We start from the raw sequence: 57,671 nt of genomic DNA on the forward strand, positions 1-57,671 counted from the left end.
TTACCGGTAGCAATACCTCCGGTTAATCCGATATTCATGCTCTTTCACCTCATAACAGCTTCAATATGCCCATCATAATCAATAATAATGCCGGTAACACACCCAGCGCCTTCATAAATCTGAATGCCGACAGACAGAAACCTGCTTTCATACCCGCAATCAAAAATGTCCCGCTGAATAACGCAATAGCCAGCGCGGTAGCGAGTGGCTGGAAGCCCAACATAGCTGCTCCCAATCCTGCACCGAACGCATCAACCGATAAAGCGATACCTAACCAAACCGCCTCCGTAGCGGAGATGCTACCCGAACGGTCCATATCCGCAGCAGACGGACTTCGGAGAATTCGAATAACGAGGCCCCATTTGCGGAATTCCAAAGAAAATACGGTCCGTTCCTCTTGTAGTTCTAAAGATTTCTCCCCCGCCGGAACATTACTGTTCTCAGGATCAGGTTCATCAATCAGATCCTCCTTGCGATGCAAGGATTGATACAAAGAGTAGCAGCCAATTCCAATCAGGATGACAGAGCCAAAAACGGTCGTATATACAGGAGACAGAACCTGGGACAACAACGCGCCTAGCTGCATGGATATGCCGATGACCAAACCTGAACATACTGAAATGATGACAATGGACAGCAGCGGAATTTTCATTTTACGCAGCCCATATGTAACACCGACTCCAAAACCGTCCAGACTTAGTGCAAATGCCAGCAGCAGCAGGGCTCCCCAATGATTAGCCACTCCAATTCCCTCCCATTGCGAAGGAAGGGCATTAAAGCAGCCGGAACCCTTCGCAGTATTGGTACCTGGAATCAATATATGAAAGGTATGGGTTTTGGGTGACTGTACCTGTTTAACGCAGAGGCTGGCAGACCGGGCAATGATGTGTACCACGTCCGGCTACGACGGATTTTTCGATCAATGTACCACAGTGAACACAAGGCTTAACACTGCGTCCGTAGATTTGCAATTGATGCTGAAAGTCGCCCGCTTCGCCTTGTCCGTTGACGAATGATTTGATGGACGAGCCTCCGACCAGAATCGACGCGCTCAATATGGAAATAATAGCTTCGTGCAGCACACGAAACTGGTTTTCATCCAGACTTTTGGCTGGCTGTGCCGGATGTATACCCGCCTTAAACAACGACTCATCCACATAAATATTCCCGATGCCCACGACATATGACTGGTTTAACAGCGCAGCCTTGATTGAAGTCGAACGGGTCCCCACAGCGACGCGAAGCGCCTCCGGTGTAAAGGACTCGTCCATCGGCTCCAAACCGAGCTTGTTCAGCGGCTTTTCCAGCAAATCCTGTCCTTCCGTGAATAAATGCATCGTGCCGAATTGGCGAACATCCTGATAGCGTAATTCCGTACCATCCGTAAAATGAAAAATAACGTGAGTATGCTTTTCCACAGGATCATTTTGCGAATACAGGCCATATCGCCCTTCCATTCTGAGATGGGAAACGAGGACCAGCCCGTCCAGCAGAATCCGCAAAAACTTCCCGCGTCTCTCCACCCCTGTAATCCGATGATCAGCCAGTTCCATAGCAAAAGCGTGTATATCATCAGGCCGCTGAATGATGCGCGGCAGATTCACGGTCACATGATCTATATGTTTATCGACGATAAGCTCGTTTAATGTTCGTTTAATCGTTTCTACTTCCGGTAATTCCGGCATGATGTCTTCACCTCATCCTATATTATAACGGAAGCAGCGTTAAAAGGGGACTATCTGCTCATTGAAATAACTCATTTCGCTTCATACCAATTCCCACCATAGCTGACCTCCGCTTTGAGCGGTACAGACAGCTTCATCGCCGCTTCCATCGTAGCCGGGACAAGCTCTTTCATCGTTTCCATTTCCTCCGGCGGAACCTCGAAAACAAGCTCATCATGTACTTGAAGCAGCATACGGCTACGAAGATTACGGTCGCGAAGCGCCGCGTCCATCTGTACCATCGCTAGCTTGATAATATCGGCTGCGGTGCCCTGAATCGGGGTATTCATTGCGGTACGCTCCGCGAACGAACGCAGGTTGAAGTTACTAGCATTAATCTCCGGCAAATAACGTCTGCGTTCCAGCAGCGTTTTTACGTATCCGTCCCGCTTCGCATCCTTCACAATATCATCCATGTAACGGCGAACGCCCTGGAACACGTCAAAATACTGGTCAATAAAGCGAGCCGCTTCCTTGCGCGTAATATTCAGGTTTTGCGACAAACCGTAATCACTGATCCCGTAGACAATCCCGAAATTAACCGCCTTGGCAGAACGCCGCATGTTAGAATCTACGTCTTCCGCAGGAATGCCGAACACATCGGACGCGGTCTTGGTATGGATGTCCATGTCGTGGAGAAAGGCTTCTTTCAATCGCTCATCATCCGAAATGTCAGCCAGCACCCTTAGCTCAATCTGCGAATAGTCCGCCGCCAGAATAGACCAACCCGGCTCGGATGGCACAAATACCTTACGGATTTTGCGTCCCTCTTCCAGGCGAATCGGAATATTTTGCAAATTGGGAAACTGGCTGCTCAAGCGTCCTGTAGCCGCGACCGTCTGCCGGAAATACGTATGCAGCTTACCCGTTTTATCCGAAATTTCCTTAAGTAATCCTTCCACATACGTGGATTGGAGTTTCGCAATGGTACGGTACTGCAAAATGTTTTGCACAATATCATGATAGGGGGCGAGCTTTTCCAGTACCTCGGCATCGGTGGAGTACCCGGTTTTCGTCTTTTTGATAACAGGAAGGCCCAGCTTATCGAACAAGATTTCACCTAGCTGCTTGGGCGAGTTCAGATTGAACTCCACACCGGCAATGCTGTAAATCTCGCGCACCAGCGTTTCAATCTGGGCTTCAAATTCTTTACCCAAAGCACGTAGTTCTTCCACGTTTACCAAAATGCCCTGCTTCTCCATATCCGCCAAAATCCGGGACAACGGCATCTCCAGCTCATGGAAAAGCTTGTGCATTTCCGTTTTTTCCAGCTCGGCCTGCTGTACAGGCACCAGTGCTTCAATCACCGCAGCCTTGCGCGCCACATGATCGGACAGCACATCCACGTCAGGTACTTTATATTTAGCGCCTTTGCCGAATACTTCGTCATCTGGACGAATCGAGGACAAGCCATACTTGGCTGCCAATCCACTCAGTGACTGGTTTGCATCCGTCGGGTCCAGCAAATATCCAGCCAACTGCACATCAAACTCGGCCCCGGCAAATTCGATTCCGTGCCAATGCAAGGCTAAATCCGTACGGTGCAGATCATGCCCCCGTTTTTTGCGCCCAGCATCAGCGAGCCATTCACGGGCAGGCTTGGCTGCATCAGTTTGCAGTACATCCAAGGTCATAAAAAACTGTCGCCCCGCTCCGCCGAAGACCAGCCCCACAATTTCAGCATGATGCGGATTATCGCCATGGGTCTCCACATGTAGCAGATCGACGGTATCCAGTACATTTACCAGCTCGCCAATCCGCTGCTCGTCCAGTACGGTCACGTCAGCCGCGGCTTCCTCTACGTCTATGCCTGCACTGCCAACCTCTCCCGAAAAGGATAAACGCTCCAACAAGGACTTGAACTCCAGCTTCGCCAGAGCAGGCCCCGCCGTTTCAGCTTGCAGCCCACCGAAGACGACATCCTCCAGTTGCTTATCCAGCGTTACATCCCGATAGATGGTCGCCAATTCCTTGCTCATCCGCGCATCATCTGCATGCGTTTCGACGCGCTCTTTCATTTTGCCTTTCAGCTCATCCGTATGCGCCAGCACCTCTTCGACCGATCCATACTGATGCAGCAGCTTGAGCGCTGTCTTTTCCCCCACACCCGGAATCCCCGGAATGTTGTCCGACGTATCGCCCATCAGGCCTTTGAGGTCGATAATTTGCAACGGCTTCAAGCCGTATCGCTCCTGAATCTGCTCAGGTCTGTACGTCTCCACCTCGGTAACCCCTTTGCGGGTCAAGCCTACAGTGACGTTGTCTGAAGCCAACTGAAGCATATCCTTGTCTCCCGTAACCACCAGCACGTTAAAACCAGCTTCGTCGGCGGTTTTAGACAGGGTTCCAATGATATCGTCCGCCTCATAGCCATCCAGCTCAAACTGGGCAATGCCAAAGGCGGTCAGCAGCTCTTTCAGCAGCGGGAATTGTTGGGACAGCTCCGGCGGCGTTTTCTCCCGTCCACCCTTGTAATCCTCGTATCCTTTATGGCGAAACGTTATTTTTCCGGCATCAAAGGCAACCAGTATATGCGTCGGCTTGTGCTCCTCCAAAAGCCGCAGCAACATCGTTGTAAATCCGTACACCGCGTTCGTCTGCTGTCCGCTCGAATTCGTTAACGGCGGCATAGCGAAAAACGCCCGGTAAATGATACTGTTGCCATCTATAAGCATGAGTTTATCCATTTAGCACCTCGCAAGTTCATCAATGCATTCAAAAGGTTCTTTCGTTTTACGCATTCCTTTTCCTATCTTAACATAAAGGCTCCTTTTTCAGAAAAAAACGGCTGTTTCCTAACCAGATTCGCCTTTTGCACAAAGACAAGTCTGGGTCAGAAACAACCGCTATATACCTAGAAATCCCTACTGGTTCAAATCCGGCCGCTCCCCTGTCACGAGATATACGGTGCTTTCACCGATATTCGTCGCATGGTCACCAATCCGCTCAATATATCGTCCAACGAGCAGTTGCAGCATGCCTTGTGGAGCTTCCTCAGGCTTTTCTATCATAAATACATACAGATTGCTGATCATATGGCTATACATGGAATCTACACGATCATCCTCTTTGGCCATTTTATAAGCCAAATCTGTATTTTCATCCAAATAGGATGTAATGGCGTCGTTAATCATCTCTTTAACAATCGAAGCCATCTGTGGAATATCCACCAGCGGCTTGATGACCTGCTGCCCTTCCAGACGCAGCGTGACCTTGGCAATATCGAGTGCCAAATCCCCCATCCTTTCCAGATCACTGGAAATTTTAAAAGCAACAATGATCCGGCGTAAATCCTTAGCTACCGGCTGCTGGGTAATAATGAGCTTGGAGCCCATATCGAGAATGTTCTCTTCCAACGCATTGAGGGATGCATCATTTTTGACCACCTGCTGGGCCAATTCCGTATTATTGGTCTGCAAACATTCGATAGCCTGATCGAGTGCCTTCGATACATGTGCACCCATATCGCGCAGTACGGCTCTCAGCTCATCTAATCCTTCATCAAAACCTTTTCTGCGTATCATTTCGAAGTCCCCCCTCCTGGCATTACTAATCTGGTTGGCTTTAGCCGAATCGGCCGGAAATATAATCTTCCGTACGGGAATCCTGCGGCGTGGAAAACATCGTCTCTGTATCCGCCGCCTCTACCACGACACCGTTCAAGAAAAACGCAGTCCGACCGGATACACGAGCCGCCTGATGCATGTTATGCGTCACCATGACAATCGTATACCTGTCGCGCAGCTCTTGAATCAGTTCTTCAATCTTCATTGTGGAGATCGGGTCCAGCGCTGACGTCGCCTCATCCATGAGCAAAATATCTGGCTGCACAGCAAGCGCCCGGGCAATACACAGACGCTGCTGCTGTCCACCGGACAAGCTCAGGGCTGAACGCTTGAGAAAGTCCTTAACCTCTTCCCAGAGTGCCGCCTGCCGCAAGCTTTGCTCAACAAGTTCGTCCAGCTTGTCCTTTTGCCGAATTCCATGCAGACGCGGGCCGTACGCCACGTTATCATAAATAGATTTAGGAAACGGGTTAGGCTGTTGAAAAACCATCCCCACCTGCTTGCGCAAAGCTTCTACTTCCATCGTATCACCATATATATCCTTACCTGCGATACTCACCGTACCTTCAATACGCGTTCCCGGTATCATATCGTTCATCCGATTCAGCGTACGCAGTAAGGTAGATTTACCGCAGCCGGACGGCCCGATGAAGGCTGTTACCGTTTTTTCGGGAATATCCAGGTTTATATGTTTCAGCGCGTGAACATTTTCATAATACAAGTTCAGCTTATCAATCCGAATAACGGAATCATTCATTGATTTATGATCTCCTTCGTGTTGCAGTTATGGTCCTCAAGCATTGCACCTGATTTGCACAATATGAAGATTATATAAGCTGTGTGTAAATTCAGTGTGGTGGATTTGTTAACGGTATGTAAAATGATCAGGAATTCAGCATAAGCTCCAGCTCCTGTGCAATCCCGGCTGCATTCAAAGCCGCTTCCTCTGCGGAGCGGGACATTTCGTTGCTTTCCAGATCCACAATTAATGGATCGGGGTCGGCAAATATGGCCGCAGGCTTGTCATAAAACAAAGCCGCAGCAAACCTGCCCGTAAAATGGCGGTTATACGCATCTCTCATCATAATGCCCAACGGAAGGCCATTTTTATGAACGACAATAACACAAGGGATATCTTCTTGCGTTTTCATAAGTGCTAACAGCTCTTTCAAAGCATATCGGTCATTTGTTGATTGTAACGTCTGTTCATGTTAGCGAAATGTACACAAAAATCGTCGAATACAAAAATCAAACACAAAGAAAAACGCTTCTCATTTATAGCAAATGAGAAGCGCTTCTTTTTTTATTAACAACCAGCTTGTATCCGACCCCACGAATCGAATCAATATGAACCGAATCGGGGTCCAGCTCCAGCTTTTTGCGCAATGAGCTAACATGCACATCCACCGTCCGTTGACCGCCGATGTAGTCAAAGCCCCAGACCGCGTTCATCAGATCGTCGCGAGTCAATACCACGCCCGGCTTACGCGACAAGTAGAGAAGCACCTCAAATTCCTTCGGTCTTAAGTTGATGGATTGTCCTCCGAGAATCACTTCATATTTTTCAGGATAAATCTCCAGCTCGCCTAATTGAATTTTGGAGCCGTCTTTCTGATCGGATAGCACGCCTTCATCCCCGCCGGAAGTACGACGCAGCACCGCAGTTACGCGGGCCAGCAGCTCGGAAACACCGAAAGGCTTCGTGATGTAATCGTCCGCTCCTGATTTCAATCCTTGGACAACCTCGGCTTCGCCGTTTTTGGCTGTTAAAATAATGATTGGTGTTGTCAGGCCCTGATGGCGAAGTCTGCTCAGAATATCCAGCCCGTTCATACCAGGCAGCATCAAATCCAGCAGAATCAAATCGTAGGACTCTCTGGAGGCTTTTTCAAACCCCGCACTGCCATGATCCTCCGTATCTACTTCAAACCCCTCTTGTATCAAATTGTAGGATAGCAATCTGGCAAGCGTTGGTTCATCCTCAATAACCAGCAAGCGTTGTCCCATAAATAAATTCATCTCCTGTTTACCTTTTAAAGGCGCATTGGTCAAAATTTCAAAATCTTTTCCATACTCATGCGACACCCGTATATTTTATCACGGCATTGTTAACAGAATGTAAAAACCGATCTAATTCATTCTTCCTGTTGCAACAACGGCAACTCAACCGTAAATGTCGTGCCCAAACCAAGCTCGCTTTCTACGGAAAGCACCCCATGATGTAGGTCCACCAAATGCTTGACGATAGACAATCCCAGACCGGTTCCACCCGAGTTGCGCGAACGTCCTTTGTCCACCCGGTAAAAACGCTCAAAGATGCGCGGCAGGTCCCTCTTCGGAATCCCGATGCCCGTATCGCTAACCGTAAATACGACCTTCTCCGTGTCATTCTCCCGCTGCACCGTTACAACCTTGATTTTCACCTTGCCACCGTCGAGTGTATAGTTAATGCCATTAGACAAAAGGTTTACAAAAATCTGCTGGAGCTTATCTTCATCGGCCTCCATAAACAGTTCATCCGGAACGTCCATGTGCAGTGTAATTCTCTTTTTGGCAGCTACATTATTCAGTTTTTCCAGCAATGATTCTATAAACGAGGACACTTGAACCGGAGAGCAATCCAGCGGAGAACGCTTGGATTCAACTTTGGACAGCTCCAGAATGTCGCCGATCAGCCGATTCAGCCGTTCGCTTTCATCATAAATAATTTGCAAAAAGGAACGGGATGTTTCTTCATCCTTAACCCCGCCGCCGAGCAACGTTTCAGCAAAGCCTTTAACTGCGGCAATCGGCGTTTTTAGCTCATGGGAAACATTCGCCACAAATTCGCTCCGCATATTTTCGAGCCTCCGAATAGCTGTAATATCCTGCAAAAGGAACAACATACCGCGATATCCGCCTTCATCCTCATACATCGGCACACCATCGAGCAAAATCAGCCGTTCCTCGGGATTATACAAATGGACCTCACCGTGCAGTCTTTCACGGCTTTGTATACTGCCCTCGATCAGCTTCGTCAATTCGTAGTGCTTTTTCAGCTCATGATACGGCTTGTCCGTCACCCGTTTGCTAGTGACACCGAGCATCCGCTCAGACTCACGGTTGACAAGCGCAATGCACTCTCCGGCATCAATCATAAGAATCCCTCCGGTCATATTACTCATGACGCTCTGAAGCAGATCCTCATTATCACGAATCGTTTTCATTTGGTTCTGCAGGCTGTCCGCCATGCGGTTAATCGCTTCACCCAGTTGCCCTACCTCATCCCGGCGCTGTATGCCAACTCTTGCGTCATAATCCAGCCCGGAAATACGATTGGCTACGCCTGTAATATGCTCAATAGGCGAGGTTAGGCCACGTGCGATACGGTAACTGACCAATCCAGCGGCAAGGAACAACAAGACCAGACCAATGCCAATCGCCGTCCATCCGCGCTGCACACCTTCCTCCACCGCCTTCAGATTCATGGACAAACGGATATATCCGTCGAACCCCTTGTCGGATACGACAGGCTCTGCCACGTATAGCATATTTCGCTGCAAAGTTTCACTGTAGCGTATCGTCTGTCCGATTCCTTCTGACGCGGCTTCCCGGATTTCTTCACGTGATGCATGGTTCTCCATCTTGCGCGGATCGCTTAGTGAATCACCAACTACCGTTCCATCCTTGCGAATGAAGGTCACCCGTGATTCGGTCAGACGTGCAATTTCCTTTGCCTTTTCCGAATAGTAGGAGACGTAATCGGTACTGGAAAGAGTGTCTGCGCTGACAAAGGGAAATGTAGCACGAAGCAGGTCGATCTCACGCCCCATATTTTCCTCAAGCACCTTCATATTCGAGTTTTTAAAAATTTGTCCCATGGTGATTCCGGCAGCAAGGACAGATACGCCGATCAAAATCAACATCATCAAGGTAAGCCTGAAACGAAACGACTTCATACAATATGCCCATCCTTTAGTTGAGTAGAAATTTTTATGATCATAACAGCTATGTAAGTTAAGTCCCATTCTACAGGCCACCTGCTTTTTGTTCCACTGTTAAAAAGGAAAAAAGGTCAGGGCACACGCTGCCCCAACCTCTCTCTTATCCGTTTACGACTTCACCGCCGTTGATATGAATCACCTGTCCGCTTACATAAGATGAATCATTTGAGGCGAGGTACACATAGGCTGGCGCCAACTCCTCCGGCTGACCGGGACGTTTCATCGGCTGCGCACCTCCGAATTCGCTGACGGTTTTGGCGTCAAAGGTTGAAGGGATCAGCGGTGTCCAGACCGGACCTGGTGCTACAGCGTTTACCCGAATGCCTTGATCAACCAAATTGAGCGAAAGAGAACGGGTGAATGAAGTAATCGCCCCTTTGGTGGACGAATAATCAATGAGTGTTTTGTTCCCGGCATAGGCCGTAATCGACGTGGTATTAACAATGGCGCTGCCTTTCTTCAAATGCGGCAATGCCGCTTGCGTCAGGAAGAACATACCGAAAATGTTCGTGCGGAATGTGCGCTCCAGTTGCTCTTTCGTGATATCCTCCAGCTTTTGCTGCGGATGCTGTTCTGCGGCATTGTTCACGACAATATCCAGCTTGCCCAGTTCGTTAACCGTCTGTTGAACTGCTTTTTTGGCAAATTGGTCATCTCCGATATCGCCGGGGATCAGCACGCATTTGCGGCCCTCCTGCTCTACCTGACGCTTCGTTTCTTCTGCATCCTTATGCTCGTTCAGATAAACGATAGCTACGTCAGCACCTTCCTTGGCGTATGTAACGGCTACAGCACGTCCGATTCCACTGTCGCCACCGCTAATAAGTGCGACTTTACCTGTTAGCTTGCCAGCCGCCTTATAAGTAGACTTCTCAAACTGAGGTGCAGGCGACATTTTGGACTCAATCCCCGGTTGCTGTTCTTGATGCTGCGGAGGCAAGGTTTGTTGGATCTGATTGCTTTTGGCCATCGTGCATTCTCCTTCCAAGATTAGATACTTATAGGATGCAACATTTGCACCCACTCTACTCTTGATTTACCACACGGGCTTGTACGTTAAATGAAAAATAAGCATGAAGTTCGTTGAACGCACAAAAAAACGGCTTGTGCTTATTCAGCACAAACCGTCTTTCTTCCATTCAGCATTTTGTATCTTTCGATTCAATGCTCCATTAAATAATATCGCTGTATACCATTAAAAACGTGATGAGGATCAGGAATACAGCAAGCAGTGTACTGAACATACGCATTTTCCCAGCGTATTGCGTAATGGGCTGTTGGTTACGAATCGCTTCCAGCGACAAACGTAACGGCTTGCCCATAGCACCTGCGATGCCGGAAATAGCCAGAAAAAGCAGCAAAATGACGACGATCCATGCCACGGAATATGGACCCCAGGCAAAAATCATATAGATACCGCTAACAAGCACAATGATCAGTGCAAATTGAGCTAAACGGTTCAATAGCTGAACAGCCGATATTGTCCCTTCCTGCACGGTGGGAGCCAGCTTGTCGATTTTGCCAACTACGAAGGGGAGCAATAAATAAAAGCCCAGCGATAGCGAGCCGATCATGTGAATAAAAAGCATTGTTTACATCCTCCGCTTCATTGTTTACTTGCAAATTCAATTTTCCATAGAACGGTCATATTCCAACGATTAGAATGTCATTCTTTCAATGTTTTGGGACATGCTTTTCTATGTACACTATCAATGCATACGAAATCTATTATACCGGGGAAGTAGGACAAAGCAAAGGGGCGACGGGGAAAGTTTCAGCTTGAGTGGGTGCTGGAGAGGCTCCGCGAACCCAAGCCTAAATTTTCAACATTAAAGGAAAAGGGATGCCCGTCAGCCAACACTATGGCTTTGGGACACCCTTTTGACAAATGCATACGTTTTAATAGATAAGCGAGCTTATAAGGTGACTACTTTAATTACATTGCGGACCGATTCGGCGGATAGGTCAAGCTCTGCCTTTTCTTCGGCGGTCAATTCCAGCTCGAACACCTTTTCGATGCCACTACCACCAAGAAGTGTTGGTACGCCGAGGAACAAGTCCTGATAACCGTACTCGCCCTCCAGATAGGCAATGACCGGGATAATACGTTTTTTGTCTTTTATAATCGATTCTGTCATCTGCGTAATCGAGGCTGCCGGGGCATAGTACGCGCTACCATTGCCCAGCAAGTTAACAATTTCACCACCGCCAACACGCGTCCGCTGTACGATCGCTTCGATACGTTCCTTCGAAATCAGAGTTTCGATAGGGATACCACCAACGCTAGAATAGCGTACCAGCGGCACCATATCATCACCGTGACCACCCAATACGAAGCCACGCACGTCTTCGACAGATACGTTCAGTTCCTGTGCAATAAAGGTGCAATATCGCGCTGTATCCAGCACACCAGATTGGCCGATGACCCGATTTTTCGGGAAACCGAGCGTTTGGTATGCGGTATAGGTCATGGCATCGACCGGATTACTCAGAATAATGACGATAGAATCCGGCGCGTACTTCTTCACGTTTTCACATACGGATTTTACAATCCCTGCATTCGTATTTACCAAATCGTCACGGCTCATGCCCGGCTTGCGTGCAATCCCCGCTGTAATAATGACGATATCTGAGTTGGCTATATCCTCATAATTGGAAGTGCCTGTGACCTGGCTGTCAAACCCCTGTGCCGAATTGGCCTCCAAAATATCAAGCGCCTTGCCTTTGGTCGGATTCTCAAGTTGCGGAATGTCGATCAGAACGATATCACCTAGCTCCTTCTGAGCCAGCAGCAATGCCGTAGTGGCACCGGTAAAACCGGCGCCAACAATGGATATTTTTTTACGTTGAATGGTCACGTGGCATTCCCCTCTCTACAGGTTACTAATAATGGTATCTGCGAACTTGGAGCATTTTACTTGTGTAGCGCCTTCCATCAGACGGGCAAAGTCATACGTTACGATTTTCTGATTAATGGACGTTTCCAGTCCTTTGTAAATCAGGTTTGCCGCTTCGTGCCAGCCCAAATGCTCAAGCAGCATCACGCCAGACAAAATAACAGAACCAGGGTTCACGACGTCTTTGTCAGCATATTTTGGCGCTGTGCCATGTGTAGCTTCAAAGATAGCATGCCCAGTTACATAGTTAATGTTCGCACCCGGTGCGATACCAATTCCACCGACTTGAGCAGCCAGCGCATCGGACAGATAGTCCCCGTTCAGGTTCAACGTAGCAATAACATCAAATTCGGATGGACGAGTTAGCACTTGTTGAAGTGCAATGTCAGCGATCGCATCCTTGATGATGATTTTGCCTGCATCTTCAGCTGCTGTTTGAGCTGCATTTGCCGCATCTTCACCGTCTTTTTCCTTGATTGCATCATATTGAGCCCAAGTGAATACTTTATCTGCAAATTCTTCCTCAGCCACTTCATAACCCCAGTTTTTGAAGGCACCTTCGGTAAATTTCATAATGTTTCCTTTGTGTACGAGCGTTACGCTCTTGCGTCCGTGATCAACAGCATACTGAATGGCTGCACGCACCAAACGTTTGGAACCCTCGGAGGAAACCGGCTTGATCCCGATACCTGACGTTTCAGGGAAACGGATTTTGTTCACACCCAGCTCTTGCTGGAGGAACTGAATGACTTTTTTCACGTCCTCGGAGCCTTCGGCATACTCGATACCAGCATAAATATCCTCAGTATTCTCTCGGAAAATAACCATGTCTACCAATTCAGGACGCTTCACCGGAGACGGAACACCGTTAAAATAGCGAACAGGACGCAGACATACGTACAGATCCAGCTCTTGACGCAATGCCACGTTCAAGGAACGAATACCGCCACCAATCGGTGTCGTAAGCGGCCCCTTGATGGCTACAATATACTCACGGATGGCTTCCAAAGTATCGTTAGGCAACCACTCGCCGTATGTATTGAAAGCTTTCTCACCAGCGAATACTTCATACCAGGCAATCTTTTTGGTGCCGTTATATGCTTTATCTACAGCTGCATCCAGTACGCGCTTGGATGCTTTCCAGATGTCGCGGCCTGTGCCGTCGCCTTCGATAAACGGAATAACCGGATGATTCGGAACCTGTAGTTGACCGTTATCAATCGTAATTTTTTCGCCTTCAGTTGGGAGCTCAAACTTTTCAAATTTCGCCATAAGTTCCTTTTCCTCCTCAGATATGAATGAGTACAGGGCGAAAGATACGATTCTATCGCAGACAAAAAACGCCCATCTTCCGCCGTCCCCTCTATTGTACTCTATTTTTAAAATTCAGGGTACACAACCTCAATATTCCTACAACAAGTGATTAGCGCGATTCCGGAGACACATACTTTTGGTCAATCGGACCTGTGTATTCAGCACGCGGACGGATCAGACGGTTATTTTCGTACTGCTCCAAAATGTGCGCAGTCCATCCGGATACACGGCTCACGGCAAAGATCGATGTGAACAGGTCTCTTTTGATACCCAACTGGGTATAAACAGAGGCAGAGTAAAAATCAACATTCGGCTTCAAGCCCTTTTGTCCTATCATAATTTCCTCGATTCGAACCGAAATATCGAACAGCGTGGTATCGCCGTTCATTTCGCCCAGCTCGCGGGACATATTGTGCAGATGCTTGGCACGCGGATCACCGTTTTTATAGACACGGTGTCCAAATCCCATAATTTTTTCGCGGTTATCCAGTTTGTCCTGAATAAACGAATCCACCTGATCCAAACCGCCAATTTCCTCCAGAGTTTTGGCAACAGCTTCGTTGGCCCCGCCATGCAGTGGTCCTTTCAAAGCTCCGATTGCCGACGTAATGCCGGAATAAATATCGGACAGTGTTGCTACCGTTACACGCGCAGCAAAGGTCGATGCATTCAATTCATGATCGGCATGCAGCACAAGAGCCTGATCGAACGCTTTGATAGCCGTCTCTTCCGGGTCCTTGCCGGTCAGCTGATACAAAAAGTTTTCAGCAATGGAAACACCTTTTTTAGGCGCAATTGGCTCCAAACCCTCACATATACGTGCTATGGCTGCCACAATTGTGGGCAATTGCGCCTGAAGCTTGATGGTTTTGGTCACATTGGACTCTCTGGACATATCATCCGCCTCTGGGTCATACAAAGCGAGAGATGATACGGCTGACCTCAAGGCAGCCATCGTGCTCAAACCTTTCGGGTACAACTTTAATTGAGTAATAATTTCATCTGGAATAGCAGCGTATTCGCTTAACTGGTTGCGAAGCTCCTGCAATTGCGCTTGATCAGGCAATTTTCCGAACCACAACAAATAAGCTACCTCTTCAAAAGCGGCGTTAACAGCCAAATCATCAATGTTATAACCCCGGTACGTGAGAACGCCATCTACGATAGAGCTTATGGAGGAAGTGGTCGCCACGATCCCTTCCAGACCTTTAGTCGCTGTCATCGTTACATCTCTCCTTTGTAAAAACATTGTGAACGGACTTGCAGTGTAAACATTTTCAAAAGTAAGATATACCTTTTAAATAGCTGAGTAATTTTAACGACATATGTCAATATTTAAACCTTCTTTTACTATACTGGATTTTGTCGTTTATGTGAACATTTAAGGCTATTCCAACACATTCAAATGTTTTATCGCTTCTATTAAAGAAATTTTCGAGACCCTTACAAAATTTATTATTCCGTTTGCACTTTTTTACATAGGTCTTGTCTTACCCTCTTCTCGCATATGTATAGTAAAGCACTTATTTCATGGAATACAACTGTAAAAGAAAGGAGCCGTGAGAGCTTGAGTCGGTTGATCTTGAATCGCATATTTCGCGCTCTGTGGGTCGTAGTCGTGATTACAGCTCTGTTGCTGGGCATATACGTGCTGTTCCCTCTCATCTATCCCTTCCTGTTCGCCTGGCTTGTGTCCTATGCCATGAATCCGCTCGTTCACTTTCTGTGCAGCCAGGCCCGCTTGCCACGTTGGATGGCTGTCACGGTCTCGTTATTTGTATATTTGGGTGGAATCGCCGTTGTCCTCTCTGCGGCCATAACACGGATGGTTCGAGAGGTCATCAGGCTCACCATGACCTTTGACGGGCATATTGAACATTTTAAAAGCCTGTTTATCGACTGGACTCAGAGCGATCTGATCCAAAATGTAATTAATGAAATTAACCATTTTATCCGGAATAACCCCGATTACTACCATACGATTAACAGCAATATTGATAAAACAACCCAAACGGTCAGTTCGGCTGTCACCACACTGGTTGCCCAATTTTTTAATGGTATTCTGAATTTGCTGACCTCTCTACCTAATATGGGCGCGGTGCTGATGGTTATTGTATTAGCGGCATTTTTTATTAGTAAGGACTGGGACCAACATAGCCAAATGCTCTCGAATACGGTTCCTGATACGATTCGCAAGCCCCTGTCGGGGATTTGGCACGATCTGCGCAAGGCATTGTTTGGTTATTTGCGCGCGCAATTTATTATAATCTCCATCACCGCAGTAACCGTCATTATTGGACTGTTCATATTGCGTGTGGAATCCGCCTTTACCATCGGTTTGATGATTGGGCTGGTGGACTTGCTTCCTTATTTAGGGGTTGGCATTGTGATGATTCCGTGGATTTTATATGCATATATGTCGGGTAATTTGGCATTAGGGGTAGGATTGTCGATCCTCTATATCATCCTGTTGGTTGGACGGCAAATTGTAGAACCTAAAGTGCTGGCCAGCAGCGTGGGCCTGAACCCGCTTCCCACCCTCATTGGGATGTTCATCGGACTCAAGCTGTTTGGTGTGTTGGGACTGATTATCGGACCTGTGTCCCTCATTGTAATCGACGCGCTGAATCGCGCCAATGTCATTCAGGACTTGCGCAACTATATTCTTGCCGGAAGAGTCCGTTAAGATCATGTGAGTAGGAAAAACGGCAGCTTACGTTAAAACCGCCGAAACGTAATATTGCCGTTTTTTATTTTTTTCTCCAGCCATTTCAATAAAAAGCGTCGGTACAACGCACGGGTCAAAGGGAAAACCAGTGTAAAACCGATAATATCCGTTAAAAATCCAGGGATAAGCAGCAAGCTCCCACCGAAAAAGACACATAATCCATCTAGCATTTTGCGGCCGGGCATTTGTCCCCGATTCATTTCATTTTTCGCATCGGCAATGACCTTGCGGCTTTCAAATTGCATCATAGCGGCTCCGATCAGGGTCGTCAGAATGATCAGCAGAATGGTTTTACCCGCTCCAATCCAGTGACTTACCCATACGAACCCGTACAGCTCAGCCAGAGGGATAATCAGCAGCAACAGCCACAGACGTTTGCGCATCATCATGTTTTCTATCCCTCCCCGCCTGACATAGCAGACCGTAGGGCGGTATACAACTCAGGCAGCGCCTGATCCAGTCGGACGGGCTTCCATTCAGTGCTCACCCATACGTGGCGTGTTATCCCGGTTACGAGCAGCTCTCCCGGCAGTGTGTCTGCCTGTGTCCACACCTTTCCCACCTGGCTTTGATGCTCCTCGGCTGTTACACGCCGGACCTCATAAGTGTAATTCAGACGCAGTCTGGAGAAGTCTGTAATCGCGGTATAAATGGTAATCAAATCATCATATCGGGCAGGACTCACATATTTCGCATTGATTTCGATAACGGGCAACAGAACATCTCGTTCCTCCATGCTCCGATAGTTAAAGCCTTCCTGCCGGATCATTTCGGTACGCCCGATCTCAAACCAGTTCAGATAATTGGCATGATACACGACCCCCATTTGGTCGCTTTCCTGATAACGGACACGTAGCGGTGCTCCATACCAGCGTAATTCCGTTTGTTTCTCCTCTTGTGTCATACAAGCTCTCCTATCTGTGCGCATCTTTATCTCTATTTTCGCCCTGTCTCCATTAAACCATATTTACCGCCTCGGAACAAAAAGAGGGCCGAACCGTAATGGTTCCGCCCTCTCAAGTATTTTATAATGATGATCTTATCATTTGGGCAACGGTTTGGACAGTTTGTAATATCCGCTGTCCGAAGCCAGCTTCAGCAAGCTCTGAGCCTGGCTTCCCGCCCAAGAATAACCAAGTCGTCTCTCCTCGCTAATTTTCATGATATCCGTATACTTTTTGCCATCCCGGTCTGAAAAGAAGTACTTATTGTCTTCCACATTGTAGAAACGATACCACATTACGCTCGATGCGTCCTTTTGGAAAAACTCCGGACCTTGACGATTGTATTTGATACCGTCGATCCGGTTAGCGTCAAACCATTTCAAGGCGCTCTGAGCTGCCTTTTTCACCTCAGCTGTTTGCGGTTGGGACATCAAGAAGGCCGTGATGCCTACCGATTCCGTAGTTGTTTTGGAAGGAAGCTCAAATGCTCGGGCCGCAACAGATGCATAAGTAATCGGATCATGCTGTGCACCCCAGATCGTCGGCGTGCCATTGTTTACAATTTGAGCTTTAAGCGTATACTGTACAGCTATATTAAGAGCCTGCTGAAGTCTGGAGCGATATGTATTGTCCAGAATATCGCTATCAAACGGCTGCTTCTTGTTCACAATGTCATCAGCCAAAACCATAACTCTAACCATCGCATCATCGTTGTAAGTTACGGCATCAGAATAATTACCACGTTTAGGGTATACTTGCGGCCAGCCACCGGAGGGATATTGGGAGGCTAAAACGAAGTCAACTGCTTTTTGTACACTGTTCTTAATGTCTTTATTTTTTGTTTTTTTGTATACATCCGCTAAAAAGCGAATTTCGGTTGTCGTGGCCTCGTTATCAAACGTCCCCAGTTCCACGCCATCCTTGTTCACCCATGAGGAGCGTGCAGCTTTGCCATCCCACTTGGATTTATAATTCTCTTCCATCGCTTTGAAGAATCCACCATGCGGCATTTGCCATGATACGATATTCAAGGCCAGTTTGGTATTCTTGGATATGTTGCCCGTAGAAAATTTGCTGAAATCACGATACTTGTCCAGAAAACTGCTCGCACTTACGCTAGTGAAGGGTGCAACAGAATTACTATAAATGGCCGTATCACCGTACACTGCTTGGGTAACATTCGCTCCCGTATCCGTTGCTTCCTGCTGCGCTGCCGCCCATGAAGGGTTAACAAGCACCGTTGTTACCGTAATCGCCATTCCTGAAAGAGCGATCCATTTAACAGATGCTTTAACATTTAACCTCATTCCAAACCTCTCCTTTAATTTGATTGTGGGTACCTCAAAAACTATTAAACACATGTATTGTATGAAAACATACCCAAACAAGCAATGCTTTATTATATACAATTGAGAAAGTTTACTAAACTAATAATAAATCCTCTTACTAATACTAGATTAGTAAGAGGATTTATCCTATCTCATATATAGTAAGGCCTCGCTTATCCAAAGCGCCCCATAATGTACTCCTGGGTCAGCTCATTTTCAGGATTAGTGAAAATATCATTCGTTTTGCCATGCTCAACCAGACTCCCGATATAAAAATAAGCAGTGTAATCGGAAATTCGTGCGGCCTGCTGCATATTGTGCGTTACGATGACGATGCGCAACTCTTTTTTCAACTCGGTAATCAGCTCTTCCACCTTGCCTGTAGACACAGGGTCCAGCGCGGAGGCTGGTTCGTCAAGCAACAAAATTTTCGGTTGGACAGATAGCGCACGCGCAATACAAAGCCGCTGCTGCTGTCCACCAGACAATGCCAGGGCGGAATCATGAAGACGGTCCTTGACCTCATCCCATAACGCCGCTTTACGCAGACTGCTTTCGACGATTTCATCAAGTTGTTTCTTTTTGCGAACACCCCGGTATTTGGGACCGAAGGCGATGTTATTGTAAATGGATTTGTAAAACGGGTTAGGCCGCTGCCACACCATTCCAATTTGCTGACGCAGCTTGATCACGTCTGTGCCCGGCGCGGTCAAATCCTGTCCATCCATCCAGATGTGCCCTGTCGTAGAAGAAGACGCAATCTCGTCGTTCATCCGGTTGAGGGAGCGTAAAAAGGTCGATTTACCGCAGCCAGAAGGCCCGATCAGAGCTGTCACTGTCTGCTCAGGAAAGGCCAGATTTACTTTTTTCACAGCTTCAAAGCTGCCGTAATAGATGCTTAAATCCTCGGTACTGAAGGGTTGTGGAGGTTGCCCTGCAAGTTGTTCCGAGCGCGTAGATTGTATGGATGTTGCAGGTGTTGCCGTTCGCGTAATGACTTGTTCCATATGTTTCCCATCCCCTTTCTAATCCATCCGTTTGGCAGCTGTCAGGCGGCGGTAGACAACTCTTCCGAACCATCTTGCGATCAGGTTGAAGGCAAGTACGAGCAGCACCAATACCGCGGAAGCGCCTGCGGCAATATCCTTGGAATCAGGAGCGATGCCTTCACTGTTAACCTTCCAGATATGCACAGCCAGTGTCTCGGCAGGACGCATCGGATTAATGGGCGATCTGGCATGTAATGGATTCCAATCGGTGAAATCAAGCGGCGGCGTACTCATCCCGGCAGTAAACAGCAACGCTGCTGCTTCCCCGAAAATGCGGCCCGCGGCCAAAATCGTCCCTGTAATCAAGCTCGGCAGCGCAGCAGGCAGCAAAATGGAGGTAATGATTTTCCACTTGGACAACCCGAGCGCAAGTCCGGCTTCCTTCTGCTCCTTGGGCACTGCCCGAAAAGCCTGTTCTGTCGTCCGAACCATCAGCGGCAGATTGAATACAGCTAAGGCTAACGCCCCTGACAACAGGGAGAAGCCAAAATTAAACGTATTTACGATCAGTAAAAGTCCGAACAAACCGATGACAATAGACGGAAATGAGGACAATACTTCGACGACAAGTCGTATGAAGTCTGTAATTCTCCCCGGCTTCGCATATTGCGCCATGTATATACCAGCACCCCAGCCAATCGGAATGGTGATCATCAAGGTTAAAATAAGTAAAAATACCGAATTGAACAATTGCGGGCCGATGCCTCCACCTGCGCGTAACGTCTGGGGAGCACTGGTCAGAAAGTCAAAAGAAATGTGACTGACTCCGCGTGTCAAAATGAATCCCAGCAATCCGACCAGAAGTGCGACAATGAACAACGCGAAGAAACAGATTACAAATGTAGCGATTTTGTCGGTCGTTTTAGCTTTCATCAAATCCGGTTTCTCCTTTCAAGTAGCCTTACCAGCAACACGAAGATGAATGTCATGAGCAGGAGAACAAGCGCCATGCTCCAGAGAGCATTGTTATGAACGGAGCCCATAGCTGTATTGCCCATGCTAAGTGTAATGACACTGGTCAAGGTCGAAGCGGATTCCAGCAAGGATTGCGGTATATGCGGAGCATTCCCGATCACCATCTGTACAGCCAGCGCTTCCCCGAAGGCACGAGCCATACCGAGAATAATTCCTGTTAACAGAGCAGGCAGCAGCGTCGGGATAATGACGCGTGCAATCGTCTGCCAGCGAGTGGCGCCCAGTGCGTAAGAAGACTCGCGCAGACCACCCGGCAAGGATGACAACGCATCCGCCATAATACTCGTAATCGTCGGCAAAATCATTACAGACAAGACGAGACAGCCAGCGAGAATCCCGATACCTTGTCCCCCGAACACGTTCCGCAGCAACGGAACAATCACAGTCAAGCCAACAAAGCCGTACACTACGGACGGAATACCGGATAACAATTCAATCGCAGGCTGAAGGATACGTTTACCGGATTTCGGTACGATTTCCGTCATAAATAAAGCCGCGCACAAACTGAGCGGGCTGGCGATTAAAGCCGCCAGGACAGTTACGGTAAAAGAACCGATAATGAACGGAAGCGCCCCAAAGGATTTGGGTTCACCATCCGGGCTCCATCGGGTACCGAAGAAAAAATCGCGTAGACTGACTCCATTCACCGCAAATGTAGCTACACCTTTGGAGGCGACAAAAAATACGATGGAGACAATAACTGCAACCAAAAAAACGACACAAACCGACGTATAAATGCGGCCGGTCCATTCTTCCCAGTAATGTCTTTCTTTCATACCTCGGAATCGTTTATTCTGTTCCATGTATGCCTTCCCTTCAATTGGTTCCATACTGTGACTCCTTTAACGGAAGAATAGAGGCTGGACGCTAGTCCGCCTCTTTTCCGTGAATATAACTTTGCATTTAGCTGCATTTCATCCGAACAGGAGATGTATATCTCCTTATTTCGTAATATTACCGTCAGCATCGCGTTTAACTTGCATACCTGCTACTGGAATGTATCCCAGGTCTACGACATCGGATTTTTGGATTTCATCAGACAGAATGTAATCCAGGAATGCTTTTACATGCTCTTTTGGCTCACCTTTGGTGTACATATGCTCGTAAGCCCATACTGGATATTTACCTTGCTCTACATTTTCTACGTTAGCTTCAACACCATCGTATTTCAATGCTGTTACTGTGTTGTCGATGTAGGACAGAGCCAGGTAACCAATAGCACCCGGTGTTTCAGCAATCAGCTTTTTCACAGTACCGGAGGAATCTTCCTGAATGGAGCCTGGCAGATCTTCCGTTTTTTGTCCCAAAGCGTATTTTTCAAATGTTGCACGAGTACCGGAGCTGCTTGGACGGTTTACGATAACGATTTTTTGATCTGCGCCACCAACTTGTTTCCAGTTGGTAATTTTACCTGTGAAAATTTGTACCAATTGATCTTTCTTCAAATCTGCTACGCCTACTTTAGAATTCGCTACTGCTGACATAGCTACAACAGCTACTTGGTGATCGACCAGTTCATCTGCGCCGCTCTCCAGTTTTTCTTTTGCAAACACATCGGAGTTACCGATATCCGCTTGTCCGCCGGAAACTTGAGTCAAGCCAGTACCGCTACCGCCACCCTGCACTTGAACTGCAATTTCTTTATATTTATCTACAGCCATAAATTTTTGTCCCGCTTGCTCTACCAATGGTTGAAGGGCAGTGGAGCCAACAGCCAGAATGTTACCTGTCAGTTCAGCAGCTGCTTTATTGTCTGTTCTTGTAGCAGCGTCTCCTTGTGGTGCAGCATTGTTACCCGATCCGCAAGCTGCAAGTGCAAATACCATGGTGAGAGTCATCAGAATGAACGGCCATTTTTTTAACATTTTTTATTGTCCTCCCCTTATTTAAGTGACGGTTTTTTATTTATGACCATCAACACTTTTACATTGTAGGCTCGGAATGTTAGATGAACGACTTGGTTTTGTAAAAGAAATATAAAATATTGATAGATAAATTGTTTTTGTGTATATAATTAATCTATAGTTGATTTTTATACATGAATACCATTTAAGGAGAGCTGTTCAAGTCCATGAATATTTTAAAATTGCGCATTTTGATGATGATCAACAAATTCCACAAAGCGACGGATGTGGCCGAGGCATTGCAAATGAAACAGCCTACCGTCAGCTTCCATATGAAAAGTCTGGAGAAGGATCTGGGGGTCTCCCTGTTCGTCTCCCAACAAGGAAGGATTATGCTGACCGAAGCTGGGAAAAAGCTGCTGCCTTATGCCAAGCAGATGGTTGCTCTGGAGCAAGAAGCAAGACAAACAGTGAATGAACTGGCAGAGCAGTCGCAGGGACAATTACATTTAGGCGCCGAGTCCATCTCTGGCACGTATATACTCCCCTCTATGATTGCTAAATTTGCTCAACAATATCCCGAATGCCAAATTCGGCTAGAGATTCAATCCCCGGATAAAATCAGACAGCTGCTAAAACAGGGAGAGATTGATTTTGCTTTTCTGGATGATGGAGGGCATCCTCCCGAGCATACGATGGTAGAGCCTGTCGCTTCGGATCGGATTGGAGTTATCAGGTCTGTGTCTGTGCAGCATACCTCCAAGCCAACGGACGTTTTGGGGGCTGAAATGCTGGACAAGCATACATGGGTGAGATATAGCGGGACATCTGTTGTAGATCCGTATTCCTCACTGATCAAGCCCCATCTGGAAATGAATTCATGGGAGGCGGTAAAGCAGGTGGTAAGTTACGGAGAAGCACTTGCCTTCTTTCCTGCCTGTGGCGTTCGCAACAGTGACAGTGGCGCTCCGTCTGTGCAGTGGCTTCCTTGGCCTGATGCTGCGGGGAAGAATGAACGTTATCACATATATATACTGTATCAACGCGATACTAGCCTCAGCATGATCCAGCAGGCATTTCTAGATTTTACACGCTTAGAAGGTTTGAAAGATTAGAAACTGGAGAGCATAAAAAAAGAACATCCAAGTCATAAATGACTTGAATGCTCTCGCTGCTGTACCTAAAAGATGCAGCTTGTCTGTCATTCCGAACAAGCTAAAGTTACGCTTGTGCTGGAACGCAGCTAATTTTAATCAGGTTCGTAGATCCAGAAGAACCGAGCGGTATACCTGCGGTAATCACAACCAAATCGCCCTCTTTAATGAAACCAGATTTGCGACCGCCTTCCAGCGCATTGTCAAACAGGTTGTCTGTTGTGTCAACGATGGGTCTGCCTTGTACTGCATGTACGCCCCAGATCAGAGCTAAGTGGCGAACTGTTCTTTCCTGCGTTGTCACAGCAATAATCGGAGCTTCTGGACGGTATTTGGAAATCATACGTGCCGTTGTTCCGCTTTGTGTGGACGTCAGGATCGCTTTGGCATGTAGGTCAAGCGCAGAAATAGAAACGGATTGGCTAATCGCTTCCGTAATACTAACTTCCTGAGCCGTTCTTTGTTTTTGGAACAAATCGCGGTAGTTCAGAGCGGATTCTGCTTTCTCTGCAATACGGGACATCGTCAATACAGATTCTACCGGATATCTACCCGCAGCTGTTTCGCCGGACAGCATAATGGCATCTGTTCCGTCAAAAATGGCATTCGCTACGTCACTCGCTTCCGCACGAGTCGGACGCGGGTTACGTTGCATGGAATCCAGCATTTGTGTTGCGGTAATAACAGGCTTGCCCGCTACATTACACTTGGTAATCATCAATTTTTGCGCCAATGGTACTTCTTCAGCAGGAATTTCAACACCGAGGTCACCACGGGCAACCATCAGGCCATCCGAAGCTTCCAAAATTTCGTCCAAATTATCGACACCTTGCTGATTTTCGATTTTGGAAATGATTTGAATGTGATTTGCATTATGCTTCACCAGCAATTCACGAATTTCCAGTACATCACTCGCTTTACGAACAAAAGAAGCTGCGATGAAATCAACGTCCTGTTCAATACCGAAAGTGATGTCGTTAGCATCCTTTTCTGTAATGCCAGGCAAGGAAATGTTCACGCCGGGAACATTGACGCCTTTCTTGCTCTTGATCGTTCCGCCATTGACAATGCGGCATTTGATTTCACTGCCCGATACTTCAATAACGGTGAGTCCGATCAGACCATCGTCGATCAGAATGGTGGAGCCGGGCTCCACGTCCGAGGGAAGATCCTGGTACGTAACGGAAATACGATCTCTCGTACCGAGAATTTCTTCCGTTGTCAGCGTAATATACTCGTCCTGAACAAGCTCAATAGGTTCAACTTCGAGCTTTCCTGTCCGGATTTCCGGCCCCTTCGTATCGAGCAAAATAGCAACGCTTTTGTTAAGCTCCTTACAAGCTTGGCGGATATTTTTGATCCGGTTGCCATGCTCCTCGAAATCACCGTGAGAGAAATTCAGGCGGGCTACGTTCATACCAGCCAAAATCAGCTTCTTCAAATTCTCCAATGACTCACTGGAAGGACCGATGGTACATACAATCTTAGTTTTGCGCATTTGGGTTTTTCCTCCCTTTTCAAAGGTGCTACTTTATATCTTTTCCCAACTATTAAATCTACTACACTTTTTCCTATTTGTATAGGAAGTTCGTCACATCTATTTTCCCGTTTCTAGCGTATTACAACATGGGGTCTGGTTCTGAAGTTTTTAAATAGTTATATTGACCTATTTTTCGGAATTTTTGATACCGATCTTCCCTCAATTCGTCACAGTTCATATTCAAAAGGTCGGCCAAGTGGCGTTGCAGCGACTCCTTGATAGCAGCAGCGGTTACTTCATAGTTACGATGCGCGCCCCCCTTCGGCTCCGGCACGATATCCTCAATAACCTTCATGCGCAGGAGGTCATTCGCCGTAATCTTCATGGCCTCGGCAGCCTGATCCGCCTTGGAAGCATCCTTCCACAGAATCGAAGCCGCTCCATTTGGAGAAATGGCCGAGTAAATGGCATGCTCCAGCATCAGCACACGGTTGCCGACGGCAAACGCAAGCGCGCCGCCGCTTCCACCCTCGCCGATGACCACACAAATAACAGGCACCGAAAGCTTTGCCATCTCCCGCAAATTGCGGGCAATCGCTTCCGATTGACCTCTCTCCTCTGCTGTATTACCCGGATAAGCGCCCTTCGTATCAATAAATGTAATGATTGGGCGTTTGAATTTGTCAGCCTGCTGCATAAGACGCAAGCCTTTACGGAATCCCTCCGGGTGCGCGCTCCCGAAAAACCGCGCAATGTTATCCTTCGTATCCTTGCCACGTTGCTGCCCAATGACGGTTACCGAAATACCATTCAGCTTGGCAATTCCACCCACGACCGCCAGATCGTCGCCATACAGGCGGTCGCCATGCAGTTCAATGAAATCCGTAAACACCTGCCCGATCAAATCAAGCGATGTCGGCCGCTGATGATGACGAGCCACGTGCATTTTTTGCGGTGCTGTAATGTTCGTATATATTTCTTCCTCCATCTGGAGATAACGTTCCTCCAGACGGTTAATTTCATCGGTAAAATCAATTTGCTTGTCCCGTCCGAATTGCTTGAGTTCTTCAATCTTCTGTCGCATCTCGACCAGGGGCTTTTCATAAGGCAATTCGCCAGCCATCTATTCCACCTCTTTCGCGCTGTGCAAATCGAGCAGTTGGCCAAGTGTATCGCGCAGTTCCTTGCGATGTACAACCATATCCAATTGTCCGTGCTGCAAATTAAATTCGGAGGTTTGAAAATCGTCCGGTAGCTTCTGTCTGATCGTCTGTTCGATCACGATACGTCCGGCAAAACCGAACACTGCCCCCGGCTCCGCGATGTTAATATCTCCAAGCGTAGCAAAGCTGGCGGATACTCCACCTGTAGTCGGATCGGTGATAACGGAAATATAGAGCAATCCCTGCTCGTCCATACGAGCGAGAGCCGCACTTGTTTTGGCCATCTGCATCAGGCTCAAAATACTTTCCTGCATACGCGCCCCACCAGAAGTGGAGAAAATAATAAGCGGAAGACGCTTGTCTATCGCCTGCTCAATGGCGCGGGTAATTTTCTCCCCGACGACCGACCCCATGCTGCCGGTGAAAAAGTCAAAACTCATCACTGCAACAACAGCCGGAAGCCCATGAATAAGCCCATCGCCCGTAATGACAGCCTCTCGCAAACCGGATTTCAGCATCTGCTGTTCCAGCTTGCTTGCATAACCTGGAAAACCCAGCGGATCAACCGAAATCATATCGGCATCATATTCTGTAAATGTATCTTCATCGAGCACCATGCGGATACGATCCATAGCGTTAAGACGCATATGGTATCCGCACATCGGGCACACTTTCAGATTTTTTTCCAACTCTTTACTGTATTGAATGCTTCCGCACTTGCCACATTTGGTCATAAGACCTTCGGGAATTTCCCGTTTAGGACGATCCGGTATGTCCGCTTGATCGCCGCTCAGCGCCCGTTTCGAAGGGATGGTCGCGTATTTACGCTTCTTTTGGAATAAATCTTTAAACACAACTACACCTCTCCAGCCGTTTATTTGTCAGCCGTAACCGATACAAGGTCCTCTGCCGTCTGTGCGGCACCTCTAGCATTATGTTTATAAACACGTCAACGCCTGTTTTGCAAAACATTACCGCCAATCGTGCATCCTTCGTTCCATTCATGCTGCTGTATCACTTCCACCGCTCCGTACTCAAGGGCGCAAAATCGAATTAAGCACTTCCTGTATTTCTTCGACTTCACCCGAAGGCACAAGTATCTCAAACTGCTGCTTGGACGCGCTGATGGCCCGGGCCTGCACCATGAAACCTTCTTCCGACAGTTTGAACTTAATCATGTCAGCCAGTCTGGCCGTCGGTGCAATATAGATCACCGTCCACATGCCTTGTTTCTACCCCCTAAGCCTCAAGTTTTGAGCCCATATAATAGATTCATGATAACATACCTTACTTTTTTCCCGCAACAAAAGCCCTCCTACTTGGTGAAGATCGGTCAGAGGGCCCAGAAAATCATTAACTCTGTTCGTGCAGGTGAATCAAGTGTCCAATGACGCGGGGTATTGCTTGGCATGAAGGCTGCGATGAGCAATGCGCGAAGAAGCGGCAGCAGCCAATCCGGCGACCAGATCGTCCAGAAATACATGAATACCGCTACCTTTACGGTTTAGCTGTTCAATGATTCCCGTCTTTTCTTTATCCAGATAACCAAAGCTGGTCAAGCCAATCATACCATATACGCTCGTTATCCCGAGGGCCAGTGTCTCGTCCACTCCATACAGGGGTTCATCTGCCTCCATAATGGCTTGCAGCGGCTGGGGAAGAAGTTTTCTTTCGGCCAGCTCATCAAGCGCAATCCCCGTGAACAGCGTATACTGCACTTCCCGCTTCTGCAAAACTGCCTTTACGCTGTCCACACATTCTTCAAGGGTCAAATGAGGGTAATATTTTAGCTGAAGCTGAAAAACAATGTCCGCAATGGACTCAATACTAATGCCTCTGCGAATTAACAGGGTTTCTGCGTATTCATAGGACATGATTTCCCTCCCGCCTTCACCATACAGTTCTGTCTTCCACCTTGCGGAACCTTATGATGTTAGATAAGTACTGATGTTCCTGTTCCGCCAGTGTTCCAAGTGTATGCGGAAGGGAAGGAAAATGTTCATTAAACCGTTACAATAAGGGCGGGTTAGCCTGTAACTATTATTTGACTTTCACCGTGCCTGCACCCAGCATTAATTCCATCCGGTCGAAAAGCTGAGGAGAAGGCTTGATGCTGTAAGCATCACTCAACGCCAGCAAACGCTGACTGCTCTCATAAAAGAGTACGATAGGCAACACACCGGGATGCTCCTGTAGCAGCGCCTTGAGGCTGACCAGCAAGCTGGCGTCCTCCTCGGCCTGGCGGGTGATTTTGACAAACACCCGCTGACGGGCTGTCTGCTCCGGGCTACGCGGAGCGGGGGCTTGTTCGCCGGGAGTCGCTTCCGTGACGTGCGGCGAAGTGCCCGTGGCCTGGCGAGCCGCCGAAACGGGCGGGACCGCTGGTGCCGTAGTCGGCTGCGCAGACGCCCCGGCTGCCGACGGCCTCGACGGCGCGCGCGGCGTTCCCCCACCGGGACTGCCAGCGGCAGAGCCAGCCGCTGACGCGGGCTTTCCGGCCGCGGTGGACGAACGCGCTCCGGCACGGCGGCGCTGGAGAAGCCGCGCCAGCGAATCCTCAGCCAGCGGGGCGGCCTCGTCCGCAAGGAGTTTGAAATGCTCGTCCTGGTGCTGCATTTTGGCACGAAGCGCAAGCAGCGCTCCCTTTTCAATCCACTGGTGGCTTCGCTTCCACACTTCGGGAAACAACACGACCTCGCAGCGCTCAATCTGATCCTCCAGCTCAATAAAGGCCATTGCCTTCCCCTGTTTGGTCGTAATTGTCTTGAGCGACACAACCATACCTGCGGTCACGACAACCGCTTCATCCGGCACATCGCCCAATTCCATCAGACGCTCTGCATCGCTGCTTTCCAGCAACGGCTCAAAATCATCCAGCGGATGCCCGGAAAGATACAGTCCCAACAGCTCACGTTCCAGCTCTAGCTGCTGACCCGCACTGAATTTCGGTACATCGGGATATTCGATATCCCAATGGGGCATTTCCACAAAACCGAACATATCAATTTGCAAATCATCACGTTCCTTGCGCCATTTGACCGCCGCATCCACCGTTTCATCCAGCATGGCAAGCAACTGCGCCCGATGACCCGGCAACGAGTCAAACGCTCCTGCCTGAATGAGCGATTCAATCACTCGCTTATTGCACACCCGCAAATCCACGCGGCGACAAAAATCGAGCAGGCTGTCAAAAGGACGCTCTTTGCGAACGGCGAGGATACTGTCCATCGCCTGCGTGCCGACATTTTTAATCGCGGCCAGTCCGAAGCGGATATTATCCTGCTGCAACGGGGTAAATAGCACCCCGCTTTCATTCACATCAGGCGGCAGAACTGCCATATCCATACGACGGCATTCCACGACATATTCCGCCACTTTCCGGTGGCTACCCATCACCGCTGTCAGCATGGAAGCCATAAACTGCACCGGATAATGGGCTTTGAGATACGCCGTCTGGAACGCCAGCACACCATAGGCAGCCGCATGTGCACGTGGAAATCCATAGTCCGCAAAACGGACAATCATATCGTAGACCCTTCCGGCTTCCTCTTCCGTGTACCCCTGCTTGACACTGCCCTCCACAAAATGACCACGCTCCAGGTCCAGCACTTCGCGCTTTTTCTTGGACACGGCGCGGCGCAGCAGATCAGCTTCTCCCAAGGAAAAGCCCGCCATACGCGAAGCAATCTGCATAATTTGCTCCTGATACACGATAATGCCGTACGTATCCTTCAAGATGGGCTCCAGATCAGGATGCGGATAATGAACCTCAATCTCTCCATGCTTGGCCTGAATAAAGTTAGGAATAAAGCCCATTGGACCCGGACGATACAAAGCCAATACAGAAATGATATCCTCGAACACACTTGGCTTTAGATCCTTGAGCACCCGGCGTACCCCCGCCGACTCCAGCTGGAACACACCCCCTGTGTCACCTTTGCCCAGCATGTTATAGGTATGGGGGTCATTGTCAGGGATGCTGCTAAAGTCAGGCGTTTCCCCATGTTCTTCGGTAATCCAATGCATACAGCGTTCAATAATAGAGAGAGTACGCAGTCCAAGAAAGTCCATTTTCAGCAGACCAATTCGCTCCAGGTTTTCCATCGAGTATTGCGTCAGGGGAACCCCTTCACTCCCTTCTTGAAGCGGAACTGCATCGGTCAGCGGAGTCCGCGAAATGACGACACCCGCTGCATGGGTCGAAGCATGACGTGGCATGCCTTCTACTTTAATCGCCATATCCAGCAGCTCGCGCGTCTTGGGCTTAGTTTCATACAGTGTCTTCAGCTCCGGGGTGATCTCAAGCGCATGACGGATATTAATTCCGAGCTGCGCCGGAATCAGCTTGGCCGCCTTGTCCACCTCGCCATACGGCACGTTCAACGCACGCCCAACGTCACGCACTGCGGCTCTGGCCGCCAGCGTTCCGAAGGTAATAATTTGCGCTACATGCTCGTTGCCATACTTCTGCACGACATAGTCGATAACCTCATCCCGACGTTCATCGCTGAAATCAATATCTATATCCGGCATGCTAATTCGTTCAGGATTCAGAAACCGTTCAAACAGCAGGTTATATTTCATCGGATCAACATTCGTGATATGAAGAACATAAGCGACCAGACTGCCCGCTGAGGAACCCCGTCCCGGGCCAGTAGCAATATTATGCTTATGAGCGAAAGCGATAAAATCCCACACGATCAGGAAATAATCGCTGAACCCCATACTGTCAATCGTGTTCAGCTCATAACTGAGCCGCTGCTCCAGCCGTTCCCGTTCCTCCGATTGTTCCCACGCCAGATCACTCCCATAACGACGCTCCAGCCCTTGCACACACAAACTGCGTAGATAGGACGAAGGAGTCATGCCTTCTGGCAGCGGACGATATTCAGGCAAAATAGATTGCCCAAATTCCAGCTCCAGTTCGCACTTTTCAGCAATACGCACCGTATTGTCGATCGCTTCCGCCACATGCGGGAACAAACGGGCCATGTCCTCCTGGCTTTTCAGGTACAACTGACGTGTCGGTATACGCAAACGCTCCTCGTCGTCGACCGTCTTGCCAGTTCCAATGCAGATCAGAACGTCTTGTACATCCGCATCCGGCTCGGTCAGGTAATGAACGTCATTCGTCGCTACCAGCGGAATATCCAGTTCCTTCGCCAACGCGATCAGAAGAGGATTTACGCGCTTTTGCTCCGACAGACCGTGATCCTGAAGCTCCAAATAAAAATCATCGCCAAATATGTTGCGGTAGCGTTCCGCCGCCCGCCTTGCTTCGGCTTCCCGGCCATGCAGCAAATGCTGCGGCACTTCACCGCCCAAACATGCGCTCAAGCATATGATGCCTTCATGATGGGTAGCTAGCGCTTCCATGTCGATGCGCGGCTTGTAGTGAAAGCCCTCCAAATGGCCGATAGAGCACAGCTTCATCAGATTTTGATAGCCTGTTTTATTTTTGGCGAGCAAAATTAAATGATATATGGGCTGATCCTTCCGGCTGCCACGCTCCTTGCGCGAGCCTGCCGTCATATAGGCCTCACACCCGATAATCGGCTTAATGCCGTTCTCCACACACGCTCTATAAAAAGGAATGGCACCATACATCACCCCGTGATCCGTAAGGGCCAGTGCCTTCATTCCGTAAGCTGATGCCTGTTTGACCAACTCCGCGGTACGAGCCGCGCCGTCCAGCAGGCTGTACTCGCTGTGAACATGCAAATGCACAAATGAACTCATGCGCTTCTCTTCCTTCCACCGCTTGTTTTTCTTCAAACTATTTTATCATATCCGCGTTGGTAGCGCCCATACAATAAAAGTACAGACCCGGGCGGACAAGCGCGGTCCTGATTCTTACACCTAAGGAGGAAAAGAGCATGAGCACTTTTATATCCAAAGCGATTCTCGACTTCTTCATTGCCTTCGGCATCGTGCTCGGGGGAGCCATGCTCGGCGGAATGGGAGCTGTAGTATCGCTTCAGCCGCCTACCCAGACGATGCTGGAGGTTGCCGGGAGAATTAAAATTTGGGCGCTTGCCGCCGCTGTGGGGGGAACGATGGACCCGATCCGGGTCATTGAGAGCAATATGCTGGATGGTAATTTGTCTCCTGCCATTAAGCAGATATTGTATTTGATTTTCGCCTTTTTAGGCGCTCATATGGGTGCAGAGCTGGTCAAGTGGGTGTGCGGCAACGGACGGCCGTGAGGTGAGACGACCATGAGAGTGCCCCCCTTTGAGCGCCTGCGCCCTTTTATGCAATTATCCTCCGTCTTCGTGCTAGGGATGATTACCGGAGCAATGGTCTATAATGCCATCTGGCACGCCAGCTTCAATGAGCTGTGGACGAACAATCAGGACCTCCAATTCCAGCTCCAGCAAGCGCAGGAGGACAATAGAACGCTGCGCAAATACAGCAAGCGCCAGACGGTTGTCAAAGAAATCAAATTAATCGCCGAAGAAACTTCGGTCGAGAAAATTGACTCTATTAATCTGAAGGAGCTTCTTCGCCGCGTCAGCCGGGATTTGGAGGTACTGCGAGGGCGGGACATGTTCGAGATTGACTCCGACAGCAAACTGGTACGCATGCTGCTTCACCAAAAAAAATACACCGTTCGTGACAAGGAGTATACAATCCAGGTCAAAACGATGCTCGTAATGGAAGGTGTGCTGCAAATTTGGCTGGAGGCAAAAGAAAGACTTCCGGAAAGTCATTGAGCTGTTCTATTCCGACTCCCCTCACCACACACGAATTGACACTAGCCGTGTTCAATGGAATGAAGTGTCATCACTGATTTGCACACTAATTGATTTTCCCGTGCAATTGTAATTTCCAGCTTGCAGGTGCGGCGGCTCGTTTCCAGCAACAACGGACGAAGGACTATGGCATCCTCGATCTGTACCGGTCTGATAAAGTAGGTCGTTAAATTGTCCAGCACATAATCATTCCCGCTCATGTCTCTGGCCGCCCGGTAGCCCGCTTGTGTCATCACGTTGACCAGCACGCCTTCCGAGATGGTGCCCAGATTGGTCGCCATCTGAGGAATAACGAAGCCACGAAAAAATAATGATCCGTCCTCATCACGCTCCTCGGCAAATCCGTTCCAGATCAGTTGGTCGAACGTCTCGCCAAGCTGTGGCTGCTTTTGGGCGTTGTGCAGTGCATCCAGTACCTCCCGTCGTGTAACGGAACCCAGTAGCTTGCGGTTACGGTCCACGATCGGTAAATAATCCACACCTTCCCACGCCATCATCTGCGCAGCCGAAGCGAGCGAGGTCTGGTAAGTCACGGTTACCGGATTGCGGATCAGACATTTGTCCATCGTATGCTCGGGTTGTAATCCCTCCACATCTTTGCGGCTGACAATACCGATCAAACGGTTCCATTCATCCACCACCGCAAAATGGTGATTTCCAGTCGTCACCGAAAGCTCTTCAAATTCGGTAAGGGTGCTGTTGATTTTCAAAGTCTGCGTCTTCGGTTTGCCTGCCGCGATGTCTTCAATCAGCATAATCTTCTTTTTGATCAAGCGGTCGAAAATCGCTCTATTAATCATAGAGGCCACCGTAAAAGTATCGTGACGCGAGGAAATGATCGGCAAACTGATCTGATCGGCCAGTTGCTTAACCTCCCGGCTCGTACCGAAGCCGCCTGTAATCAGCACGCCTGCTCCCTGTTCCAGTGCAAGGGAATGCGCATCCTCGCGGTTACCGACGATCAGCAAACTACCTGCATCAATGTATCGGGCCATAGCCTCTTCACGCATCGCTCCGATGACATACTTGTGCAAGGGCTTTTCCAGCCCCTCGCTTCCCCCCTGCACATGTCCATCTACGATATTCACAACATCCGCAAAGGTTAGCTGCTCGGACAACCCGCGCGGACGCTTTTCTACCCGCACCGTCCCGATCCGTTCCTTGGTAATGACAATCCCTAGGTTCTCCGCTTCCTTCAGGGCCCGGTAGGCCGTTCCTTCGCTGACGCTCATTTCCTTAGCCAACCTGCGCACAGAAATTTTGGAGCCTATTTTCAACTGCTCGATATGACGTAATAGCTGCTCATGCTTCGTAACCGTTTCATCTAGCCCGCCCAACTCTGTTACACCTCCAGCGTTCAATCTGTATCATTCTGTATCTATTATAGCACAAACCCCCGTCTTTTTAGTCCCTTCGTGAATCGCTACATATTAGCGCCGGAAATAGCAAAAAGCGGTCTCCTTTTTACAGGGACCGCTTCTTAACCATCACGGATCGGCAGCATCAGAGCATGCTTACGACAAGCCGGGAGGAAACCTTTATAGCGAGCTGCCTTTATCAGCTTCTTTATCCCATTTCATCTGCCACTGCTTCATTTTGGCCCGCCGCACACGCTCCAGCGTTTTCCGTTTTTCCTCATCCACGCCAAGCAAAAAGTGTAGATTCGCTCCGATGACAAGCAACGCAAACAATACCCATACGATACCGAAGCCGTTGACCCAGTTCAATCCGCCCGTAAGCGAGATGCGCGGCAACGCGGTAAGCACCATAGCCAGCGCAATCAGTATGTACAAGCCGTGTTTCCATTTTTTTAAAGTACCCAATGTTATCCCTTCCTCTCCCTGTGACTCTATGTATCTAGTCTATGAGAGGGCAGGAAAGAATATGAGACAAACTTACAGAGACGAACCGTACAAATGCTGAAGGCTGTCTGCGATAATTTTATTGACATCCTCAATGATCACACTAAGGCGGCGTTCGGCGTCGAACAGACGGCGGATATTCAGGTTCAGGCTAAGCACCTCGAACAGCTTTTCCATTTTTTCCATCTCTTCTTGTGCCGGCATATCACCGCTCATCATCCGCTGTTGTACTTCCATTTGGCGCTCGCGGAAATCGTCGAGCATTTTCTTGGCTTCCGGGTCGGTTTCAATCAGCTTCATCGCTGACGTAATTTCCTCCACCTCATTGCTTTCCTTCAACGCTTTTGCCAAGTCATGAGCTTTGTCATAGATATTCATATTCGTTATTTCCTCCAATTCAAATCATCGTGCAAACATTTCACATTGTCCGTCAATCACCAAGGGATATATGTCCTCATATGATGAATCAGTGCTATTACAGCCCCTTCACGTTTCCCGTTACTTTTAAGACATCAAGTTGCTGCCCGGAAGGAGATCCACGATGTCCATCAAAAAAACAAGGATTCAAATCATCGGATCGGGCATCTTGCAGGATGACGTACTCATGGTCGGCGAGTCCTTGCTTCGCAAATGGAAAATATCCGCAGGCCACCCCGTACAGCTCGCCTTCGGTTCGTTCCGCCAGCAGGTTACCGTCATTTCGGTACCCCGTTACAGCGGCCTACGTGTGGGAAGCGTGCTGGCCCGAAAAATGGGACTTCATGCCAACTGCGAGTTGCGAGTAACCTACAGCCGAGGACGCCGGACACTTCGAGTGGGCCCACTTATTAGCGTGCTGGTCAGTCGGGACTTTCCCGAACAGCCCGACAAGCCTTTCGGGTCGATCACCCTGTTCTGCCGTGAACTGATCGGGGAATGCCACAGACAAGGAGCATATGTGTATTTTTTCACCCCGGAGTATATCGGAAGTCAGCCCGGACGCGTTCAGGGATGGGTGTATGACGGAGGCTGGAAAAAGACGGTCATGCCCGCCGGGGATGTCGTCAATAACCGGCTTACCTCTCGTAAACTCGAGAACAGAACTAGCGTACAGCATTTTATGAAAGAAGTAAAATCGCAGTACGGCACGGCCATTTTCAATGAAAAGTTTCTCGACAAAAATGAAGTGTTTGATGCGCTTAAATCCAATTCATCCCTGCGCAAGTATTTACCCGAGTCTCATTTGCTGCAAACCTTTGCGGTCTTCAAAAAAATGTGCAACCAGTACCCCACCGTGTTTCTCAAACCCGTGCGGGGAAGTCTGGGCAAAGGCATTATGCGCATTACGAAGCAAGCCGATGGCACCTTTTGTGTACTGTCCACCACCGCCGGCGCACCACGAAAGCAAACGTATGCGAACATCGAAAAGCTGTACAAAGGCATGGCAGGAAAAATGAAAATGACGCGCTTCCAGCTGCAGCAGGGCCTTACCCTGATTGATCACGGCAAGCGTCCTGTTGACTTTCGTGCGCTTGTGCAGAAAAACGCCTCTGGCACATGGACCGTGACCTCCATCGTCGCCCGAATTGCCGGGGGCAGCCATTTTGTGTCCAATCTGGCGCGAGGTGGCACGCTGAGCACGGTTAAGGAGGCCTTGGCTAAAACCACGCTGCCTGCCTTAACCAAGTCGAACGGCCAGACCCATCTGAAGACAGCCGCGCTCGAAATTGCAAACGGAGTTGAGAAGGCGATTCCTGCCCATTTTGCGGAATTTGGTATTGATCTGGCGATTGACAGCACGGGACATATCTGGCTGCTGGAGGTCAACTCCAAACCGTCGAAAAACGACAATACGCCGTTAAATGATCAGAAAACTCGACCGTCCGTGAGAAAAATGATTGAATATTGCTGTTTTTCAGCCGGATTCAAATGAATCCGTCTCTTACGGAATCCGTCTACCAAAGGAGGCTGTTATCAGTGTCTCTTGTCATACCAGACACACTGGGCGTGCTCGTAAGCCGGAATCAGGCGGCGATTCCCCCGATTACCGAAGCGGAGTTTTGCCGCAGGCTAAGCCTGTTGGGCAGACGCTCCGGCCTTAACGTAATGGCGTTTACCGCCGAAGGAATTTCGCCTGAAGATCTCTCCATACGAGGTTATGCCTATCGTGACGGAGTATGGACATCTGGCCGCTTCCCCCTGCCGGATATTGTGTATAACCGCTGTTTCCATGCCCACGGGAGCCAAAACGCCGGGCACGCGCTGGAGCACATGGCAGAGCAGGAATCACGCAAGCTCATCTACTGGTCGCGTAACTTGCCCGGTAAGTGGCAAGTGTACCGTGCGCTGCACATGATAGATGAAGTGCGTCCCTTTGTGCCGCCTTCAGCGCCTTACCGGGACACAGCTCAGCTTGTGGAATGGCTGCACCGCCATTCGGCGCTATTTATGAAGCCCCAAGCCGGAATGCACGGCAAGGGCACGCTGTATCTCCGGCTATCGGACGGAGACACCGGACTGCTCGTACAGGGCAGGGACTCCCGAAACCGTCCGTTCCGGCGCTTGTTTTCCGATGTGGATGCCGGATTGTCATGGGTCGACGGGATAGCACGCCGACGCTCCTATATCATGCAGCCTTATTTAAAATTAACGAGCCAAAGTGGTCATCCCTTTGATGTCCGCGCGCTCATGCAAAAGGATGGAAACGGCTGCTGGCGCCTGACGGGCTTTGCCGTAAGAGAAGGCAGGAAAGGAACCCTGACTTCCAATCTGCACGGAGGGGGCGAAGCCCATCCGGCAGAACCTTACCTTCGTGAACAATATGGCGCAGACAGTACGCGTCTCATCATTGGGCAGATGATGGCGCTATCCCTGACCATTACCGGGGCGCTGGAGGAACGATATGGCCGCCTTGGCGAGCTGGGGATTGATTATGGCATTGATCGGAGTGGGAACATCTGGCTATTGGAGGTTAATTCCCGACCGGGTCGGGCTTCCTTTTTCCAGACCCGTCAGCCAGAGTGCGCTTTCCGGTCGGTCAATCGCCCGCTCGAATATGCCCGATATTTAATGACCCATTCCAAAGCGACGGGGTCAAAGGGCGCGGGCGCCTCCCTTGAACATACGGTATAGGAGGATAAACAGATGAGTTTAACGCATTGCAATGTGCATTTCTCACAGCAGCCCGACAAGGTGGCGTATATATCCACTGCCTTGTTGAAAAGCCTTAAATTATCCGGAACCAAGTCTATTCGTCTGCGGCTCGGTAAGGATCAGATTCCCGCCACAGTGAAACCGATTCAGAAGGCGGGACGCCATCTATACCTGACCTCAGGCTTACGTAATGCAATCCGTGTTCCCAAAAGCGGGTCCATCTATTTGCGGAATCTGGACGGAGATGTACAGCTCGGGCCGTTGATTGGCGTGCTGTCTGACGGCAACACCTCCCTCACCCGCCCTTTTGGCTCACGCACGGGCTTCATTAAGCAACTGCTAAAAGAAGGCAGCAATAAATCTTATATCTTCGCCTTCACTCCTCGGGATATCAACTGGCAGAACGATACGATTAACGGCTATTTCCTGTCATCAAGCGGGGGGTTTTCACGCAAAACCGTACCTTTACCAGACGTGATTTACAATCGGCTGCCGAGTCGTCGCTCTGATTTTTCCCCGGCAATCAATCAGCTGCGCGAACGCTTTTCCCGCAAACGGATTCCCTTTTTTAACTGGAGCTTCTTCAACAAATCGGATATCTATCATCTGCTGGAAAACAGTCCAGAGAGCAACCGCTATGTCCCCGAATCGTATATGAATCCCAGCTCTGAACGTATCCGGGGCATGCTGGAGCGTCATCAATTTGCTTATTACAAGCCAAGCGGAGGCAGTCTCGGCAAAGGAATTTACCGTCTCTCCCATGTTCCCAAGCAAGGTTATTATGTGAGGTACCGTAAGAAAAACAGCAATGTATTGCTGCGCTTCACCTCTTTTAACTCCATGCTTCGTATGCTTCACTCCAATCAGGGTCAGACGTTAAAGGGCTACGTCATTCAGCAGGGCATCCAGCTGATTGAGATTGACAATTGCCCGATTGATTTCCGATTTCATATGCACAAGAACGGCAATAACCAATGGGTCGTCGTCGGAATTGGAGCCAAAAAATCCGGACGCGGCAGTGTCACGACCCACATTAAAAATGGCGGCTCCCTCATGACACCCGAGCAGGCGCTGAACCGGGTATTCGGAGACCGAGCGGGTGAGGTGCTTCAGCGTGCCAAGAACGCAGCGGTTACGCTCGCAGAAGCCATCGAGTACCATCACCAGCATCTGCTGGGTGAAATCGGCTTCGATCTGGGCATTGACCAGCAGGAAAAGGTATGGATGTTCGAAGCCAACTCCAAGCCCGGGCGATCCATTTTTCAGCATCCATCGTTGCGTGCGGAGGGTAAAGCATCCGTGGAGCATATTTTGGACCACTGTCTTTACCTCAGTAAATTCCGCAGAAAAGAGGAACTATGAATACCCGGGCGCAGCAAAAACCAGTCGTTGCCGTATTGACCGTGCACGACCAAGAACAATTTTTCAAGGGTAATCAGCGCAATTTTAAGGATATTCTTGAAACCGGAACACGGATGGGCTATCAGGTGTACATCGTTACCGTCAGGGATCTGAAGCTGGCATCCGAAACGGTCAAGGGCTATATTTTTAGCAAAAGCTCACAGACGTGGGAGGAACAGAATTTCCCACTGCCGCAGGTCATTTATAATCGCATCCCGAACCGCAATTATGAGCTTAAAACCTCTGTGCGCACAAAGCTGGATGAAATTTCACATGCCTCTGGCATTGAGCTGTACAATCCGGGCTTTTTCAACAAATGGGAACTGTTCAAATGGCTCCGTGCCTCGGAATCCACTCGTCAGCTCGTTCCGGCAACCAAACGGTTAAGCAACCTGTCTTCCTTGGGAAAAATGCTGTCTGCGTATCCATACCTGTATCTCAAGCCGGAGAATGGTAAGGCCGGAAAAGGGATTATGATTCTCAAATGCCGGCCGGACCATCTGATGGCTTACAGGCTGACGATTCAGCATGACAAAAAAAGTGTAACCTACCGATCCGTATCGCTGTCCCGGCTGTGGGGTCGTATTCGCCGGGAAGCAGGCGCTTCGCCTTATATCATTCAGCAGGGTATCGAGCTGGCAACCTATCAGAAAAGGCCCTTCGACCTGCGGATCCTAGTGCAAAAAAACACCCGTGGCTCCTGGAGCATTACCGGAGTTGGTGCCAGACTGGCAGGTAAAGGGAGCATTACGACACATGTCCCTCGCGGCGGAAGTGTGGAGGACCCATTCAAGCTGCTGTCTGCGTTGTTTGGGCCTGAAAGCAGCACGGTCTTGCTGAACAAGATCAAAAGTACAGCCATTCAGATCGCACGCCAAATTGAACGCGGCTCCGGCCTTTCCCATGGGGAAATGTCTATGGATTTGGGGGTGGATACGCTCGGTATTCCCTGGTTTTTTGAAGCCAACGCCAAACCCATGAAATTCGACGAGCCGGAAATTCGTCAAAAATCGCTGAGACGCATATTCCAGTACAGCTCCTATTTGGCCGAACGAATGAAATTATGAGTCAAGGAAGTGGAATCATGCCGCAAATTAGCGATGTTCAACATTTGCCTGCCCGGAGCTGGCTGCTGAGACGACGGCAGCTGCTATTTCTGGCCCGTAGCTCGGGCGGCATGCGTATTACCCGCAATGCCTTGCGGCAGCTAGCCGTTTTAACGCCGGAGCAATTACAATCCCCAGGCTCCTCCCTCCTGTGCGCTTATCTGCGCACGGAGCAAGGACTGCGGATTGCAGGATTTTGCCTCGCACTGAATTACGGTGAAGATGCGTGCATCGTGATCGTTCGTCCGCTTTACCGGGGCCGCAGACTGGGCGCTAGACTGCTGTCCGCCCAGCTCAAACAGCTGCGTCGCCTGACGTGCAGCGTGGCCGCCGACAATATGGCCAGTCTCAAAACCTGCTTTCGCGCAGGACTTGTTGCGAATGAAATGACGACTGGACCGACCGGAAAGCCCACCCTCGTATTTCGCGGGAAGCTGTCCGAAGATGAGCAGACGGCAGAGGAAGGTGGAATGCTGTGCCAAAACCTGTCCTAGGCATCATGACCTTATATTTGAACAACAAAAAGCAATTGGAGGAACGCGCCATATATGAGCGCATGATTACAGAAGGTAAAAGACTGGGGCTGGATATGTATGTATTCACTCCCGCCGATGTCCACAAGGATCGCAAGTTGCTCCTTGCCCAAATGTACGATCCGCATAGCGGCAAATGGACCCTGAAATGGCGGGAATTCCCGGATATGATTTTCGACCGTTGCCGGGTACAGCGCAGTGAACGGTATCATCAATTAAAGCAATTTCGGGTGCAATATACGGATCTCGTATATTTAAACCGGCCGCTGAGTAACAAATGGGCCATTCATCAGCAGCTTGCGAGAAGGGCCGCCTTTCGGCCCCATCTGCCCGAAACGGAGCCGTTCGTAGGATTTCATAGTGTACAGCGGATGCTCAAAAAGAATTCACTGGTCTACCTCAAGCCGATTAACGGTACGGGGGGGCGTGGTATTTTGCGCATTGAGCCTGTTAACAAGCAAAGGGGCCTGTATCTGATCGAGGGCCGCAATCGCAAACGTCATATTATTCCTCAGCAACGGGTGCGCCTGGACCGTCTGGAGCCGCGTCTGAGCAGTTGGAACATGGATAATTACATTGTACAGGAAGGTATTCCCGTGCAACTGCCGAATGGCAGGGTTCATGATTATCGCATGCTGGTGCAAAAAAATGGCCAGGGGACATGGGAGTTAACTGGATGCGCAGGACGGATCGGGGCACATCGCAGCGTCACTTCCAACCTGCATGGCGGAGGCAAGGCGGTACCGATGAATCAACTGCTGACACAATGGATTCGTGATGAAGATCAGAGAAAGAAGATCACCAAGCAAGGGGAAAAGCTCGGGCTGGATATCGCTGCTTATCTGGAGGAAAGCTACGGGGCATTGTGCGAGCTTGCGCTCGATTTGGCGATCAACAAGGACGGTCACATTTACGTACTGGAGGTCAATCCGAAGCCAGCACGCGAGGTATTTGCGCGTATTGGTGAAAAAGAAACCTACCGCCGTTCTATCGCCAAACCCATGGAATACGCCTTATGGGTCTATCACACACAAATTAATCCAAAACCTCTGATGGACCACAACACAGAGAGCAAAACCGAGAGCAAAATTGAGAGCAAAATTGAGAGCAAAATTGAGAATAACGCAAAGGAAGGCTCCGCGTAAAAGCGGACGCCTTCCTTGTTTTGCCATTTATTCGATTAACCTCGCATATTTTTTATATGGATATGTCAAGCATTCCTATAACCAGTAACCTGCGCTTCGTAGCTACTCGGCGTTTTTATAAAGTGTGAGCAGCTGCGTGAAGTCCGTAATAATCGCATCGGAACCCTTCAACTCGTCGTTTACGCCAAATCCAGCGTAGGCGCAGCCGATGACTGTTTGTCCGTTCTTTTGGCCTGCCTCCACATCGGAAGATCGGTCACCTATCATCCATACGTTCGAAATCCCGTGCTTGCTCAACAAAATCTCCAGCAAATGCACTTTGGAAAGTGTGCTGTATTCACCAGCGCTATACAGTCCTTCAAAAATCGGGACCATTTCATATGCAGCCGCTATCCCTTTTACATAATCCTCCAGGCCATTACTGGCTACGAACAACCGAACACCCTGCTTGTGGAGGGTTTGGAGCGTTTCTTTTACATGTGGATACAGGGCATGACTTCCGCTCTTCAATCCCTCCAGCTCCAACTGGAGCAGCAGCTCGTCCGCTCTTCTGTGAGCCGCTTCGCTGGCTTCCGGCATCACTCTTCTCCAGATTTCATCCAGCAGCATACCCAAACTATTCAAAATAAGCTTCTCGGGCGGCGTCTCTCCTTCAAAAAGCCCTTCGGCGCGCAGCGTATCAAACAGCTTGTGGTACGCAGGAAGCAGCAACGTCTCCGTCTGAAAAAGTGTACCGTCCATATCAAATACCATAGCCTCAGGTTTCTTCAACACAGGTGCATTGTTCATGTAGTTGTCAGTCATTCCTCTCCTATGTAGGTTTACAGTTCCGACCCCTCTCATGATAAGTAATAAGAGGGGTCCGTGTAAACCTCATTGCGCATATCGTTAACTATTGTATTTTTTCAAAACAGCCCTGAAACAATGCAAACCGCCCCACAAATCCGTGTGCAAGGCGTCTGGCGGAAGATTGAGATCAACGTCGCTCCAGTACGAAAACCCCGCCTGATCCATCCATTGCTCCATCGCGGACAGATTAACCGTAGGGTAATCAAAGGTCAGCAAAAGCATCCCGTCATCCCGCAAAGTCCGGTGAAATTCACGCAGGGCAGCTAACGAGTCATCAGGGGTTAGATGCTCCAGCATTGATATACATACAATTTTGTCAAAACTGGCCGCCTCATAAGGCAAGGCGGTTAAATTAGCATGCGCAGAGTGAAGACGAATCGGTAAAATTTCCTGAACACGCTCGGCAGCCTCCTCTCCGATATCCCGGCGCACCTCGGCCAATATGGCATCCACGGAAACGATCCTCATATCCAGATCGCAGGCATAGGCCTGAGCGCAGCGCCGGGCCAGCTCAAACTTGAACGGATGCGGAATACCACATGCCGCGTCAAGCACCGTATCCTGCCCGGACATAAAGTGCAGACACCACTCATACTCATAGGGACGACTCCACCAGCTTTGGGGCAGCCTGTAGATCAGGCTGGAGGTATTGGGGTCAGAATGCACGAAAAAACGGGAGAGGTACGGAGCAGCAGCGTTCATGGATATAGCCCCCTTTTTTAAATGAAAGGTGCAACGGTATGGGTCAGACCGTATATTCCCCCAGCCAGCTCAGATCACCTTTGCCACACAGCATAGCTCATGACCGCGTTTCTCACCTTGAAGTTTGGCCAACAGTCCCATCCGCTCCGTGAAAGTAAGCTCGCCATACAAGGGATGCACCTCTATCAAGGCGTCCAGACCGGAAGGAAGCTGACGGGTGAACAGGGCCACCGGGCGCAGACCGGACTTCGCCAGCAAACGTGTCAGCGTGTGCTCTGAATAATGATACAAATGATCTTCCTCGGTAAATAAAGGCGACTGAGCACCGTAAGCCTCATTTGTAAACGAGTTTTTGTTGGGTACTGTAATATATAACGTTCCATCCGGTTGAAGCTGCTCGCGTAAATCCGTTAAAAATGCTACCGGGTCTGCAATATGCTCCAGCACATGCCAGCATGCAACGGCCTCATATTTGTGATCCCGCGATAAGGCAGCATCTCCCTCTGTTTCTGGCGCTTCATTCGCCGCTTCTTCTTCTGTTTCTGTTTCTGTTTGTGTTTCTGTATCGCCATTCCAGTAGCCCGGCAGCAGATCCACGTCATATTTGTATTTGGCATATGCCCGCGAGTCTATGGAAGGCTCAATGCCCACAGCATTCCATCCACTCTGAAGGGCAGCATGAATAAATTCTCCCGTACCTGATCCAATTTCCAGCAAATTTCCTTTACCGGGACTGAACATATCCAGCAGCATGAGTCCGAAAAGAGCATGATCCCCGTAGGTCGAAGCGGCTGCACTATCGCGCATGGCGACCCATTTGACGTTATAAATATCTGCGATCATATCCTCAGGCTGTATACGATCCACATCATTGCGGAAAATAAGTCCACAGGAGCCACATCCTATCAATGTAAAATGTTCATACCGATGGAACATCGCCGTATTGGACGAGCCGCACAGTTTGCATGCCATGCCCTGTTCTTCTCCCTTCCCTTTTCCATAAAGTGAGCTCTCTATTTCGCCTTTGGTAAGAGTATGGGAGCCAATAATAGCATGAACACCGGCAATCGCATCTTGGATATTCGCTCCCGTATTCACATCGGATTTTACACCACCAGTGTCTCCGGATTCAGCTTCATGTTTATTTTTCACATCATCCCGGTCTGGGTCTATCCAGAGACTGAGACGGGGAGTTGGGTCCAATATGGACTCATATTGTTCCTTCCACCCATAACGGGCATCCGGGTCCAGTTGTTGATAACGTTCGTATTTAGCTGTGCGAATAGCTGGTGTGTACCAACCCCAGTGCTGGATACGATAGTCGCTAATTTCACTAGGAAGCTCAAGCACATTATCGGGAAATCTCCCACAGTGCAAGAATTGCTCCTTCCATTTATAAGGGAAGCTATCCCGGTAGCGTGTCAAAAAAGGGCGGTAATAACGATGAGCCTGCCAGTAATCATCATCGCGGTAATGCATAGAAGACCACATATCAAACAGCCTGAAACAAAGGGTATCGGCTTTCGTTCCGGCTAATAAAGCATGCACACCTTGGGCAAATCGGGATTCAAACATTTCGTCAGCATCCATGTTTAAAATCCATTCCGGAGAAGATACCAGCGTCTCTCTCCACTGCTGCTTCCGAAGCTCCACTTCATTCGTAAAGGAGGCCCTTTCATTACGGACCAAACGCAGTGGAATCCCCTTTAGCAGATCCCGGCACAATTCAGCGCTATCATCACGGCTGCCATCATCAATAATGACCGCTTCATCAATATATTCCCGATGACTTCGGAGCACTTCTGCGAGCTTGCGATCTGCCTCATTGTATACCGTCATGCTCAGCGTCAGTTTGGACCTGGAGACAGGCGGAGCATGAAGCTCACTATGTCGTGGACCGGAGAAAGCTGGTGGCACGACAAAAGAATCCGCAGCATCCTTTGCGAAGACAGCAGACTCGCGAAGATCCGGTGGAATGGTAATATCAGGGGATGCAGAGGCAGTGTTGGATGGATAATTTTCTGAAATATCTGAAGTTTTGGAAGTGACTGAAGTTTTTTCGTCGACCGTATTAGCAGCGCCCTGCGTATGGCCATTCAGGGTCAATAGCAGTTGTTCTGCCTTGATGCGGTCCGCTTCCCGATACAAATGCATCGCCGGATAGTGCGTATCCACAAAAAGTGGAAACCCGTACGCCGCCGCCCGAATACAAAAATGTCGATCCTCTCCCCAAAAGGAAACGTTCGGGATTTTACCAAAGTGAATTCCCGCTTTCAGCGCCCGTCTGCGGATTAAGGTACAAGCGCCCAAACCGCCTACCTCATACAAGCCCGGAACATGCAACTGGTGTAAAAAATGCAACTCGCGTTGTGCTCGCTCCTCTGCTGACAATACCTCGCCTTCTTCACGGTGAAACAAATTATATTCGTCACTGACCCACACCTGAGGCAATAGTGCCCCTTCCGGCTGCCAACGTGTCCAGAAAATCTCGGATACGATATCCTTCTCCGTCTCGACCAGTCTGCATAAGGTGCGGGAATGGAGAATCAGGTCTGAATCGACCAAAAATAGTGCGTCGTAATGGTGCTGAAGCGCGTAGTTAATGAGACGATTTTTGAACCCGGCCACTTTCCAGACGAGAGAAGGCGGCCAATAATGGGTATGCTCATCCCTTCGGTTCTCCACTTGCTGCAAGCCTGTCAACAAGGGCAAAACCTGCCCCGGCAGCCGATTGGCAAAATCAACAAGCCATTGGCTTGAAGCTGGATTGTCATTATCATCGACAAACAAATAATCCGGCAGCACATCGGGTGCTTCCAGCCGCTCCAAAGCTTGAAGAAATAAAGCTAATATTTCGGGCTTCTGATGCACCGGGCTGCCGATTAATATACGCATGAGTCGACGCCTCCCATCAGGTGGAAGCCTCATAACCGTTCCTCCTGCTTGCTCTGACGCATACGATAATTGCGATGAAGCGATAAGGGAGTGAGCGTGATATGAATGGCCTTACACCTGGAAATATCGATGAAAACAACATCAATGCACTGCTTGCCTGCATCGCCTTTCAAGAGCTGTCATTAAGTCACCTGATTAATGCTGAAGGTGAAAAAATACAATATGCCGTCGGGACCCTTCCCGGCCTTACACCACCCGCAGGAAGCATTGCCGAACTGCTGGAGGTAAATAACAGCGTACAATCGGTTCTGAATTGTACGTTGTTAAACGAGCTTGCCCTGCTGGCTCAGCTCCAGTGCCTGCTCAATCCGCTAAGCATTACCGGAACGAGCTGTTGTTTTCCGGTTGGAAGCACTGGAGCTACTGGGGCTACGGGTGACACCGGAGCCACGGGAGCGACAGGCGGCACAGGCGCCACGGGCACTGCGGGCGCGACTGGGCCTACTGGAGTTACGGGTGACACGGGCGTTATTGGTGCGACTGGCGCGACCGGAGCTACGGGTGACACCGGGGCCACAGGCATCGCGGGCGCTACCGGACCCACCGGAGCTACGGGCATCGCGGGCGCTACCGGGCCTACCGGGGCCACTGGGGGTTTAGCCAGCGCACTCAGCCGTACCAATGCGGGACCCAATACCATCCTGCTGGGAGGCGCTATCCCCTTTGCTATAGCGGGTGCTTCTACAGGAACGTTTATCACCGTCGTCAACAACACTACTTTTGGCCTGACCCAGGCAGGTCTTTACAAAGTAAGTCTGGTGCTCAGCACAGCGACCCTGACTCTGCTGTCTACCATCACTCCCTCATTCACCGGAACAGCCGCTCCCAGCCCGGGAAGCTACTCTTTCCCAGCGGTTCTAGCAGGTGGCGAAATCGTCGCATCCCTGCTGTTTCGGGTTACGGTACCCGGAAATTTACAATTTCTCGTATCCGGATTGACCTTATCACTGGCTGGAGGGACCAGTTCGATGATTGTCATCGAGTATATTTCCGCCTAGCTCTCTTCTTCAAACCTGGGCGGTCAGAACCTGTTCTGATAACGCCCCTCCTTTTTCAGCAGCTTCCAAGGTGGCCTGTGCTTCTACAGGCCGCCCCATTTTTGCCAAACAGATGGACATGTAGTACAAAGCATAGCTGCTACCGACTCCTCGCAAGGTCACATATTTCCATGAGTCGTCGCCCATACGCAGACATTTTTCGAATTCATAATATGCCTCCAGCAATAGCCCCTGATCCAACAGATACAATGCTTTATAAAAATACATGTCTACATAGTCCGGGTACAGTTGCAGTGCCTTGTCGATTCCTGGCCATATGCCCTTCAGGCTACCATGACGAATTAAGGTATCATACTTTAGTTTGTAAACAAGCGCGGGCGGCAGCTTACCCTGTTCCAGAAAACCTTTAATCGCCAAATTAATCAGTTCAAATGCCCGCTCCCATTGCTGCAAACGGCTGTATTCACTCGCTAAATGGTAATCACACCACGGGTCATATCCGTCCTGTGCCTTTTCCTGTTCCAACAGCCGAATATTCCGCTTTGACTTTTCCTTCACTTCTACGACCTTTTCTGCATACCCATAGTGATATACCGTCACGGGCAGCAGTGGAGCTTCTGGAACATCCTGTTTTCCCTCCGGAGGTTGCAGCCTTTCATGAATATCACGCACAAACTGATACCCGATATCATTGCGGAACAAACGAATTTGCGGACAACTGTATACAAAACCGTCCATCTCGTTCAGTACCTTCAAAGCAGCCGTGTCTGCACGGATCGCCTTTACAAACTCGCGCAGCTGTCCACTCTCACCGTGATCCAGTTCCTCATCCGCATCCAGCCATAAAATCCACTCCCCGGTGGCACGCCCTATTCCCGCATTTCTTGCTTTCGAAAAGCTGTCATCCCATTCGCGCGAATCAACGGATGCCCCCATAGAACGACAAATGTCCATTGTCTCATCCGTGGATCCCGTATCCGTAATAATGATCTCATCCACAACGTCCCTGGCGCTTTGCAAGCAAGCTTCGATCCGTTCCGCTTCATTTTTTACAATCATGCACAGTGAAATGAACGGCCGGCTCATATCATCCCCCCTTGCATCAGACTTTGATTTTCTAATCTATTAGAGCGCTACCCAATTTATGATCATCTCCATACCTTCACTCGTTCAACCTAAATTGCTACATAATGAGCAAGCTATCCTAATAAAATGGAGATTATACCAAGTTTTTTGGGAGGGACAAAGAGCATGGTAACCGTCAGCTTATGCATGATTGTCAAAAATGAAGAAGAAGCACTTCACGCCTGCCTCAAATCAGTCCATGATCTGGTGGATGAAATCATAATCGTCGATACCGGCTCTACCGACCGCACCCAGGAGGTAGCCGCATCGTTCAATGCCCGGATATACGATTTTGAATGGTGCGATGATTTTTCCGCAGCTCGCAACTATGCATTTGATCAGGCAACACAGGACTATGAATTTTGGCTGGATGCCGACGACATCCTGGAAGAACAAGACCGACTGGTATTTCTCGACTGGAAAAAGCAAGCCACCCTCTCGTATGACAGCATTACGATGGATTACGTGCTGTCCGTAGATGAACAAGGGCAGCCGCTGCATAAGCTCAAAAGAAACCGGATTGTGCGCCGAGATCGTAATTTCAGATGGATCGGCTTTGTGCATGAATTCCTGCATGTGACCGGAAGCACCTTTCACAGCAATATGGCAGTGACTCATAAAAAGACACGTGCTTACACCGACCGAAATTTGCACATATACCTCAAGCACCGGGAGCAGGGCACTGTATTTTCTGAACGAGATCACTACTATTTTGGCAATGAACTGTATGACAACGGACGGACGGTAGAAGCCATACAACAGTACGAACACTATCTAAGTCTGAATCAGGGATGGATCGAAGACCGAATTGCTGCTTGCTTTAAGCTTGCGGATTGTTACGGCCGCCAAGGTCAAAAACAGGAGCAGCGCATGGCGCTGCTTCGCACGCTTAATCTCGATGCACCACGCGCCCAGTTCTGCTGTGCTTTTGGCAATTTGTTGATTGAAGCGGAACAGCATACTCAAGCCATTTATTGGTTTCGTCAGGCTACACTGATCGAACCACCACAAGATGCGATGGCCTTAACCAATTCGTCCTATTACACATGGCTCCCGCACTTGCAATTATGTCTGTGTTACGACCGGATGGGTGACACCGATAAAGCAAAGCTGCATCACCGTATGGCCCAGTTACACCATCCTACTCATCCCAGCATTATATATAACGAGCAATATTTCGCACAGCTTGAACAGGGATGAGGAAGACAGGTGCCTGATTACCGTTCTGCTCGGTGGAACGAATGTGTTTTTTTCAGGCCCGCCTCAGACGCTGAGCGGAGGCATTACCATTAACGGAACAAATGATGTAGTGACCCTGGCCAGCGCCGGAACCTACTACATCGCTTATGAGTTGAACACAACAGTGGGTCTTCTTCTGATCAGCCGTTTGCTTATTAATGGGGTGCAAGCTCCAGGCTCCGTTCTGTCTCCCGTGATCACGCTGTCCTCTTACAACAATACGGTTATCGTGAACGTAGCCGCCGCAACAACAGGCGCGTCACTAACCATCATCCGACTTAATTAAGATGTCATGATCTGCAACTGGCTCAGTACCTTTCCTGATCCGTTTCCGGAGATCATTTCTGTTCACCTATATAGACAAGACAACATGAAGGGCTCTTCCATACTGAAGAGCCCTTCATAAAATTACAATTCTTCAAAAGAAAAATGTCTCCTGCAAGCTTTAGCTTACCAAGAGACATTCTGAATGATTTCCTTAAAACATTTTCTTTTGATCCCGGTCTTCCTTCAAAATTTCCACAGACTCGCGGAAACGGAGCGAATGGATGATTTCGCGTTCACGCAGAAACTTCAGACTATCTTGCAAATCCACATCATCTGTCAAATCAATCAGCCACTGATATGTAGCTCTAGCCTTTTCCTCTGCCGCAATATCCTCATACAAATCCGCAATTGGATCGCCTTTGGCTTGAAAATAGGTCGCTGTAAAAGGAACACCGCCCGCGTTTTGATAATACAGCGCATGATCATGCGCCGCATAATATTCCCCCAGCCCGGCTGCCTTCATTTGCTCTACACTCGCATCCTTGGTCAGCTTGTAAATCATAGTTGCAATCATTTCGAGGTGCGCAAATTCTTCCGTGCCGATATCATTGAGTACACCGATAACCTTATCGGGAATTGTATACCGCTGATTCAGATACCGCAAAGCCGCCGCCAGCTCGCCATCCGCTCCGCCATACTGCTCCATGAGCAATTTAGCCATATGAGGATCACATTTGCTGACACGTACGGGATATTGCAGCTTTTTCTCATATACCCACATTTATGTTCCTCCTTTACAAAAGGTTGTACCTACTTATACCTGCCACGGCCAAGGGGATTGGCTCCATTCCCAAGGATACTTGGAATAGGCACGGCCAAAATTTTGCAGAGGTCCGTATAGAAGCTGATACTCATTAGCAATCCCGGTCCTTTCCTGTGTCAGCTTATTGAACTGTTCGATAGCCTGTAAATCATCCGGATGCGTATTAAGATATAAATTCAGTTCCACCAATACAAAATCCACCGCCTGGAGCTTTTCCAGCAGCGCATAAAACGGTGCATCACCCGGCTTGGTCTGAGGGCCATAGCCCTGAGATGGGTTTCTGTCGTTCTGATTGTAGCCCTCAGCATGGTTTTGCTGTTGATACGGGTCTGCATAGGGGCTTTGATACGGATTCTGCTGCTGGTTATCAACCTGATTTCGATTCTGGGGCTGATTTTGGGCCCGACCCTGATTTGGATAATCCATTTTACTCGCCTCCCTCCCGGTTTCTACAAGACTCATAAGGGCTGTAAAACAAGGGCCATAGCGTTCCCTTCCTCAGCGCCTCTTCTGGACTGAATTGAGGCAAACCTGGGGGCTGAAATTGTACAAACAGGTTCGGTGGAAGCACAAAGGTTTTGCACAAAACGGGCGGGCACGGATCGAACGGACCGACAAACGGGGCAAACTCACCTTGCTGTGGAAATTTCACGGGCCGGGACCTCCTTTGATTGATCCATCTGCTTTACTATTCAACATATGCGGCATCACCCAAGTCTCGAACAAAAAATTACAGATAAAAAAAGAACCTTCAAAACCACGATAACGTGGATCTAAAGGTTCTTGCTTCTACACTCTATAATAGCTTTCATACCGGAACTGACCCTGACCATCTCTATGGATCAGGACTCATCGGTGGAAAGTTCATCTTCGGCCACAGGTTCGGGCTTGCAGTGAATCCTCACTCTCATAATACGAAGCCTTGTCGCTTCCTCCACCTCAAAGGTCAGGTTATAAAACTCAATTTTTTTCCCCTTCGCCGGGCTGCCTTCCAGTTCTTTAAACAGCCAGCCCCCGATGGAATCCACTTCGTCGTCTTCAATGTTCACCCCGGTCAGATCATTGACATCCTCAATGAGCATACGGCCGTCCACCGAAATGAGATTATCCTTAATCTCCACGCTTGGACGTTCATCTTCAAATTCATCGTAGAGATCCCCGACGATTTCCTCCAATATTTCCTCCGCTGTCAGTAACCCGGCCGTTCCGCCGTACTCATCGACCACGAGAGTCATCTGGGAATGCTTTTTCTGCATAAGACGCAGCACGTGACTCACTTCCATGGATTCTGGCACATTCAAAATAGGACGCACCACCGAGGCCAGATCCAGTTGCTCGCCCTGCTCAGCCAATAGAAGATCGGTAATATGAACGAAGCCGATAATCTGGTCCTTATCCTCAACCGCTACCGGGTAGCGAGAATGCTTGGTATCACTGATGATTTTCAGATTTTCCTTAAACGATAAATTCGTATACAAGCAGTCCATATCCGTACGAGGAAGCATAATTTCACGGGCCAGCAAATCGGAAAAATCAAAAATATTGTCCATCAGCTTGATTTCGTCCTTATCAATAACACCGCTTTTCGCGCTCTGATTCATCAAGATACGGATCTCTTCCTCCGAATGCGCCGCTTCCGCTTCACTCGCAGGTTGAATGCCGAACGCCCGTAATAGCCAATTCGCAGCGGCATTCAACACCCAGATGACGGGCAGAAATATCTTGTAAAAAAGCAGTAAAGGAGCGGATAAAAACAAGGCTACACTTTCGGTTTTCTGAATGGCCACAGACTTTGGAGCCAGCTCACCCAATACAATATGCAAAAAGGTAATCAAGCAAAATCCGACGACAACGGATACCGTTGTAATCAGTGTACCGTCAGTTACACCGAGTTTGTGCATGAGTGGCTCGATCAGGTAGCCGGATATTGCTGGTTCACCAATCCAGCCCAAACCCAATGAAGCCAGCGTAATGCCTAATTGGGTGGCAGATAGATAAGCATCCAGTTTCTGGTTTACCTTTAACGCATAGCCTGCCATGCGATGCCCCTCACTCTGGAGCTGCGTCAATCGGGATTGGCGCATTTTGACCAGCGAAAATTCCGCCGCCACAAATACACCGTTCAGAAAGACGAGCAGCAGTACCAAAAGAAGATTCACCGTTAGCAATCCCCAATGAAACTCGGGTTGACCTTCCAATACAAACTCCCCATTTCTATAGCTGTAATGCTCTTCTGGATTTAAAATTTACTCCCTTGTAATACATATCCGCTACGAGCAGATTCGGTCCGCAGCAGGCGGCGGCATCACAATGACAGTTCACGGTCTGATTCAACGGATGCTCATTCAGCCATTCACCGAAAATATCGTCCAGACCGCGCTCCTGAATATTTCCGAAAGCCGGAATGTCTGCGAAATCCGTCACATATACACTGCCCGTGAACATATTCACATTTACGCGGTTTCTTCCATCCGGATCATTACGTACCGTAATATTCGGTTCTTGGCGCAGTCGACGAAGCAGCTTGCGGTCTTCCTCCCGGTCCGAGCAGGCAAAGAATGGCAACGTGCCAAACAGCATCCACATATCCTGATTACGTACATCCAGCAGCTTATGAATGGAGTTACGCATATCGTCGAGTGAAAGGACAGGCAAGGTAGAGGCAAAATTCGATGCGTACATCGGATGAACCTCATGCCGTTGACAGCCCATTTCATTAATCAACTGATGAATACCCTCCAGCTTCGTGTGAGTACGGTAATTAATCATGGATTCGGCAGAAATAAACATCCCCATTTCGCTCAACCTGCGGGCGTTTTCCACCATTTTCTCATAAAGGCGAACAGCTCCCGCGCGTGGAGTCGGACGTCCGGTATTTGCAAAACCCACTTCATAAAAATCGTCGGCATTCAAATAATTAAACGATATATGCATGACATCCAGATAAGGAAGCATCTTCTCATATCTGCGAATATCCAATGTCAGGTTGGAGTTAATTTGCGAGCGAATACCACGCTCTTTGGCATATTTTAGCAGCGGAACGATCACTTCGTCCACCGTTTTATCAAGCAAAGCGGGTTCTCCGCCTGTCATACTGATCGTCTCCAGATGCTCGACTTCATCCAGTCGTTTCAGCATCAGATCCAATGGAAGGAAGGGAGCCTCCTTCATAACAAGCATGTCGCCCACAGCGCAATGCTCACAGCGCATATTGCACAGATGCGTCACGGTCATTTCCACACTTGTCAGCAAATGACGGCCATGTGTACGCAGTGAGACAATCGGGTCCCACGGATCATACGCTGGCGATATTTGTGGAAGTGTGTTGTTTTGTAGAACTGTCATTATTTTTCACCTTATTTCTGTTATTAACCTCAAAAGACGTATGAATATCATATCATGATGTGTAAAGTGTCTACATGTATTCTTCCACATCATCTGCTAATCCACGTGTATTGCTCCAAAAGGGAAAACCGTAGTACCCCGTGTGTTGGTAATCATCACTGAAAGAGATACGGACAGATCCACATCATAAGGCGCCTTCAGTTCCTGCCCGTCCCGATCCTTCACAATGCGAATAACGGGCCTTTGCGGGATTTTGGAGTGTATGCGCACCACAACCCCTTCTTCCCCCGTATTGAGCACCACGGAGAGCCCCAACGGGTATATAGCTACACAATCGCGGAATGCCTCCAGCATCCGTTGCTCATACAGCGTACCTGCACCTGCATACAGCACCTCCACCGCTTCAAAGGGCAACAAAGCCTGCTTGTATATTCGACTTGCTGTCATCGCATCGTACGAGTCTGCCAGACCGATCCACTTGGCGTATTCGTGGATTTGGTCCTTCTTCCAGCCGTTTGGATATCCAGTGCCGTCGATACGTTCATGATGCTGCAATGCGCAGTGAGCAGACAGCAGGGGAATACCCGGTTCTTCTTTAAGCAGCTTGTAGCCGCTCACCGTGTGTGTTTTCATGTGCTCGTATTCCTCGTCTGTCAATTTGCCCGGCTTATAGAGCACTTGAGGTGAAATTTTCATTTTACCAATATCGTGCAGTAGTGAACCTATGCCCAACTCCATGAGCTGGTTGTTATCGTAGCCACTAGATATTCCCAGTACAAGCGAATACAGACATACGTTCAATGAATGATGATACAGATCCTGATCTGCCGCCCCAATATCCATCAGCATAATAATGGCGTCCTGACGGCCTCCTATATCGTCCAGAATGGATTCCATCACCTTATAAAATGACTTGCCAAAGTATTGGTGCTTATGATCTACGGAGTAGGAGGACAGACCCTGAAACTGCTTTTTGATCTCCTGTAGCGCCGCTGCCTTCGTCTGTTCATGGATCATTTCAGGAATCACGATATCTTCTGTCACTGCATCCTCAATGTATACATATCCAATTCCGACTTGGCCTAGACGTTCAATCAATCGCGAAGTAAGCTCAACACCTTCCGAGAGCAGCACCATTCCATTTTCATTGTAAATTTTTTTGCCTAGCTTCATGCCGGCTCTCAATAATGTAACAGGTACCAGTCGCAGCTTAATCCTCTCCCGATTGTTTTGATACCTGAAGCCACCTAGCTACAAAACACTCTTCCATCGCGCCCGGAAGCTTCAACTCCATTTCAATCAAATCCCGCAAAAATTCTGGAAGCATAAATCGGAGCTCCGTTCCGCCCGCAAGCACTTCATAACCTGCTCTGAAAGTGAACATATCCAACGTGCCCACCGTATATTGCTCATTTTCTTCCAATGAATGACCCGCTACATGTATATCCGTCACTTTATCATAAGGAGCGCGGGCCGGATCATATTGAATCTCCAGACCTTCCACACACATCGTACCCAGCACTTTACCTCTAAATCCAAATCCCGTCATTTTCTTGTCAGCAAATTCCGGCAGCAAGGACTGCTCCAGCGCCAGCCGGATGTCTCTTCCCCACAGCTTCATGACACAGGCATTAATCGGCGAAGGGCATAAGGAATGCAGCATTCCCTTGCTGATATCACCTTGAGGTAAAGATCCAAGCAGTTGGCCCGCATTCACAAGAGAAATAGCGGTTCCCGTAAAATGTGACACCGATTGTGCCAGCAAATTTCCGAAAGGAGATTCCCGATCATATGCGATCTCCAATTTCCGATCCGTCACCGCCACCGTGCTCTCCATGGCACGCTCTGCCTGTCTGCGATGCAGTACAATCGCGGACGCCACCTTTTCATCCAGCAGCGTATGATCTACAGGAACTACGCCACCTGACGTAACCCGAAACGGTTCCTGACTATTGTTGCGGCTTAGTGTCACTTCACCCAGCAGCGTTCCATACTTACCAGCCCCACATACAGCCGTATTCCCGATCCACAGCGGTTCCTCCAGCACATGATGGGTATGGCCTCCGAGAATAACGTCAATTTCAGAAAACTGCGACGCTAATTTCTCATCGGTAGGCAAACCCAGATGCGACATTACGACCAAAATATCAACCTGCTTTCTCAGTGCTGCGATCTGCTCACCCAGTACCTCGAACGGATCAAGAGCATTCCAGCCCAGCAATCGGTAAAACGCTGTAAAAGGAGCCGTCACACCGAGCAAACCGACCTTGATCCCTGCTTTGTCCAAAATCAGGGAATCCCTCATCCACGAAGGACTCGCCCCCGTGGCACTTTCTATCATATTGCCACATACGACCGGGCAGTGAATTCCCGCGTAGGCCTGTTCAAGAATATCCGGGGTAAAAGTCAGACCCTCGTTGTTACCAATCGTAATTGCATCGTACCCCGTCAAATTGATCACATCCACATTCGCCCCACCCAGCGTTCCTTCCGTCTCGGGGGCCATCCGGTCCATGTGGTCTCCTATATCCAATACGAGCAGCGCATCCCCTAATGCGGCTCTTTGTTCATCAATCATTGCGGCTATCGAAGGCATACTGCCAAAATGACTGTGTATATCATTCGTATGCAAAATGGTCAACGTTTGCAGAGTCGTCATCTCCATAACCGCCCTCCTCTATATTTTATATATCGACTTTGAAGCTTCTAATGTTTAAGCATACCACTTTCTTTAGTATTATGGTACATGTCAGTGGGAGTGCGCTACTACCGACGATTTAGCTACTATGTTAGTCTCAAGATACAGACATGGGGAGAAGCAAAGTCACAATGTGTTCGTATGCCTCTGAGATGAGTAGGGCCCTCGGACCTATTTTACAACTTGTAATAATAGTAAATTAGTCGTTGTCATCCCATATAATTCTTGATATATTAGGATTGTTTCGTATTTTCCACAAATTTACGACAATAAGGAGGTTAAGCGCATGAGAGTTCACATTACCGATGCCAAGCCAGGAGATCTTCTCAGATCTGATACATACAATGAACACGGCGTACCCGTCATGATTCAGGGCACCAAGCTACAGCACGACGATATTTCCAAGCTCATCATGCATGGTGTCGATTATATCGACATTGATGCCGGTTCAGCGAGCATTCCGGTTGACTTTGCCCCCGATGTTCCGGCTTCCCCCGAGTCCCTTAAACGTGCCGTTCCCCTCATGGAGCAGACTATTCATGGCTTTGAAAGCATATTTCTCAAAGCTTCCGCAACCGGCAAATTTG

The 57,671-nt window shown here is 49.1% G+C and carries 55 protein-coding genes (2 of these 55 running past the window's edge); 14 read left to right on the forward strand and 41 right to left on the reverse strand.

The window, feature by feature from the left end; all coding sequences use genetic code 11:
- The 14 genes from coaE to ACWGOO_RS02220 form a co-directional block, all read right to left on the reverse strand.
- Positions 1-38, reverse strand: the 5' end (the start) of a protein-coding gene (coaE, locus tag ACWGOO_RS02155) for a dephospho-CoA kinase (RefSeq protein WP_452481091.1). The gene continues 559 nt to the left of window position 1, outside the view; 38 of the gene's 597 nt are visible here — the first part of the coding sequence; the start codon lies at positions 36-38; its stop codon lies beyond the left edge, outside the window.
- Between the two features lie 11 nt (positions 39-49).
- The gene (gene ytaF, locus ACWGOO_RS02160; protein ID WP_452481093.1) at positions 50-742 is read right to left on the reverse strand and encodes a sporulation membrane protein YtaF; all 693 of its coding nucleotides are present in this window, start codon (positions 740-742) and stop codon (positions 50-52) included.
- A gap of 112 nt (positions 743-854) precedes the next feature.
- Positions 855-1,685: a DNA-formamidopyrimidine glycosylase gene (gene mutM / locus ACWGOO_RS02165; protein ID WP_452481095.1), complete on the reverse strand. Its 831-nt coding sequence runs from the start codon at positions 1,683-1,685 to the stop codon at positions 855-857.
- A 71-nt stretch (positions 1,686-1,756) separates the two neighbouring features.
- The gene (gene polA, locus ACWGOO_RS02170; RefSeq protein ID WP_452481097.1) at positions 1,757-4,411 is read right to left on the reverse strand and encodes a DNA polymerase I; all 2,655 of its coding nucleotides are present in this window, start codon (positions 4,409-4,411) and stop codon (positions 1,757-1,759) included.
- Between the two features lie 177 nt (positions 4,412-4,588).
- The gene (gene phoU / locus ACWGOO_RS02175) at positions 4,589-5,248 is read right to left on the reverse strand and encodes a phosphate signaling complex protein PhoU (RefSeq protein WP_452481099.1); all 660 of its coding nucleotides are present in this window, start codon (positions 5,246-5,248) and stop codon (positions 4,589-4,591) included.
- 40 nt (positions 5,249-5,288) lie between these two features.
- Positions 5,289-6,047, reverse strand: a complete 759-nt coding sequence (gene pstB, locus ACWGOO_RS02180; protein WP_452481101.1) for a phosphate ABC transporter ATP-binding protein PstB — start codon at positions 6,045-6,047, stop codon at positions 5,289-5,291.
- Between the two features lie 127 nt (positions 6,048-6,174).
- A complete protein-coding gene (locus ACWGOO_RS02185; RefSeq protein WP_452481103.1) occupies positions 6,175-6,441 on the reverse strand; it encodes a hypothetical protein in 267 nt (88 codons plus the stop codon).
- A gap of 124 nt (positions 6,442-6,565) precedes the next feature.
- Entirely contained in the window at positions 6,566-7,297 is a 732-nt protein-coding gene (locus tag ACWGOO_RS02190; RefSeq protein ID WP_452481105.1) for a response regulator transcription factor, read from the reverse strand.
- A gap of 128 nt (positions 7,298-7,425) precedes the next feature.
- Entirely contained in the window at positions 7,426-9,228 is a 1,803-nt protein-coding gene (pnpS, locus tag ACWGOO_RS02195) for a two-component system histidine kinase PnpS (RefSeq protein ID WP_452481107.1), read from the reverse strand.
- 145 nt (positions 9,229-9,373) lie between these two features.
- A complete protein-coding gene (locus tag ACWGOO_RS02200) occupies positions 9,374-10,243 on the reverse strand; it encodes an SDR family oxidoreductase (protein ID WP_452481109.1) in 870 nt (289 codons plus the stop codon).
- 202 nt (positions 10,244-10,445) lie between these two features.
- Positions 10,446-10,862, reverse strand: a complete 417-nt coding sequence (locus tag ACWGOO_RS02205; RefSeq protein ID WP_452481110.1) for a hypothetical protein — start codon at positions 10,860-10,862, stop codon at positions 10,446-10,448.
- Positions 10,863-11,189: 327 nt separating this feature from the next.
- Positions 11,190-12,131, reverse strand: coding sequence for a malate dehydrogenase (gene mdh / locus ACWGOO_RS02210; RefSeq protein ID WP_452481112.1), 942 nt, complete (start codon positions 12,129-12,131; stop codon positions 11,190-11,192).
- A 15-nt stretch (positions 12,132-12,146) separates the two neighbouring features.
- Positions 12,147-13,442 (reverse strand): NADP-dependent isocitrate dehydrogenase, encoded by a 1,296-nt coding sequence (icd, locus tag ACWGOO_RS02215; RefSeq protein ID WP_452481114.1) that lies wholly within the window; start codon positions 13,440-13,442, stop codon positions 12,147-12,149.
- A 151-nt stretch (positions 13,443-13,593) separates the two neighbouring features.
- Positions 13,594-14,706: a citrate/2-methylcitrate synthase gene (locus ACWGOO_RS02220; protein ID WP_452481116.1), complete on the reverse strand. Its 1,113-nt coding sequence runs from the start codon at positions 14,704-14,706 to the stop codon at positions 13,594-13,596.
- 345 nt (positions 14,707-15,051) lie between these two features.
- Between ACWGOO_RS02220 and ytvI the strand changes: the two genes are divergently transcribed.
- A complete protein-coding gene (gene ytvI / locus ACWGOO_RS02225; protein WP_452481118.1) occupies positions 15,052-16,170 on the forward strand; it encodes a sporulation integral membrane protein YtvI in 1,119 nt (372 codons plus the stop codon).
- A gap of 32 nt (positions 16,171-16,202) precedes the next feature.
- Here ytvI and ACWGOO_RS02230 read toward each other — a convergent pair whose 3' ends face one another.
- From ACWGOO_RS02230 to ACWGOO_RS02260, 7 genes are all read right to left on the reverse strand, one after another.
- Positions 16,203-16,601 carry an FxsA family protein gene (locus ACWGOO_RS02230; protein WP_452481120.1) on the reverse strand — a complete coding sequence of 133 codons (399 nt, stop codon included), beginning with the start codon at positions 16,599-16,601 and terminating at the stop codon, positions 16,203-16,205.
- 5 nt (positions 16,602-16,606) lie between these two features.
- Complete coding sequence (locus tag ACWGOO_RS02235) at positions 16,607-17,116, reverse strand: acyl-CoA thioesterase (RefSeq protein WP_452481122.1); 510 nt, start codon at positions 17,114-17,116, stop codon at positions 16,607-16,609.
- A 138-nt stretch (positions 17,117-17,254) separates the two neighbouring features.
- Positions 17,255-18,463, reverse strand: coding sequence for a pectate lyase (gene pelA, locus ACWGOO_RS02240; protein ID WP_452481124.1), 1,209 nt, complete (start codon positions 18,461-18,463; stop codon positions 17,255-17,257).
- 194 nt (positions 18,464-18,657) lie between these two features.
- Positions 18,658-19,491, reverse strand: a complete 834-nt coding sequence (gene pstB / locus ACWGOO_RS02245) for a phosphate ABC transporter ATP-binding protein PstB (protein WP_452481126.1) — start codon at positions 19,489-19,491, stop codon at positions 18,658-18,660.
- 18 nt (positions 19,492-19,509) lie between these two features.
- Positions 19,510-20,406 carry a phosphate ABC transporter permease PstA gene (gene pstA / locus ACWGOO_RS02250; protein WP_452481595.1) on the reverse strand — a complete coding sequence of 299 codons (897 nt, stop codon included), beginning with the start codon at positions 20,404-20,406 and terminating at the stop codon, positions 19,510-19,512.
- The gene (gene pstC / locus ACWGOO_RS02255; protein WP_452481128.1) at positions 20,406-21,338 is read right to left on the reverse strand and encodes a phosphate ABC transporter permease subunit PstC; all 933 of its coding nucleotides are present in this window, start codon (positions 21,336-21,338) and stop codon (positions 20,406-20,408) included. Before pstC ends, pstA begins: the two co-directional genes overlap by 1 nt.
- A 111-nt stretch (positions 21,339-21,449) precedes the next feature.
- Complete coding sequence (locus ACWGOO_RS02260) at positions 21,450-22,373, reverse strand: phosphate ABC transporter substrate-binding protein PstS family protein (RefSeq protein WP_452481130.1); 924 nt, start codon at positions 22,371-22,373, stop codon at positions 21,450-21,452.
- A 206-nt stretch (positions 22,374-22,579) separates the two neighbouring features.
- Between ACWGOO_RS02260 and ACWGOO_RS02265 the strand changes: the two genes are divergently transcribed.
- A complete protein-coding gene (locus ACWGOO_RS02265; RefSeq protein WP_452481132.1) occupies positions 22,580-23,467 on the forward strand; it encodes a LysR substrate-binding domain-containing protein in 888 nt (295 codons plus the stop codon).
- Between the two features lie 106 nt (positions 23,468-23,573).
- Here ACWGOO_RS02265 and pyk read toward each other — a convergent pair whose 3' ends face one another.
- The 6 genes from pyk to ACWGOO_RS02295 all read right to left on the reverse strand — a co-directional run bounded on the left by pyk (position 23,574) and on the right by ACWGOO_RS02295 (position 31,888).
- Positions 23,574-25,004 carry a pyruvate kinase gene (pyk, locus tag ACWGOO_RS02270; protein WP_452481134.1) on the reverse strand — a complete coding sequence of 477 codons (1,431 nt, stop codon included), beginning with the start codon at positions 25,002-25,004 and terminating at the stop codon, positions 23,574-23,576.
- 121 nt (positions 25,005-25,125) lie between these two features.
- Complete coding sequence (locus tag ACWGOO_RS02275) at positions 25,126-26,109, reverse strand: acetyl-CoA carboxylase carboxyltransferase subunit alpha (protein WP_452481136.1); 984 nt, start codon at positions 26,107-26,109, stop codon at positions 25,126-25,128.
- Complete coding sequence (accD, locus tag ACWGOO_RS02280; RefSeq protein WP_452481138.1) at positions 26,110-27,003, reverse strand: acetyl-CoA carboxylase, carboxyltransferase subunit beta; 894 nt, start codon at positions 27,001-27,003, stop codon at positions 26,110-26,112. It lies immediately after the preceding gene.
- 180 nt (positions 27,004-27,183) lie between these two features.
- On the reverse strand, positions 27,184-27,372 hold the full coding sequence (locus ACWGOO_RS02285; protein WP_452481140.1) for a glutamate decarboxylase: 189 nt from the start codon (positions 27,370-27,372) through the stop codon (positions 27,184-27,186).
- Positions 27,373-27,525: 153 nt separating this feature from the next.
- Entirely contained in the window at positions 27,526-28,023 is a 498-nt protein-coding gene (locus ACWGOO_RS02290; RefSeq protein WP_452481142.1) for a phosphatidylglycerophosphatase A family protein, read from the reverse strand.
- A gap of 166 nt (positions 28,024-28,189) precedes the next feature.
- Complete coding sequence (locus ACWGOO_RS02295) at positions 28,190-31,888, reverse strand: DNA polymerase III subunit alpha (protein WP_452481144.1); 3,699 nt, start codon at positions 31,886-31,888, stop codon at positions 28,190-28,192.
- Between the two features lie 137 nt (positions 31,889-32,025).
- Here ACWGOO_RS02295 and ACWGOO_RS02300 point away from each other — a divergent pair, with 137 nt between their 5' ends.
- Complete coding sequence (locus tag ACWGOO_RS02300) at positions 32,026-32,355, forward strand: YtrH family sporulation protein (RefSeq protein ID WP_013309582.1); 330 nt, start codon at positions 32,026-32,028, stop codon at positions 32,353-32,355.
- A 12-nt stretch (positions 32,356-32,367) separates the two neighbouring features.
- A complete protein-coding gene (locus tag ACWGOO_RS02305; RefSeq protein WP_452481146.1) occupies positions 32,368-32,865 on the forward strand; it encodes a hypothetical protein in 498 nt (165 codons plus the stop codon).
- Between the two features lie 41 nt (positions 32,866-32,906).
- Here ACWGOO_RS02305 and ACWGOO_RS02310 read toward each other — a convergent pair whose 3' ends face one another.
- From ACWGOO_RS02310 to ACWGOO_RS02320, 3 genes are all read right to left on the reverse strand, one after another.
- Positions 32,907-34,241, reverse strand: a complete 1,335-nt coding sequence (locus ACWGOO_RS02310; protein ID WP_452481148.1) for a DRTGG domain-containing protein — start codon at positions 34,239-34,241, stop codon at positions 32,907-32,909.
- A gap of 201 nt (positions 34,242-34,442) precedes the next feature.
- On the reverse strand, positions 34,443-34,727 hold the full coding sequence (locus tag ACWGOO_RS02315; RefSeq protein ID WP_452481150.1) for a hypothetical protein: 285 nt from the start codon (positions 34,725-34,727) through the stop codon (positions 34,443-34,445).
- Positions 34,728-34,799: 72 nt separating this feature from the next.
- Positions 34,800-35,144 (reverse strand): YlbF family regulator, encoded by a 345-nt coding sequence (locus ACWGOO_RS02320; RefSeq protein ID WP_452481152.1) that lies wholly within the window; start codon positions 35,142-35,144, stop codon positions 34,800-34,802.
- A 163-nt stretch (positions 35,145-35,307) separates the two neighbouring features.
- Here ACWGOO_RS02320 and ACWGOO_RS02325 point away from each other — a divergent pair, with 163 nt between their 5' ends.
- The 6 genes from ACWGOO_RS02325 to ACWGOO_RS02350 are packed head-to-tail and all read left to right on the forward strand — an operon-like array spanning position 35,308 to position 42,083.
- Positions 35,308-36,678, forward strand: a complete 1,371-nt coding sequence (locus tag ACWGOO_RS02325; RefSeq protein WP_452481154.1) for a YheC/YheD family endospore coat-associated protein — start codon at positions 35,308-35,310, stop codon at positions 36,676-36,678.
- Positions 36,679-36,722: 44 nt separating this feature from the next.
- Positions 36,723-37,877, forward strand: coding sequence for a YheC/YheD family endospore coat-associated protein (locus ACWGOO_RS02330; RefSeq protein WP_452481156.1), 1,155 nt, complete (start codon positions 36,723-36,725; stop codon positions 37,875-37,877).
- Positions 37,878-37,889: 12 nt separating this feature from the next.
- A complete protein-coding gene (locus ACWGOO_RS02335) occupies positions 37,890-39,260 on the forward strand; it encodes a YheC/YheD family endospore coat-associated protein (RefSeq protein ID WP_452481158.1) in 1,371 nt (456 codons plus the stop codon).
- The gene (locus tag ACWGOO_RS02340; protein ID WP_452481160.1) at positions 39,257-40,366 is read left to right on the forward strand and encodes a YheC/YheD family endospore coat-associated protein; all 1,110 of its coding nucleotides are present in this window, start codon (positions 39,257-39,259) and stop codon (positions 40,364-40,366) included. The genes ACWGOO_RS02335 and ACWGOO_RS02340 overlap by 4 nt, the downstream gene beginning before the upstream one ends.
- 17 nt (positions 40,367-40,383) lie before the next feature.
- Complete coding sequence (locus ACWGOO_RS02345) at positions 40,384-40,899, forward strand: GNAT family N-acetyltransferase (protein ID WP_452481162.1); 516 nt, start codon at positions 40,384-40,386, stop codon at positions 40,897-40,899.
- Positions 40,881-42,083, forward strand: coding sequence for a YheC/YheD family endospore coat-associated protein (locus ACWGOO_RS02350; RefSeq protein WP_452481164.1), 1,203 nt, complete (start codon positions 40,881-40,883; stop codon positions 42,081-42,083). The genes ACWGOO_RS02345 and ACWGOO_RS02350 overlap by 19 nt, the downstream gene beginning before the upstream one ends.
- A 102-nt stretch (positions 42,084-42,185) precedes the next feature.
- On the opposite strand, the gene ACWGOO_RS02355 is transcribed toward ACWGOO_RS02350, so the two are convergent.
- From ACWGOO_RS02355 to ACWGOO_RS02365, 3 genes are all read right to left on the reverse strand, one after another.
- On the reverse strand, positions 42,186-42,887 hold the full coding sequence (locus tag ACWGOO_RS02355) for an HAD family hydrolase (protein WP_452481166.1): 702 nt from the start codon (positions 42,885-42,887) through the stop codon (positions 42,186-42,188).
- An 84-nt stretch (positions 42,888-42,971) separates the two neighbouring features.
- Positions 42,972-43,634 carry a class I SAM-dependent methyltransferase gene (locus ACWGOO_RS02360; RefSeq protein WP_452481168.1) on the reverse strand — a complete coding sequence of 221 codons (663 nt, stop codon included), beginning with the start codon at positions 43,632-43,634 and terminating at the stop codon, positions 42,972-42,974.
- A gap of 69 nt (positions 43,635-43,703) precedes the next feature.
- Entirely contained in the window at positions 43,704-46,529 is a 2,826-nt protein-coding gene (locus tag ACWGOO_RS02365; protein ID WP_452481170.1) for a methyltransferase domain-containing protein, read from the reverse strand.
- 101 nt (positions 46,530-46,630) lie between these two features.
- Here ACWGOO_RS02365 and ACWGOO_RS02370 point away from each other — a divergent pair, with 101 nt between their 5' ends.
- Positions 46,631-47,587, forward strand: coding sequence for a hypothetical protein (locus ACWGOO_RS02370; RefSeq protein WP_452481172.1), 957 nt, complete (start codon positions 46,631-46,633; stop codon positions 47,585-47,587).
- Between the two features lie 9 nt (positions 47,588-47,596).
- Here ACWGOO_RS02370 and ACWGOO_RS02375 read toward each other — a convergent pair whose 3' ends face one another.
- Complete coding sequence (locus ACWGOO_RS02375) at positions 47,597-48,673, reverse strand: glycosyltransferase (RefSeq protein WP_452481173.1); 1,077 nt, start codon at positions 48,671-48,673, stop codon at positions 47,597-47,599.
- A gap of 165 nt (positions 48,674-48,838) precedes the next feature.
- On the opposite strand from ACWGOO_RS02375, the gene ACWGOO_RS02380 reads away from it, so the two are divergent.
- Both ACWGOO_RS02380 and ACWGOO_RS02385 read left to right on the forward strand, forming a co-directional pair.
- A complete protein-coding gene (locus ACWGOO_RS02380) occupies positions 48,839-49,912 on the forward strand; it encodes a glycosyltransferase (RefSeq protein ID WP_452481175.1) in 1,074 nt (357 codons plus the stop codon).
- On the forward strand, positions 49,803-50,237 hold the full coding sequence (locus tag ACWGOO_RS02385) for a BclA C-terminal domain-containing protein (protein WP_452481177.1): 435 nt from the start codon (positions 49,803-49,805) through the stop codon (positions 50,235-50,237). Before ACWGOO_RS02380 ends, ACWGOO_RS02385 begins: the two co-directional genes overlap by 110 nt.
- Before the next feature lie 192 nt (positions 50,238-50,429).
- Here ACWGOO_RS02385 and ACWGOO_RS02390 read toward each other — a convergent pair whose 3' ends face one another.
- The 7 genes from ACWGOO_RS02390 to ACWGOO_RS02420 form a co-directional block, all read right to left on the reverse strand.
- Entirely contained in the window at positions 50,430-50,999 is a 570-nt protein-coding gene (locus tag ACWGOO_RS02390) for a manganese catalase family protein (protein WP_452481179.1), read from the reverse strand.
- 33 nt (positions 51,000-51,032) lie between these two features.
- Positions 51,033-51,467, reverse strand: a complete 435-nt coding sequence (locus tag ACWGOO_RS02395) for a spore coat protein CotJB (protein WP_452481181.1) — start codon at positions 51,465-51,467, stop codon at positions 51,033-51,035.
- 1 nt (position 51,468) lies between these two features.
- Positions 51,469-51,693 (reverse strand): spore coat associated protein CotJA, encoded by a 225-nt coding sequence (locus tag ACWGOO_RS02400; RefSeq protein ID WP_452481183.1) that lies wholly within the window; start codon positions 51,691-51,693, stop codon positions 51,469-51,471.
- Positions 51,694-51,883: 190 nt separating this feature from the next.
- Entirely contained in the window at positions 51,884-53,239 is a 1,356-nt protein-coding gene (locus ACWGOO_RS02405) for a hemolysin family protein (protein ID WP_452481185.1), read from the reverse strand.
- Positions 53,240-53,255: 16 nt separating this feature from the next.
- Complete coding sequence (gene yfkAB / locus ACWGOO_RS02410; protein ID WP_452481187.1) at positions 53,256-54,386, reverse strand: radical SAM/CxCxxxxC motif protein YfkAB; 1,131 nt, start codon at positions 54,384-54,386, stop codon at positions 53,256-53,258.
- A 96-nt stretch (positions 54,387-54,482) separates the two neighbouring features.
- Entirely contained in the window at positions 54,483-55,559 is a 1,077-nt protein-coding gene (locus ACWGOO_RS02415) for an HD-GYP domain-containing protein (protein ID WP_452481189.1), read from the reverse strand.
- Between the two features lie 37 nt (positions 55,560-55,596).
- Positions 55,597-57,051 (reverse strand): bifunctional metallophosphatase/5'-nucleotidase, encoded by a 1,455-nt coding sequence (locus ACWGOO_RS02420; protein WP_452481191.1) that lies wholly within the window; start codon positions 57,049-57,051, stop codon positions 55,597-55,599.
- A 319-nt stretch (positions 57,052-57,370) separates the two neighbouring features.
- Between ACWGOO_RS02420 and ACWGOO_RS02425 the strand changes: the two genes are divergently transcribed.
- Positions 57,371-57,671, forward strand: partial view of an HD-GYP domain-containing protein gene (locus ACWGOO_RS02425; RefSeq protein WP_452481193.1) — the 5' end (the start) only. The gene runs 764 nt beyond the window's last position; 301 of the gene's 1,065 nt are visible here — the first part of the coding sequence; the start codon lies at positions 57,371-57,373; its stop codon lies beyond the right edge, outside the window.

This window comes from Paenibacillus sp. NPDC055715, from assembly GCF_053617595.1.

What these genes read in the sequence shown, in the direction of transcription:
- mutM (WP_452481095.1), bottom strand. Translation starts at nt 1,685, where the DNA reads ATGCCGGAATTACCGGAAGTAGAAACGATTAAACGAACATTAAACGAG.
- polA (WP_452481097.1), bottom strand. Translation starts at nt 4,411, where the DNA reads ATGGATAAACTCATGCTTATAGATGGCAACAGTATCATTTACCGGGCG.
- phoU (WP_452481099.1), bottom strand. Translation starts at nt 5,248, where the DNA reads ATGATACGCAGAAAAGGTTTTGATGAAGGATTAGATGAGCTGAGAGCC.
- pstB (WP_452481101.1), bottom strand. Translation starts at nt 6,047, where the DNA reads ATGAATGATTCCGTTATTCGGATTGATAAGCTGAACTTGTATTATGAA.
- ACWGOO_RS02185 (WP_452481103.1), bottom strand. Translation starts at nt 6,441, where the DNA reads ATGAAAACGCAAGAAGATATCCCTTGTGTTATTGTCGTTCATAAAAAT.
- ACWGOO_RS02190 (WP_452481105.1), bottom strand. Translation starts at nt 7,297, where the DNA reads ATGGGACAACGCTTGCTGGTTATTGAGGATGAACCAACGCTTGCCAGA.
- pnpS (WP_452481107.1), bottom strand. Translation starts at nt 9,228, where the DNA reads ATGAAGTCGTTTCGTTTCAGGCTTACCTTGATGATGTTGATTTTGATC.
- ACWGOO_RS02200 (WP_452481109.1), bottom strand. Translation starts at nt 10,243, where the DNA reads ATGGCCAAAAGCAATCAGATCCAACAAACCTTGCCTCCGCAGCATCAA.
- ACWGOO_RS02205 (WP_452481110.1), bottom strand. Translation starts at nt 10,862, where the DNA reads ATGCTTTTTATTCACATGATCGGCTCGCTATCGCTGGGCTTTTATTTA.
- icd (WP_452481114.1), bottom strand. Translation starts at nt 13,442, where the DNA reads ATGGCGAAATTTGAAAAGTTTGAGCTCCCAACTGAAGGCGAAAAAATT.
- ACWGOO_RS02220 (WP_452481116.1), bottom strand. Translation starts at nt 14,706, where the DNA reads ATGACAGCGACTAAAGGTCTGGAAGGGATCGTGGCGACCACTTCCTCC.
- ACWGOO_RS02230 (WP_452481120.1), bottom strand. Translation starts at nt 16,601, where the DNA reads ATGATGATGCGCAAACGTCTGTGGCTGTTGCTGCTGATTATCCCTCTG.
- ACWGOO_RS02235 (WP_452481122.1), bottom strand. Translation starts at nt 17,116, where the DNA reads ATGACACAAGAGGAGAAACAAACGGAATTACGCTGGTATGGAGCACCG.
- pelA (WP_452481124.1), bottom strand. Translation starts at nt 18,463, where the DNA reads ATGAGGTTAAATGTTAAAGCATCTGTTAAATGGATCGCTCTTTCAGGA.
- pstB (WP_452481126.1), bottom strand. Translation starts at nt 19,491, where the DNA reads ATGGAACAAGTCATTACGCGAACGGCAACACCTGCAACATCCATACAA.
- pstA (WP_452481595.1), bottom strand. Translation starts at nt 20,406, where the DNA reads ATGAAAGCTAAAACGACCGACAAAATCGCTACATTTGTAATCTGTTTC.
- pstC (WP_452481128.1), bottom strand. Translation starts at nt 21,338, where the DNA reads ATGGAACCAATTGAAGGGAAGGCATACATGGAACAGAATAAACGATTC.
- ACWGOO_RS02260 (WP_452481130.1), bottom strand. Translation starts at nt 22,373, where the DNA reads ATGTTAAAAAAATGGCCGTTCATTCTGATGACTCTCACCATGGTATTT.
- ACWGOO_RS02265 (WP_452481132.1), top strand. Translation starts at nt 22,580, where the DNA reads ATGAATATTTTAAAATTGCGCATTTTGATGATGATCAACAAATTCCAC.
- pyk (WP_452481134.1), bottom strand. Translation starts at nt 25,004, where the DNA reads ATGCGCAAAACTAAGATTGTATGTACCATCGGTCCTTCCAGTGAGTCA.
- ACWGOO_RS02275 (WP_452481136.1), bottom strand. Translation starts at nt 26,109, where the DNA reads ATGGCTGGCGAATTGCCTTATGAAAAGCCCCTGGTCGAGATGCGACAG.
- ACWGOO_RS02285 (WP_452481140.1), bottom strand. Translation starts at nt 27,372, where the DNA reads ATGTGGACGGTGATCTATATTGCACCGACGGCCAGACTGGCTGACATG.
- ACWGOO_RS02290 (WP_452481142.1), bottom strand. Translation starts at nt 28,023, where the DNA reads ATGTCCTATGAATACGCAGAAACCCTGTTAATTCGCAGAGGCATTAGT.
- ACWGOO_RS02295 (WP_452481144.1), bottom strand. Translation starts at nt 31,888, where the DNA reads ATGAGTTCATTTGTGCATTTGCATGTTCACAGCGAGTACAGCCTGCTG.
- ACWGOO_RS02300 (WP_013309582.1), top strand. Translation starts at nt 32,026, where the DNA reads ATGAGCACTTTTATATCCAAAGCGATTCTCGACTTCTTCATTGCCTTC.
- ACWGOO_RS02305 (WP_452481146.1), top strand. Translation starts at nt 32,368, where the DNA reads ATGAGAGTGCCCCCCTTTGAGCGCCTGCGCCCTTTTATGCAATTATCC.
- ACWGOO_RS02320 (WP_452481152.1), bottom strand. Translation starts at nt 35,144, where the DNA reads ATGAATATCTATGACAAAGCTCATGACTTGGCAAAAGCGTTGAAGGAA.
- ACWGOO_RS02325 (WP_452481154.1), top strand. Translation starts at nt 35,308, where the DNA reads ATGTCCATCAAAAAAACAAGGATTCAAATCATCGGATCGGGCATCTTG.
- ACWGOO_RS02335 (WP_452481158.1), top strand. Translation starts at nt 37,890, where the DNA reads ATGAGTTTAACGCATTGCAATGTGCATTTCTCACAGCAGCCCGACAAG.
- ACWGOO_RS02340 (WP_452481160.1), top strand. Translation starts at nt 39,257, where the DNA reads ATGAATACCCGGGCGCAGCAAAAACCAGTCGTTGCCGTATTGACCGTG.
- ACWGOO_RS02345 (WP_452481162.1), top strand. Translation starts at nt 40,384, where the DNA reads ATGCCGCAAATTAGCGATGTTCAACATTTGCCTGCCCGGAGCTGGCTG.
- ACWGOO_RS02355 (WP_452481166.1), bottom strand. Translation starts at nt 42,887, where the DNA reads ATGACTGACAACTACATGAACAATGCACCTGTGTTGAAGAAACCTGAG.
- ACWGOO_RS02360 (WP_452481168.1), bottom strand. Translation starts at nt 43,634, where the DNA reads ATGAACGCTGCTGCTCCGTACCTCTCCCGTTTTTTCGTGCATTCTGAC.
- ACWGOO_RS02365 (WP_452481170.1), bottom strand. Translation starts at nt 46,529, where the DNA reads ATGCGTATATTAATCGGCAGCCCGGTGCATCAGAAGCCCGAAATATTA.
- ACWGOO_RS02370 (WP_452481172.1), top strand. Translation starts at nt 46,631, where the DNA reads ATGAATGGCCTTACACCTGGAAATATCGATGAAAACAACATCAATGCA.
- ACWGOO_RS02375 (WP_452481173.1), bottom strand. Translation starts at nt 48,673, where the DNA reads ATGAGCCGGCCGTTCATTTCACTGTGCATGATTGTAAAAAATGAAGCG.
- ACWGOO_RS02380 (WP_452481175.1), top strand. Translation starts at nt 48,839, where the DNA reads ATGGTAACCGTCAGCTTATGCATGATTGTCAAAAATGAAGAAGAAGCA.
- ACWGOO_RS02390 (WP_452481179.1), bottom strand. Translation starts at nt 50,999, where the DNA reads ATGTGGGTATATGAGAAAAAGCTGCAATATCCCGTACGTGTCAGCAAA.
- ACWGOO_RS02395 (WP_452481181.1), bottom strand. Translation starts at nt 51,467, where the DNA reads ATGGATTATCCAAATCAGGGTCGGGCCCAAAATCAGCCCCAGAATCGA.
- yfkAB (WP_452481187.1), bottom strand. Translation starts at nt 54,386, where the DNA reads ATGACAGTTCTACAAAACAACACACTTCCACAAATATCGCCAGCGTAT.
- ACWGOO_RS02415 (WP_452481189.1), bottom strand. Translation starts at nt 55,559, where the DNA reads ATGAAGCTAGGCAAAAAAATTTACAATGAAAATGGAATGGTGCTGCTC.
- ACWGOO_RS02420 (WP_452481191.1), bottom strand. Translation starts at nt 57,051, where the DNA reads ATGGAGATGACGACTCTGCAAACGTTGACCATTTTGCATACGAATGAT.